56 protein-coding genes (2 of these 56 running past the window's edge) are annotated in these 57,671 nt (G+C 36.4%); 33 read left to right on the plus strand and 23 right to left on the minus strand.

Annotation, left to right across the window (positions count from 1 at the left end; all coding sequences use genetic code 11):
• From FG27_RS15100 to lpdA, 5 genes are all read left to right on the plus strand, one after another.
• On the plus strand, nt 1-2,377 hold the 3' portion of the coding sequence (locus FG27_RS15100) for an aminotransferase class I/II-fold pyridoxal phosphate-dependent enzyme (protein ID WP_037320532.1). 380 nt of this gene lie to the left of the window's left edge; only the last 2,377 of its 2,757 coding nucleotides appear in the window; its start codon lies beyond the left edge, outside the window; it ends in the stop codon at nt 2,375-2,377.
• A gap of 4 nt (nt 2,378-2,381) precedes the next feature.
• A complete protein-coding gene (locus tag FG27_RS15105; RefSeq protein ID WP_037320533.1) occupies nt 2,382-4,013 on the plus strand; it encodes a biotin carboxylase in 1,632 nt (543 codons plus the stop codon).
• Between the two features lie 84 nt (nt 4,014-4,097).
• A complete protein-coding gene (locus tag FG27_RS15110; protein ID WP_037320536.1) occupies nt 4,098-5,348 on the plus strand; it encodes a C45 family autoproteolytic acyltransferase/hydolase in 1,251 nt (416 codons plus the stop codon).
• 135 nt (nt 5,349-5,483) lie between these two features.
• The gene (locus FG27_RS15115; RefSeq protein ID WP_037320539.1) at nt 5,484-6,842 is read left to right on the plus strand and encodes an NAD-dependent succinate-semialdehyde dehydrogenase; all 1,359 of its coding nucleotides are present in this window, start codon (nt 5,484-5,486) and stop codon (nt 6,840-6,842) included.
• 88 nt (nt 6,843-6,930) lie between these two features.
• Nucleotides 6,931-8,337, plus strand: a complete 1,407-nt coding sequence (gene lpdA, locus FG27_RS15120; RefSeq protein ID WP_037320542.1) for a dihydrolipoyl dehydrogenase — start codon at nt 6,931-6,933, stop codon at nt 8,335-8,337.
• 79 nt (nt 8,338-8,416) lie between these two features.
• Here lpdA and FG27_RS15125 read toward each other — a convergent pair whose 3' ends face one another.
• Together FG27_RS15125 and FG27_RS15130 are read right to left on the minus strand one after the other, a co-directional pair.
• Complete coding sequence (locus tag FG27_RS15125) at nt 8,417-9,055, minus strand: membrane protein (RefSeq protein WP_037320543.1); 639 nt, start codon at nt 9,053-9,055, stop codon at nt 8,417-8,419.
• Between the two features lie 6 nt (nt 9,056-9,061).
• The gene (locus tag FG27_RS15130) at nt 9,062-9,556 is read right to left on the minus strand and encodes an RNA polymerase sigma factor (RefSeq protein ID WP_037320545.1); all 495 of its coding nucleotides are present in this window, start codon (nt 9,554-9,556) and stop codon (nt 9,062-9,064) included.
• Nucleotides 9,557-9,779: 223 nt separating this feature from the next.
• On the opposite strand from FG27_RS15130, the gene FG27_RS15135 reads away from it, so the two are divergent.
• Nucleotides 9,780-11,087, plus strand: coding sequence for an NAD(P)/FAD-dependent oxidoreductase (locus FG27_RS15135; protein ID WP_037320548.1), 1,308 nt, complete (start codon nt 9,780-9,782; stop codon nt 11,085-11,087).
• Between the two features lie 108 nt (nt 11,088-11,195).
• Here the strand turns inward: FG27_RS15135 and FG27_RS15140 are convergent, their stop codons facing one another.
• Nucleotides 11,196-11,630 (minus strand): hemerythrin domain-containing protein, encoded by a 435-nt coding sequence (locus tag FG27_RS15140; RefSeq protein WP_037320549.1) that lies wholly within the window; start codon nt 11,628-11,630, stop codon nt 11,196-11,198.
• Nucleotides 11,631-11,803: 173 nt separating this feature from the next.
• On the opposite strand from FG27_RS15140, the gene FG27_RS15145 reads away from it, so the two are divergent.
• From FG27_RS15145 to FG27_RS15170, 6 genes are all read left to right on the plus strand, one after another.
• The gene (locus FG27_RS15145) at nt 11,804-13,960 is read left to right on the plus strand and encodes a carboxypeptidase-like regulatory domain-containing protein (protein ID WP_037320552.1); all 2,157 of its coding nucleotides are present in this window, start codon (nt 11,804-11,806) and stop codon (nt 13,958-13,960) included.
• A gap of 111 nt (nt 13,961-14,071) precedes the next feature.
• Nucleotides 14,072-14,488 carry a DUF2141 domain-containing protein gene (locus tag FG27_RS15150; RefSeq protein WP_037320554.1) on the plus strand — a complete coding sequence of 139 codons (417 nt, stop codon included), beginning with the start codon at nt 14,072-14,074 and terminating at the stop codon, nt 14,486-14,488.
• Nucleotides 14,489-14,498: 10 nt separating this feature from the next.
• Nucleotides 14,499-15,137 (plus strand): hypothetical protein, encoded by a 639-nt coding sequence (locus FG27_RS15155; protein WP_037320557.1) that lies wholly within the window; start codon nt 14,499-14,501, stop codon nt 15,135-15,137.
• Entirely contained in the window at nt 15,134-16,480 is a 1,347-nt protein-coding gene (locus tag FG27_RS15160; protein ID WP_037320559.1) for a histidine kinase, read from the plus strand. Before FG27_RS15155 ends, FG27_RS15160 begins: the two co-directional genes overlap by 4 nt.
• Nucleotides 16,480-16,794: a 2TM domain-containing protein gene (locus tag FG27_RS15165; RefSeq protein WP_037320563.1), complete on the plus strand. Its 315-nt coding sequence runs from the start codon at nt 16,480-16,482 to the stop codon at nt 16,792-16,794. Before FG27_RS15160 ends, FG27_RS15165 begins: the two co-directional genes overlap by 1 nt.
• A gap of 24 nt (nt 16,795-16,818) precedes the next feature.
• On the plus strand, nt 16,819-17,574 hold the full coding sequence (locus FG27_RS15170) for a LytTR family DNA-binding domain-containing protein (RefSeq protein WP_037320566.1): 756 nt from the start codon (nt 16,819-16,821) through the stop codon (nt 17,572-17,574).
• A gap of 311 nt (nt 17,575-17,885) precedes the next feature.
• Here FG27_RS15170 and FG27_RS15175 read toward each other — a convergent pair whose 3' ends face one another.
• The 9 genes from FG27_RS15175 to FG27_RS15215 all read right to left on the minus strand — a co-directional run bounded on the left by FG27_RS15175 (nt 17,886) and on the right by FG27_RS15215 (nt 26,672).
• On the minus strand, nt 17,886-18,689 hold the full coding sequence (locus FG27_RS15175) for an anti-sigma factor domain-containing protein (RefSeq protein WP_037320569.1): 804 nt from the start codon (nt 18,687-18,689) through the stop codon (nt 17,886-17,888).
• Nucleotides 18,689-19,219, minus strand: a complete 531-nt coding sequence (locus FG27_RS15180) for an RNA polymerase sigma factor (protein WP_037320572.1) — start codon at nt 19,217-19,219, stop codon at nt 18,689-18,691. Before FG27_RS15180 ends, FG27_RS15175 begins: the two co-directional genes overlap by 1 nt.
• Before the next feature lie 98 nt (nt 19,220-19,317).
• On the minus strand, nt 19,318-19,914 hold the full coding sequence (locus FG27_RS15185) for a superoxide dismutase family protein (RefSeq protein WP_037320575.1): 597 nt from the start codon (nt 19,912-19,914) through the stop codon (nt 19,318-19,320).
• Between the two features lie 102 nt (nt 19,915-20,016).
• Nucleotides 20,017-21,228 carry a bifunctional alpha/beta hydrolase/OsmC family protein gene (locus tag FG27_RS15190; protein WP_037320579.1) on the minus strand — a complete coding sequence of 404 codons (1,212 nt, stop codon included), beginning with the start codon at nt 21,226-21,228 and terminating at the stop codon, nt 20,017-20,019.
• 169 nt (nt 21,229-21,397) lie between these two features.
• Nucleotides 21,398-22,165, minus strand: coding sequence for a DUF1080 domain-containing protein (locus tag FG27_RS15195; protein WP_037320582.1), 768 nt, complete (start codon nt 22,163-22,165; stop codon nt 21,398-21,400).
• A 9-nt stretch (nt 22,166-22,174) separates the two neighbouring features.
• A complete protein-coding gene (locus tag FG27_RS15200) occupies nt 22,175-23,230 on the minus strand; it encodes a sugar phosphate isomerase/epimerase (RefSeq protein WP_037320586.1) in 1,056 nt (351 codons plus the stop codon).
• Nucleotides 23,231-23,242: 12 nt separating this feature from the next.
• Nucleotides 23,243-24,382 (minus strand): Gfo/Idh/MocA family protein, encoded by a 1,140-nt coding sequence (locus tag FG27_RS15205; RefSeq protein ID WP_037320590.1) that lies wholly within the window; start codon nt 24,380-24,382, stop codon nt 23,243-23,245.
• Between the two features lie 22 nt (nt 24,383-24,404).
• Nucleotides 24,405-25,640: a nucleoside permease gene (locus FG27_RS15210; RefSeq protein WP_037320592.1), complete on the minus strand. Its 1,236-nt coding sequence runs from the start codon at nt 25,638-25,640 to the stop codon at nt 24,405-24,407.
• 18 nt (nt 25,641-25,658) lie between these two features.
• Nucleotides 25,659-26,672, minus strand: coding sequence for a sugar phosphate isomerase/epimerase (locus tag FG27_RS15215; RefSeq protein ID WP_037320595.1), 1,014 nt, complete (start codon nt 26,670-26,672; stop codon nt 25,659-25,661).
• Between the two features lie 149 nt (nt 26,673-26,821).
• Between FG27_RS15215 and FG27_RS15220 the strand changes: the two genes are divergently transcribed.
• Nucleotides 26,822-28,525, plus strand: a complete 1,704-nt coding sequence (locus FG27_RS15220) for a GMC oxidoreductase (RefSeq protein WP_037320596.1) — start codon at nt 26,822-26,824, stop codon at nt 28,523-28,525.
• An 11-nt stretch (nt 28,526-28,536) separates the two neighbouring features.
• Nucleotides 28,537-29,181, plus strand: a complete 645-nt coding sequence (locus tag FG27_RS15225; protein WP_037320597.1) for a gluconate 2-dehydrogenase subunit 3 family protein — start codon at nt 28,537-28,539, stop codon at nt 29,179-29,181.
• An 82-nt stretch (nt 29,182-29,263) separates the two neighbouring features.
• Here FG27_RS15225 and FG27_RS15230 read toward each other — a convergent pair whose 3' ends face one another.
• Together FG27_RS15230 and FG27_RS15235 are read right to left on the minus strand one after the other, a co-directional pair.
• Nucleotides 29,264-30,211 (minus strand): phosphoribosylaminoimidazolesuccinocarboxamide synthase, encoded by a 948-nt coding sequence (locus FG27_RS15230; RefSeq protein ID WP_037320598.1) that lies wholly within the window; start codon nt 30,209-30,211, stop codon nt 29,264-29,266.
• Between the two features lie 6 nt (nt 30,212-30,217).
• The gene (locus tag FG27_RS15235; protein WP_037320599.1) at nt 30,218-31,171 is read right to left on the minus strand and encodes a PhoH family protein; all 954 of its coding nucleotides are present in this window, start codon (nt 31,169-31,171) and stop codon (nt 30,218-30,220) included.
• Nucleotides 31,172-31,390: 219 nt separating this feature from the next.
• On the opposite strand from FG27_RS15235, the gene FG27_RS15240 reads away from it, so the two are divergent.
• The 5 genes from FG27_RS15240 to dnaN all read left to right on the plus strand — a co-directional run bounded on the left by FG27_RS15240 (nt 31,391) and on the right by dnaN (nt 36,273).
• The gene (locus FG27_RS15240; protein ID WP_037320600.1) at nt 31,391-32,230 is read left to right on the plus strand and encodes an S-adenosyl-l-methionine hydroxide adenosyltransferase family protein; all 840 of its coding nucleotides are present in this window, start codon (nt 31,391-31,393) and stop codon (nt 32,228-32,230) included.
• Nucleotides 32,227-32,520, plus strand: a complete 294-nt coding sequence (locus FG27_RS15245; protein WP_037320603.1) for a putative quinol monooxygenase — start codon at nt 32,227-32,229, stop codon at nt 32,518-32,520. Before FG27_RS15240 ends, FG27_RS15245 begins: the two co-directional genes overlap by 4 nt.
• A gap of 23 nt (nt 32,521-32,543) precedes the next feature.
• A complete protein-coding gene (gene gldF / locus FG27_RS15250; RefSeq protein WP_037320604.1) occupies nt 32,544-33,281 on the plus strand; it encodes a gliding motility-associated ABC transporter permease subunit GldF in 738 nt (245 codons plus the stop codon).
• A 3-nt stretch (nt 33,282-33,284) separates the two neighbouring features.
• Nucleotides 33,285-34,955, plus strand: coding sequence for a gliding motility-associated ABC transporter substrate-binding protein GldG (gldG, locus tag FG27_RS15255; RefSeq protein ID WP_037320605.1), 1,671 nt, complete (start codon nt 33,285-33,287; stop codon nt 34,953-34,955).
• 199 nt (nt 34,956-35,154) lie between these two features.
• Nucleotides 35,155-36,273, plus strand: coding sequence for a DNA polymerase III subunit beta (gene dnaN, locus FG27_RS15260; RefSeq protein ID WP_037320606.1), 1,119 nt, complete (start codon nt 35,155-35,157; stop codon nt 36,271-36,273).
• A 78-nt stretch (nt 36,274-36,351) separates the two neighbouring features.
• Here the strand turns inward: dnaN and FG27_RS15265 are convergent, their stop codons facing one another.
• Entirely contained in the window at nt 36,352-36,690 is a 339-nt protein-coding gene (locus FG27_RS15265; RefSeq protein WP_037322358.1) for a DUF4870 domain-containing protein, read from the minus strand.
• A 131-nt stretch (nt 36,691-36,821) separates the two neighbouring features.
• Between FG27_RS15265 and mnmE the strand changes: the two genes are divergently transcribed.
• The 3 genes from mnmE to FG27_RS15280 all read left to right on the plus strand — a co-directional run bounded on the left by mnmE (nt 36,822) and on the right by FG27_RS15280 (nt 40,336).
• Nucleotides 36,822-38,225, plus strand: coding sequence for a tRNA uridine-5-carboxymethylaminomethyl(34) synthesis GTPase MnmE (mnmE, locus tag FG27_RS15270; protein WP_037322359.1), 1,404 nt, complete (start codon nt 36,822-36,824; stop codon nt 38,223-38,225).
• A 223-nt stretch (nt 38,226-38,448) separates the two neighbouring features.
• Complete coding sequence (locus FG27_RS15275) at nt 38,449-39,591, plus strand: site-specific integrase (protein ID WP_037320608.1); 1,143 nt, start codon at nt 38,449-38,451, stop codon at nt 39,589-39,591.
• Nucleotides 39,581-40,336, plus strand: a complete 756-nt coding sequence (locus FG27_RS15280; protein ID WP_037320611.1) for a hypothetical protein — start codon at nt 39,581-39,583, stop codon at nt 40,334-40,336. The genes FG27_RS15275 and FG27_RS15280 overlap by 11 nt, the downstream gene beginning before the upstream one ends.
• On the opposite strand, the gene FG27_RS15285 is transcribed toward FG27_RS15280, so the two are convergent.
• The 4 genes from FG27_RS15285 to FG27_RS15300 all read right to left on the minus strand — a co-directional run bounded on the left by FG27_RS15285 (nt 40,314) and on the right by FG27_RS15300 (nt 42,338).
• Nucleotides 40,314-40,760: an ASCH domain-containing protein gene (locus tag FG27_RS15285; RefSeq protein WP_037320614.1), complete on the minus strand. Its 447-nt coding sequence runs from the start codon at nt 40,758-40,760 to the stop codon at nt 40,314-40,316. The two genes, FG27_RS15280 and FG27_RS15285, sit on opposite strands and share 23 nt — an antisense overlap.
• Before the next feature lie 92 nt (nt 40,761-40,852).
• Entirely contained in the window at nt 40,853-41,797 is a 945-nt protein-coding gene (locus FG27_RS15290; protein ID WP_037320616.1) for a HipA domain-containing protein, read from the minus strand.
• Nucleotides 41,787-42,122 (minus strand): HipA N-terminal domain-containing protein, encoded by a 336-nt coding sequence (locus FG27_RS15295; protein ID WP_037320617.1) that lies wholly within the window; start codon nt 42,120-42,122, stop codon nt 41,787-41,789. Before FG27_RS15295 ends, FG27_RS15290 begins: the two co-directional genes overlap by 11 nt.
• Before the next feature lie 3 nt (nt 42,123-42,125).
• On the minus strand, nt 42,126-42,338 hold the full coding sequence (locus FG27_RS15300; protein ID WP_037320618.1) for a type II toxin-antitoxin system Y4mF family antitoxin: 213 nt from the start codon (nt 42,336-42,338) through the stop codon (nt 42,126-42,128).
• Between the two features lie 272 nt (nt 42,339-42,610).
• On the opposite strand from FG27_RS15300, the gene FG27_RS15310 reads away from it, so the two are divergent.
• The 7 genes from FG27_RS15310 to FG27_RS15345 all read left to right on the plus strand — a co-directional run bounded on the left by FG27_RS15310 (nt 42,611) and on the right by FG27_RS15345 (nt 47,884).
• On the plus strand, nt 42,611-42,898 hold the full coding sequence (locus FG27_RS15310) for a helix-turn-helix domain-containing protein (protein WP_037320620.1): 288 nt from the start codon (nt 42,611-42,613) through the stop codon (nt 42,896-42,898).
• A gap of 11 nt (nt 42,899-42,909) precedes the next feature.
• Complete coding sequence (locus FG27_RS15315; RefSeq protein WP_037320621.1) at nt 42,910-44,094, plus strand: VapE domain-containing protein; 1,185 nt, start codon at nt 42,910-42,912, stop codon at nt 44,092-44,094.
• A 195-nt stretch (nt 44,095-44,289) separates the two neighbouring features.
• Nucleotides 44,290-45,159: a toprim domain-containing protein gene (locus tag FG27_RS15320; RefSeq protein ID WP_051935883.1), complete on the plus strand. Its 870-nt coding sequence runs from the start codon at nt 44,290-44,292 to the stop codon at nt 45,157-45,159.
• A 125-nt stretch (nt 45,160-45,284) separates the two neighbouring features.
• Nucleotides 45,285-45,581 carry a mobilization protein MbpA gene (gene mbpA, locus FG27_RS15325; protein ID WP_037320622.1) on the plus strand — a complete coding sequence of 99 codons (297 nt, stop codon included), beginning with the start codon at nt 45,285-45,287 and terminating at the stop codon, nt 45,579-45,581.
• A complete protein-coding gene (locus tag FG27_RS15330) occupies nt 45,578-46,450 on the plus strand; it encodes a relaxase/mobilization nuclease domain-containing protein (protein WP_037320624.1) in 873 nt (290 codons plus the stop codon). Before mbpA ends, FG27_RS15330 begins: the two co-directional genes overlap by 4 nt.
• An 11-nt stretch (nt 46,451-46,461) precedes the next feature.
• Nucleotides 46,462-46,920 (plus strand): DUF6730 family protein, encoded by a 459-nt coding sequence (locus FG27_RS15335; protein WP_037320625.1) that lies wholly within the window; start codon nt 46,462-46,464, stop codon nt 46,918-46,920.
• Nucleotides 46,921-47,395: 475 nt separating this feature from the next.
• Nucleotides 47,396-47,884 (plus strand): hypothetical protein, encoded by a 489-nt coding sequence (locus FG27_RS15345; RefSeq protein ID WP_037320628.1) that lies wholly within the window; start codon nt 47,396-47,398, stop codon nt 47,882-47,884.
• A gap of 12 nt (nt 47,885-47,896) precedes the next feature.
• On the opposite strand, the gene FG27_RS15350 is transcribed toward FG27_RS15345, so the two are convergent.
• The 4 genes from FG27_RS15350 to FG27_RS15365 all read right to left on the minus strand — a co-directional run bounded on the left by FG27_RS15350 (nt 47,897) and on the right by FG27_RS15365 (nt 51,891).
• Nucleotides 47,897-48,517 carry an SOS response-associated peptidase gene (locus FG27_RS15350; protein WP_037320630.1) on the minus strand — a complete coding sequence of 207 codons (621 nt, stop codon included), beginning with the start codon at nt 48,515-48,517 and terminating at the stop codon, nt 47,897-47,899.
• 104 nt (nt 48,518-48,621) lie between these two features.
• Nucleotides 48,622-49,176, minus strand: coding sequence for a hypothetical protein (locus FG27_RS15355; RefSeq protein WP_037320631.1), 555 nt, complete (start codon nt 49,174-49,176; stop codon nt 48,622-48,624).
• Nucleotides 49,177-49,204: 28 nt separating this feature from the next.
• Nucleotides 49,205-50,158, minus strand: a complete 954-nt coding sequence (locus tag FG27_RS15360; protein WP_037320632.1) for a hypothetical protein — start codon at nt 50,156-50,158, stop codon at nt 49,205-49,207.
• Nucleotides 50,159-50,160: 2 nt separating this feature from the next.
• Nucleotides 50,161-51,891: a DUF3696 domain-containing protein gene (locus FG27_RS15365; RefSeq protein ID WP_037320633.1), complete on the minus strand. Its 1,731-nt coding sequence runs from the start codon at nt 51,889-51,891 to the stop codon at nt 50,161-50,163.
• A gap of 275 nt (nt 51,892-52,166) precedes the next feature.
• Here FG27_RS15365 and FG27_RS15370 point away from each other — a divergent pair, with 275 nt between their 5' ends.
• From FG27_RS15370 to FG27_RS15385, 4 genes are all read left to right on the plus strand, one after another.
• Nucleotides 52,167-52,994 carry a YafY family protein gene (locus FG27_RS15370; protein WP_231563338.1) on the plus strand — a complete coding sequence of 276 codons (828 nt, stop codon included), beginning with the start codon at nt 52,167-52,169 and terminating at the stop codon, nt 52,992-52,994.
• 76 nt (nt 52,995-53,070) lie between these two features.
• The gene (locus tag FG27_RS15375; protein ID WP_037320635.1) at nt 53,071-55,530 is read left to right on the plus strand and encodes an N-6 DNA methylase; all 2,460 of its coding nucleotides are present in this window, start codon (nt 53,071-53,073) and stop codon (nt 55,528-55,530) included.
• A 2-nt stretch (nt 55,531-55,532) separates the two neighbouring features.
• Nucleotides 55,533-56,417, plus strand: a complete 885-nt coding sequence (locus tag FG27_RS15380) for a hypothetical protein (protein WP_037320636.1) — start codon at nt 55,533-55,535, stop codon at nt 56,415-56,417.
• A gap of 55 nt (nt 56,418-56,472) precedes the next feature.
• Nucleotides 56,473-57,671 carry the 5' portion of a class I SAM-dependent DNA methyltransferase gene (locus FG27_RS15385; protein ID WP_037320637.1) on the plus strand. The gene runs 355 nt beyond the window's last position, so the window shows 1,199 of its 1,554 coding nt (coding positions 1-1,199); its start codon is at nt 56,473-56,475; its stop codon lies beyond the right edge, outside the window.

The following is a 57,671-nucleotide window of genomic DNA, read 5'->3' on the forward strand; positions in this document are numbered from 1 at the left end:
AGAGCGGAAAAACTATTTTGAAGTTATGTTCGTAGAAGATATTTCTCTGGCAGAAGAAAATAAGCTTCGTCATGATCTTAAGGAGATGCGACTTTCTAACGAGCAATTTGCTTATGGAATTGTAGTACAGCGCTCATTTCAGGATGCATTGATCGCCCTTCAGTTTAATTTTAATATTCAGGCGGTTGTAATTCGGTATGCGCCTCCATATCATTCAAAAAAGATCACTCCGCTGATTAAACCTTTTATTCAGAATATTCTAAAATTAGATTTTGCATCCAGAACCCCTAGGGAATTAGGCCCAATTATGGGGACTATTGTGAAGAAATTTAGGCCAGAACTGGATACTTATTATGTTACCGATACCGCTTTAGGGAATTTAAAAGACAGTACTTTAAAAACCTTTAGAAGAATTTTTTACCGTACCGAAGATTTGCAAGAATTGCACCTAACAATTATTAGGGGAATAAGCGAGCGTTTTGAAACTCCTTTTTTCTCAGCTTTAAAAGATTACAGTAAAAAACCTACCGGAATATTTCATGCCATGCCTATTTCCCGTGGGAATTCGGTTTTTAAATCCAGATGGATTAAGGATTTTGGAAACTTTTACGGCCGAAATATGTTCCTGGCAGAAACCTCTTCAACTACCGGCGGATTGGATTCTTTATTACAACCCACCGGTTCGCTTAAAAAAGCGCAGCAAAAGGCCAGTGATGCGTATGGCTCCAGAAATACCTATTTTGTAACCAATGGAACCTCTACAGCGAATAAAATTGTAGTACAGGCGTTGGTGAAACCGGGAGATGTGATTTTAATAGACAGGGATTGTCATAAATCACACCACTACGGACTCGTATTAGCCGGTGCTTACCCTGTTTATCTTGATTCTTATCCTATAGAAGAATATTCTATGTATGGGGCAGTTCCGCTGGAGCAGATAAAAGAGAAATTACTTCAGTTAAAAAAAGCAGGAAGATTAAACCTGGTTAAAATGCTACTGCTTACAAATTGCACTTTTGACGGCTTGGTTTATAATGTTGAAAAGGTAATGCAGGAAGTACTGGCCATTAAACCAGATATGATCTTCTTATGGGATGAAGCCTGGTTTGCTTTTGCAGGTTTCACCTATAACTACAAGCAGCGAACAGGAATGTTTGTTGCTCAAAAATTATGTGATAAATTCCAAAGTAATAGTTACCGTGAAGAATATAAAGCTCATATAAAAGGGCTTAAAAAGAATGAAACTCCCACCCTGCCAGATCCCGATAAGGTAAGAATTAGGGTGTATTCTACCCAAAGTACTCATAAAACCCTTAGTAGTTTTCGCCAGGGTTCCATGATTCATATTTGGGATGAAGATTTCCGTAAAAAAAGCGAGAATACTTTTATGGAAGCCTACATGACACATACTTCAACTTCGCCCAATTATCAAATGCTTGCTTCGCTAGATGTTGGTAGAAGACAGGTTCAATTTGAAGGATATGAGCTGGTTGAAAAAAGTATAGAATTGGCCATGGTATTAAGAGCAAAAGTAAACGACCATCCTAAATTAAAGAAGTATTTTGATGTATTGACCATAGGAGATTTTATTCCGGAGCAGCACCGTAAGACTGGAATAAAGGAATATTATAATTCTAAGGAAGGGTGGAACAGGATGGAAACCGCCTGGGAGCAGGATGAATTTGTTTTAGACCCAACTAAGATAACACTGCATATTGGTAGAACAGGAGTAGACGGGGATACTTTTAAGAATAGATACCTTATGGATAAGTTTAATATTCAGATTAATAAAACTTCTAGAAACTCGGTTTTATTTATGACGAATATTGGAACCACCAGGGGAAGTGTAACCTATTTGACGAATGCATTATTAAGAATAGCCGATGAGCTGGATCAGGAATTTAAAACACTAAGCCAGAAAGAGGGAAATAATCGAAAGGAACGTATCAAATCTTTAACCGAAGATTTCCCGCCATTACCCGATTTTAGTTATTTCCACCACTCTTTTCAGGCTGTTCCGGGAGTTCCTGGAGGAAATATAAGAGAAGCATTTTTCCTGGCTTACAACGAAGAAAATTATGAGTATATGCCGCTATTAGAGTGTTTACCGGCTATGGAAGACAATAGAATTTTGGTGGCTTCTTCTTTTATAATTCCCTATCCGCCGGGATTCCCGGTTCTTGTACCCGGGCAGGTGGTAAGTAAGGAAATCATCAGGTTCCTTACTGCATTAGATGTCTCTGAAATTCACGGCTACCGGGCAGATCTAGGTCTAAGAATTTTTAAAGACGATGTACTAAACCGCCAAAAAACCGTGAGTTCAATGGGCTCCATGGGAAGTAACTCGAGAAAAAAGATCACTAACTTAAAAAATTAAAATTATGGATTCTAAGAAACCAAAAGCTTCCAAAACTAAGGGAGTATCAAATAAAAAGAAACCTGCTGTTTCAAGTAAGAAGAAATCTTCAACTAAAATTTCTTCAGATAAAAAGGTGAAAACCAGTAAAAGTAAAAAGCCGGTTAGCGCTAAAAAGGCAGTGCCGGTTAAGAAAAAAGATGAAACCTTTGAACTAAGCGGGGTTTCAGATATTCGAAGATCATTTCATAAAAATGAAGAACCCCTTTACTTTATAAGTGCAACAAATTTTAATCTTTTAGGAGCCGATGAGTGGATAAAAGGCTTCAAATTTATTTGTCATATAGAATGTTTTGACGGGCTTCATCCAAATGTATTTTCTCCTAAAACAGAGATTCCACACGACGATTTTGAAGGAATTGAAGATATAAATAATTACCTATTGCAACATCCGGAAGTACAGGATTATTTAAAAACAAGATCTGTAGATGGAAGGGCGGGAAAAGCAATGTTTCTTATGTTTAATGAGAAAACAGAAGAGCTTGCAAAAAAACTCGGCCTGGAAATCATGTTTCCAAAAGCCGAAATGCGAACTTTCCTCGATAATAAAGTAAATACCAATCGTATTGCTGAAAAGGCTGGAGTGGCCTGCGTGCCTTATGTGCTTACCAAAGTAGATAATTATGAACATTTAAGAGAGGTTTCAAAACATCTTGGTAACGAACTGGTGATCCAGACACCTTTTGGTGATTCCGGGCACACAACTTTCTTTATTTCGAATGAAGAAGAATACCAAAAAAACGCGGAAGAAATTGAAAAAGAAGAAGAGGTTAAAGTAATGAAACGTATTCGTTGCAGAGGTTCTGCTATAGAAGCTTGTGTAACGAGACACGGAACTATTGTAGCACCGTTAATGACAGAATTGGTAGGTTTTAAAGAACTTACGCCTTACGAAGGTGGATGGTGTGGTAACGAAATTTACCCTAATGCCTTTACTCCCGAGTTAAGAGAGAAGGCAATTGAGTACACGCAACTATTCGGGAACCAGTTACGGGAAGAAGGTTATAAAGGATATTTTGAATTAGACTTTTTGATAGATCAGGATAATGGCGAGATCTATTTAGGAGAATTGAATCCAAGGGTTACGGGCGCAAGTTCTATAACAAATCATGCCGTATTTGCGCTGGCAGATGCACCTCTTTTTGTTTTTCATATTTTGGAGTGGATGGATATAGATTATGAACTGGATATTGAGGCAATTAATAATCGCTGGGCACGCCAGGAAAATATTGATGGCTGGAGCCAGCTCATAATAAAGCATACTGAAGATACCATAGAATATGTGACAAAAGCACCAAGCTCGGGTATTTATAGAATGTATGATACCGGCCATATCCAATTTGATAGAATGGATACTCACCGTAGAGCAGTAGAGAATGAAAATGAAGCTTTTTTCTTACGGATAAGCAGAAAAGGTGATTATCTATACGAAGGGGCTGATATGGGAATATTGGTAAGTCGTGGCCGTATGATGACCGACGATTTTAGGCTAAATAACCGGGCAAAACACTGGATTAAAGCCATTAGGGGACAGTATGCTTCAGAAATGGTTGAGGATAAGAAAAAGCCTAAACTGTCAGGAACTTTAACTAAATAATATGCTAGGTTTTGTAAAGGAAGAAGGAATTAAAACTACTTTGCCATAGCTAAAAAAGCTCCAAATTATTTAAAAGAAAAATATATGCAATTACATTTCAATGCTATTTCTGAACCTGGAAAACCAGGAGCAAAATGGCAGAAATTATATAAAACTCATTGGCCTGCTTATAAAAGTTGGCTTAACTCTAAAGGAAATACCAATTATCCAGACCTTAAAACCTCGCAGGCAGCGCTTAAAAAATATATGCCAGAGATGTGGCCTACTTATCAGCGTTTGTGCAAACTAGGAAAAGGCGATAAGATAGCTGCACGTTTTTTAACGGGCTTTCAGCCGCCTGCATATATAAGTGGCTGCTCTCAAGCGGTTACTACGGGAAAGGATATTCAATTGGTTAGAAATTACGATTTTCATCCAGATCTAATGGAAGGAACGCAATTACTCACCTGCTGGAATAAGAAGAAAGTGATCGCCACCAGTGATTGCCTTATTGGTGTTGTAGATGGTATGAACGATCATGGCCTGGCTGTTTCACTCACTTTTGGAGGAAGAAAAGAGGTGGGAGTAGGTTTTGGAATTCCTTTTATTCTGCGTTATGTTTTAGAATTTTGCAGTACTGTTGATGAAGCTGTTGCGGCTTTAATTAGAATTCCTTCTCATATGTCTTATAACGTTACCGTTGTAGATAAAACAGGGCAATTCAAAACCGTTCAACTGGCACCAGATAGAACTCCTGTAGTTACCGATGCTTCTTTTACCACCAACCACCAGGGAATTGTAGATTGGCCAGAAAACGCTGCTTTTAATAAAACCCTGGAAAGGTCTTCTTTTCTGAAGAAAATGCTTTCAGGTAAAAATGTGAATTCAAATCAAGTAGCTGATGCCTTTCTAAAGGCACCACTTTACAATACCAAGTTTAAGGAAGGTTTTGGAACTTTATTTACCTCTATATATCGCCCATTAGAAGATAAAGTAGTGCTTCGCTGGCCTAGAACTTCGGTAGAACAGACTTTCGATAATTTTCAGGAGGTTTATAAGCTTATAAATTACGAACCGGCCCAGGTTGCAACTGAATGGTGGAATCAGGATGCGGTAGAAATAGCGCAAACGGTAGAGGATCCATTCGAAGAGCAATATGCTGAAAATGTAGATTGGCAGGAAACTGTTACCGAAATTATGGTAAATGCTATGGCTCAGGCGCACCCAAAAACAAATGAGCGGGATCTTGAGAAATTAAGAGGAAAAATAATTAATAACGGAGAAGTGTCCTGGCAGGCAGTAGCAGGTTTCTGGAGTAAAATGGGAACAGGTTACGCCGATTCCTGGAGGAATTAAACATTTCTACTAAATATTCTCTATTGAACCTGATGCTATAAATAATGGATTATCTCCTATTTATTTCATCAGGTTTTTTTAGTTAATATTCTTCCAGATAATTCTAGTTCAATAGTTCATAAAAAATAAAACACAATGGAATTTTATAGCGTAAACCCTTACAATGGCAGGCAAGTTGGAAAATATGCGGCACAAACCAGGGAAGAAACAAAAAAGGCTCTTGATCAATCTGGGGAAGCTTTTAAAGACTGGAGTAAACAGCCGCTTTCTTACAGAACCGAACTTTTACAAAAAGCTGGGCAGGTATTAAGAGATAACCTGGAGGAATATGCTAAAATGATTACCCAGGAAATGGGAAAACCAATTTCTGAATCCCGGGCAGAGGTTAACAAATGCGCTTGGGTTTGTGATTATTATGCTGAAAATGCTTCAGATTTCCTTCAGCAGGAAGAAATAAAAACAGATGCGACCCACAGTTATGTAAGGCACGACCCTATAGGAAGTGTTTTCGCTATCATGCCCTGGAATTTTCCATTCTGGCAGGTTTTTAGGTTTGCAGCGCCTACACTTACCGCCGGCAACACCGGTATTTTAAAGCACGCTCCAAATGTTTTTGGATGTGCTTCAATGATCGAAGACGTTTTTAAAAAAGCGGGTTATCCGCCAGGGGTTTTTCAGAATTTAATTGTGCATCACGATCAAACCGAAATTATCATTGCTCACGATGCAGTCCAGGCGGTTACCTTAACCGGAAGTGAAGCTGCGGGAGCTGCAGTAGCACAACTTGCCGGTAAATATATTAAAAAGAGTTTGATGGAATTGGGAGGTAATAATTCCTTTATTGTTTGGGAAGATGCAGATATTGACCAGGCTGTAAATACTGCTCTAACTGCCAGGATGTTAAACTGCGGACAAAGCTGTATCGCTGCGAAGCGCTTTATTCTAATGGAAGGAATATATGATGAATTTGTTTCTAAATTCAAGGCTGCAGTAAGCGAACTAAAAACCGGTGATATTATGGAGGATACTACCCAGGTTGGTCCACTTGCCAGGAAAGATCTGGCAGATCAACTTCAAAGCCAGGTTAAAAAATCTTTAGAAAATGGTGCAGAATTACTATTGGGTGGGGAACAAAACGAATGTTTTCACCAACCTACTATCCTTGGAAATGTAAAACCGGGAATGGCTGCTTTTGATGAAGAAACATTTGGCCCACTGGCAGCAATGATCAAAGCAAAAAATATTGAAGAGGCTTTTCGACTTTCAGAGCAATCAAAGTTTGGACTGGGCACTACGGTTTTCACAAAGGATATTGAAAAAGCTATGCAAATGGCTGATAAGGTTAGTGACGGCGCCTATTTCGTTAATGAACTGGTAAAATCAGACCCCAGGCTTCCGTTTGGCGGAACTAAGCGATCTGGCTATGGACGCGAGTTAGCAAAAGATGGAATGATGGAGTTTGTTAATAAGAAAACAGTTTATGTTAAAGCCTAAAGCATAATTTTTTCAGCATTGGTCATTGCCACGAATAGTTGTACTTTTGTGTTTACTTTGTTCAAAAATCAACACAAAATATAAAATTATGAGTAAATATGATGTTGCAGTTATAGGTTCTGGCCCTGGAGGATATGTGGCCGCTATACGCTGCGCGCAACTGGGAATGAAAACTGCTATCATAGAAAAATATTCAACTTTAGGAGGAACCTGCCTCAATGTTGGTTGTATTCCAAGTAAAGCTCTGCTGGATTCTTCACATCATTATCACGATGCAGTAAAGCATTTTGAAGAACATGGGATTGATATTCCAGGTGAGGTAAAAGTAAACCTTGAGAAAATGATGGAACGTAAATCTTCAGTAGTAAGTCAAACTTGCGATGGAGTAAAGTTCCTGATGGATAAAAATAAAATTGATGTTTTTGAAGGTGTAGGATCTTTTAAAGATAAAACCCACATCAATATTGAGAAAAACGATGGTGAAACTGAAACCATTGAAGCTGCAAAAATAATTATCGCTACAGGTTCAAAACCGGCTAACCTTCCGTTTATCGAACTTGATAAAGAACGAATAATTACTTCTACTGAAGCTTTAAAATTAAAGGAGATTCCTAAGCATATGGTAGTAATTGGCGGTGGTGTAATTGGCCTGGAATTAGGTCAGGTGTACCGTCGTTTAGGAGCTGAGGTTACTGTTGTAGAATTCCTGGACAGAATTACGCCTACCATGGATAGTGCCCTTTCTAAAGAACTTCAAAAAGTACTTAAGAAACAAGGGATTAAATTTCATACTTCTACCAAAGTGAAATCGGTTGAACGCAATGGAGATGAGATCATTATAAAAGCTGATGATAAGAAAGATAAAGAAATTGAATTAAAAGCTGATTATTGTCTTGTTTCTGTAGGACGTAGACCATTTACCGATGGTTTAAATGCTGATGCTGCGGGAGTAAAAGTTGATGATAAAGGTAGAATTGAGGTAAACGAACATCTGCAAACCAATACAGATAATATTTATGCTATTGGTGATGTGGTAAAAGGTGTGATGCTGGCTCATAAAGCCGAAGAAGAAGGAACTTTTGTTGCTGAAACTATCGCCGGACAAAAACCACATATTGATTATAACTTAATTCCGGGTGTTGTATACACCTGGCCTGAAGTTGCTTCCGTAGGAAAAACCGAAGAACAACTTAAGGAAGATGGTGTTAAATATAAAGAAGGAAAATTCCCTATGCGCGCGCTGGGACGTTCCAGAGCAAGTGGAGATACAGACGGATTTGTAAAAATTCTTGCTGATGAAAAGACCGATGAGGTTCTAGGCGTGCACATGATTGGAGCTCGTACCGCCGATCTTATTGCTGAAGCTGTTGTTGCAATGGAATACAGAGCTTCTGCTGAGGATATAGCAAGAATGAGCCACGCACACCCAACTTATGCTGAAGCCGTTAAGGAAGCAGCGCTGGCTGCTACAGATAACCGTGCGCTTCACGTTTAGACTAAAAATTTATTAAATAAAAAGTGGCTGTTTGATTTAATTTCAAACAGCCACTTTTTTAATTCTTTAAAAGATAGTTTTACACTTCCAATTTCTTCAATTGCTTATAGTTTTTATTCAATCTTCGAAGCAGAATACCATACACAACGCGGTAGAACAGCCAAATTAAACCAAGAAAAATAGCGAAAATACCAATCATTATTCCTACAAACATTAACCATTGTGTGGGACTGAAACTGTATTCTTCGATATCCTCGACTACCGTATTTTTCATATGAAAATCCATAAATAAATACAGGAAAATCAGTGAAGTAAGCGCGGTGGAGATCAAAACATAACCTATATAATATTTAACCGTCTTCCTGGTGCGCAAGATGTTTTCCATCAATTTGGATGCATTATCAGTAGCAGAAATTTTCCTATAATTTTTATAAAAACAATAGATAAAGAAAAAAGTAATGGCATAATTAATTATATACGTTGCGATTGTGAATTCCTTAAGGTGCAGACGATCTATTTGATTCCAATAATCTTTATCTGCCATAAAGAGATTTATAAGTGCCCAGAATAAAAATTCAATAATACTAATAACAAAGATCCACTTCACTATAGAAGATGAACGCTTCCAGAGCATTTGGTAAATTTGGTCGTAGGAAAGTTGAGGAATATTGCCTTCCCTTTTCTTCCAGTCTTTTTTCAATAAATCCAGTCCATCCATTCTTCTCTACGGATTTAAAATATTTTTTAATTTTGTTTTTAACCTGTTCATTTTCACTCTCGCATTTACTTCGGTAATACCAAGGGTTTCAGAAATATCCCTGTAATTTTTATCTTCGAGATATAAGAAAACAAGGGCTTTTTCAATATCGTTTAATTCTTGAATTGCGGCATACATCACCTTTAATTGTTGCTCGGTTTCATCATCATATTCTTCAGCTTTAATTTTAAAATCTACAGTATCAAAATCTTGAGTCGGTATACTTCTTTTTTTCTTTCGATATAAAGTAATCGCTGTATTCAGGGCTACACGGTACATCCAGGTGCTAAATTTTGCCTCTCCTCTAAATTTGGGATAAGCTTTCCAAAGTTGTATGGTTATTTCCTGAAATAAATCGTTATGTGAGTCCTGATCGTTCGTATAGATTCGGCAAATTTTATGCGCAATGTTCTGGTGCTTTTCCAGGTTGGTTACAAACTGATGTTCTAATTCCTTATTCACAATAGTTGGTTAGCACTTATATGTATCACATGTGCCTGCAATGTTACAAAAAAGTATAAAGTATAGTTAATGCCGCCTTATTTTTTCTGACAAAGCAGGAGAAAACTTAAATTTGAGTTATTCCCTTTCGTATAGTCTATGATGATTTTTTTAAATAAAATCTTTCATACTTAACTATAAATAGGGTATTTTAAATCTCACTTAGTGAGTAAAACCAACCTTTATGAATATTCCAAGAACAAATTTACCGAGAGTCGTTATTATAGGCGGCGGATTTGCCGGTATGGCACTGGTTCGTAAACTAATTGGCGAAGATGTGCAAACGGTAATCTTAGATCGCCATAACTATCATACCTTTCAGCCTTTACTATATCAGGTTTCCACCTCTGGCCTGGAGCCGGACTCCATTGCCTATCCTATGCGTAAAATTACGCGTAATAGTAAGAAATGTCTTTTTAGAATGGCCGAGGTAAAATCTATAAATACTGAAAAGAGTTTAATTGAGACTTCCATCGGTGATTTGATCTATGATTATCTAGTAATTGCTACGGGATCAAAAACTAATTTTTTCGGAAATAAAAGTATTGAGAAAAACGGGATGTGGATGAAAACCGTTCCACAGGCATTAAATATTCGAAGTTTGATCCTGGAAAATTTAGAACAGGCCGTAATTACCGATGATCCCGAATTAAGAAAAGCATTGCTAAACTTTGTTTTGGTAGGAGCGGGGCCAACAGGCGTAGAGCTTAGTGGAGCTATCGCTGAATTAAAAAATCATATTGTTCCCAATGATTATCCCGATATTAATCCAAATGAGATGAATATTCATCTATTGGAAGGTTTAGATAGGGTTTTACCGCCAATGAGTGAGAAAGCTTCTAAAAGAGCTCACGAATTTCTTAAAGAGCTTGGGGTAAAAGTTCATCTAAATACCATGGTGGAAGAATACGACGGGCACCTGGTAACAACCAATACAGATTTATCCTTAAAAACTGAAACTTTTATTTGGGCTGCCGGTGTTACCGGTGCGCCAGTTAAAGGCCTGAATGCTGCTGCAATGGTGGAAAAAGCTAATAGATATGAAGTTAATGCATTCAATCAAATAAATGGGTACGAGAATATATTTGCAATTGGGGATATTGCGCTAATGCAAACAGAAGAATACCCGAAAGGACACCCTATGGTTGCTCAACCGGCAATTCAGCAAGGGAAGCATTTAGCAAAGAATATTATGAATATTGTGGAAGGTAAAAAACTGGAAGCTTTTAAGTATAAAGATAAGGGAACTATGGCCACTGTGGGAAGAAACCGAGCTGTTGTAGATTTAGAACAGGGATCTTTTGGTGGTTTTTTCGCTTGGTTTATCTGGATGTTTGTACACCTTTGGTTCCTTATTGGGTTTAGAAACCGATTGGTTACCTTCTTTAACTGGCTTTACAACTATTGGAATTATGATAAGGCCGCCCGATTAATTATCAGACCTTTTAAAGGTTATGAAAACCAAATGAAAGTAGATAAAGAAGAGATATAATAAAGAGATAAAACAAAAAAAGCAGTTAGGTGAATTTTTCCCTTAACTGCTTTTTTTTGTTTATAAAATTGTCATTCTGAATTAATTTCAGAATCTAACTTTTTAGAATTACCTCATCTTCTTAATTTCCTTATTATAGTCTGAAGCAAGCGAAGTCTTTTGATTATCAGTTAATGCTTTTCCGGCCATTTGAAAAACTTCCTGTTCTTCTTCATCTAAATGATGAATAATCTTATGTTCAAGCTCCTTGGCTATTTTTAGCCAGTTTGAAGCGTCCATTTCTGTATCTTCAAGTTGTTCAATAAGTTCATCCATCTCGTGGTGCTCTGCAACACTATGCCTGGCCTTTTCCTGGGTAAGGTCTTTCTTAATAAGAGGGATATAAAAATGCCTTTCTTCCGCATCAGCGTGAATCTTTAATTCGTGTTTTAATTGCTCAAAGATCTTTTTGCGCTCCTCGGTATCGCCGTGGGTTTCTACCAGTTTGGCGACCAGGTTTCGCTGTATTTCATGTTCCTGGCGTAAAGCTTCAAAAATGGTCATTATTTAATTTTTTGGATTAGATTGTAAGATATTTAAATTCTTGAAATTTATTTCCTAAAATTCTATGATAATCTGGAATTTTATCAATTCAGTCCTTAAATTCTTCAGTTCGGTTATATTCTTTTTTGTTTAGCGGCCCTTAATATCAAATTTGACTTATAAAATTATGAGTCATGAAATTATCTGTATGTTTTCTTTTCCTTTTTATGAGTTTTACTTCAGTGGCTCAACACACCATATCTGGTAGGGTTACAGATAGGTCTGGAAATCCTATTGGAGGCGCTAATGTTTATTTGAAAAATTCATATGCTGGTGGAAATACAGATGAAGATGGGAAATTCAGTTTTACAAGTACTCTCGATGGTGAACAAATCCTGGTGATAAGTTTTATAGCTTTTGAATCCACAGAACTGAAATCTAAAATTTCACAAATGAACAAGTTAGAAATTCGTTTGAGGGCAGATGTAAATTCCCTGGATGCGGTAGTACTTAATGCGGGAAGTTTTTCTGCCGGAGATCAATCCAGGGCTTCTGTTCTAAAGCCTTTAGATGTGGTCACCACGGCTGGTGTGGCAGGAGATTTTATTGCGGCCTTACAAACCTTACCCGGTACACAAGCAGTGGGGGAAGATGGTCGGCTTTTTGTTCGTGGGGGCACTGCTGAAGAAACACAAATATTTATTGATGGACTCAGGGTTTTTCAGCCCTATACTGCCACCGCCCAAAACCTTCCGGCCCGGGGAAGGTATTCTCCATTTCTTTTTGATGGAATTTCATTTTCTACCGGTGGATATTCAGCAGAATATGGGCAAGCCTTGTCCAGTGTATTAACTTTAGCAACTATAGATGAACCAGATCAAAATCAAACTGATATTTCAATTATGACGGTAGGTGCGGGTTTGGGGCATACTAAAAAATGGGACAGCAGCTCGGTTAGTATAAATACAACCTATATTAACCTCTCGCCCTATCAGGAACTTATTCCCAATAATCCAGATTTTGAATTTAAGAAACCTTTTGAAAATCTAAGCGGCGAAGCAGTATTCAGAAAAAAAACCAGTAAAGGCTTATTCAAACTATACACAGCTTTAGACCGAACTAACTTTGAAATATATCAACCAGACGAGAATTTCACCGGTAGAAATTTAGTTGATTTGACCAATCTTAATTTATACGCAAATACTTCCTACGAAGGAAACTTAGGCCAGGGTTGGAAAATTGCCCCGGGTTTTAGTTTTTCCAGGGCTAACAATGAAATTTTTATTGATGAAGTTACCTTAAAAAATCGTGAGAATGCAGCCCATTTAAAATTAAAAACCACAAAGAGGTATAATAATCGTTTAAAATTTCACGCTGGTCTGGAATATTTCTATACCGATTTTATGGAGGATTACATGGAAGATTCACAAATATTTTCAGCCAGTTATACCAATAATATTCTCGCCGGATTTATTGAATCTGACTTTATTTTCTCAAAAAAGTTTGCTGTAAAGGCTGGGTTGCGCAGTTCTTATTTAAAGTTTAATGATCTAATTGAATTTTCCCCAAGGCTTGCTGCTGCTTATAAGCTTACCCATAGTCAGCAGATTTCCCTGGCATACGGGAATTATCACCAACAACCTGTTGCAGATTATCTAAAGTATAGCAAATCTTTGCAACCCGAGAAAGCGCAGCATTTTATTTTAAACTATCAATATTCTAAAAAGGGATATTTATTTCGCTCTGAAGCGTATTACAAAAATTATTCGGATTTGGTGAAATTCGATACTGCCAGTCCAGAATTTAATAGTTCTTATTCCAACAAGGGTGTAGGTTATGCCAGGGGTCTGGATTTATTTTTCCGGGATGATAAAACTATAAATCGGTTAGAATACTGGTTATCATACAGTTTTATTGATACTGAAAGAGATTATAGAAATTACCCTGTTTCAGCTACCCCAGATTTTGTGGCAAACCATGCTGCCAGCCTGGTGACCAAATACTGGATTGAGGATTGGCAAAGCCAGATAGGATTTTCCTATAATTTTTCTAGTGGCAGACCATTTGAAAATCCTAATACTCCTGGATTTCTTAATGAAAGGACTAAAAATTATAATAATTTGAGTTTTAACTGGGCATATTTAATTTCACAACAAAAGATCCTCTACTTCTCTATTTCCAATATTATGGGAAGTAATAATATTTTTGGGTATCAATATTCCAACACCCCCGATACCAATGGAAACTTTATTTCCAGGCCTATACAACAAGCAGCGGATAGGTTTGTTTTTCTTGGATTTTTCTGGACCATAAGTGTAGATAAGAATAAAAACCAGTTAAATAACCTATAGAAAAATTTGAAGAAATTCAATTCAGAAATAGAAATCTACAGTTCAGTAAATCAAAATTTTAATTAGGCTGAATAATAACCAGATTTGAAGTATAATTTAAAAATCAATACAATGAAAACACTAATTATTACTTTTTTGATCCTAATCTTCTCTGTGCTAGCTAGAGCACAAAATTCAGTAGAAGTTAGTATTTCTGGCTTTGAATCAGATAAAGGTAAAGCAATATTTGGACTTTATTCTTCTGAAGAAAACTGGTTAGAAAAAACTTTTAAAACCTTAAAAACTGAAATTAAAGACGGTAAGGCTTATGCAGTTTTTACAGATCTGCCAGATGGTGAGTTTGCCATTTCTGCCTTTCATGACGAAGATAATGACGGGGAACTTGATATGCACCTTGGCTTTTATCCTGCAGAGGATTATGCAACTTCAAACAATGCCCCGGCTAAATTTGGCCCTCCTAAATGGAAAGACGCAAAATTTACCTTAAAAAATGGAGATATCGAAGTACAGTCAATTAATATATTTTAAAACTGATATTATGAAAAATTTATTTTCGCTAATGATTATTTTCATTTCCTGCTTTCATAGCCTTACAGCTCAGCAACAATTTGAAACAGGAATGAAGAAGGCTTTTGAACTATGGAGTAGTGGCGAGTCCCAGGAAGCAGCCAACCTTTTTGAAAGAATAGCCAATGCTGAAGGGGATAACTGGCTTCCATATTATTATACAGCCCAGATCAAAATTATTGAAAGTTTTGATATGAAAGATTTGGCAAAAAAAGAAAAGACTCTGGAAATTGCCCAAAATCATTTGAATACTGCAATGTCTTTAAGTGAACAGGAAAATGTAGAAATTATGATTTTGCAGGCGATGCTTCATACCTCTTATATAACTTTAGATCCTTCTGTTTACGGGATGAAACTCTCGGGAAAGGTAAGTTCTATTTATAAGAATGCCCTGGAAATTGCACCTGAAAATCCCCGGGTAGTTTTATCCAATGCAGAATGGGAGATGGGTTCAGCAAGATTTTTTGGAGAAGACCCGAAAAAGTACTGCACAGATATTGAACGCAGTTTACAACTTTTCTCTAAATTTAAAAGCGCAGGTGCATTTTATCCCAGCTGGGGTGAAGATCGTGCAAAATTGATTTTACAGAATAATTGTAAGGACCAATGAATTTACTCAAAGTAATTTTAAAAGAACTAGGAAAGGCATTTATAGTTGGGAATGCAATATTCGCAGTTTTTCTATTGATATATATATTCCAGGGACAGGAAATTGATTTTGATAAATACCTGTGGAAGAGTTATAAGATAAATCTGTCCTATAGTGTTTTTATTTATCTGGCTAATGCAGCTATGTTTATTTTTTTTACGAAAAAATATCAAAAGGAATTTTATAAGTTCCCGAAACTGCTGATTACGATTATGCTTTCTGTGATTTTGACTTTACTTACGATATTTTTATTAAGGTTTTACTGGCAATACGTTCTGGAAGGAGCAAACTTTATTGAATTCTTAAAAGGTGAAAAAGTCTCCTTTTATTGGATCTCAGTAATAATTACGCTTGTAACAGGATCTATTTTCTACCTAGTTAATTTTTATAGACACAGGCAGGAAAAAAAGGTTAAAGAACAGAAAATTATCGCCGGGGCGGCTTCTGCGAAATTTGATGCTTTAAAAAATCAATTAGATCCGCATTTTTTGTTTAACAGCCTTAATGTGCTGGCTTCACTTATAGATGAAAATCCCGATCAAGCGCAACGATTTACAACCGGCTTGTCTAAGATTTATCGATATGTTCTGGAGCAAAAAAATAAAGAATTAGTGAGTCTTGAGGAGGAATTGAAATTTGCTAATACGTATATGAAATTATTGAAAATGCGTTTCGAAAACAGCATTTATTTTGAAATACCCGTGGAGATTTCAAATGAGGAAGCTAAGGTGGTACCTCTTTCCCTTCAACTTCTATTGGAAAATACCATTAAACACAATATTGTAAGTGAAAAACGCCCTCTCAAGATAAGAATTTATGAACAAGACGAATTTCTCGTAGTAGAGAACAATTATCAGAAAAAAGAAGTACTGAGTAATAGAAAAGGAGTGGGCTTACAGAATATTGTAAATAGGTACAATGAGATTACCCAGAGAAAAGTATTAATAGATCAAACCGAAGAAATTTTTAGAGTAAAAATTCCAGTATTAACCAGACAAATATCAATCATGGAAACCAACGAAATTAATGAGGAAAATGCTTATTTTAAAGCGAAGCAGAAGGTAAAAGAGATGAAAGAATTTCATGGGAATTTGATCTCTTATTGCGTGGTGATCCCATTTTTAATTTTCATAAATTATAGCACATACTGGGCGTTCCAATGGTTCTGGTTTCCGTTATTTGGATGGGGAATTGGTCTAGCAATTCACGGATTCTCCGTATTTGGCTATGGTTCAGACTGGGAAGAGCGCAAGATTCAGGAAATAATGGATAAGGATAAATTAAAAACAAAATCCTGGAAATAATGAAAACTAATTATAAAGAGAATTTTAGTTATAAGTCAGCTCAAAAAAGGGTGAAAAATATTAAAGGGTTTTATATTCACCTGGTGGTTTACCTATTCATAAATATCGCCATTTTTGTAGTGGCCACTCAGAATGAAGGATTCATAAGTGGCTTATCCAATTTATCAAACTATACCACTTTCTTTTTTTGGGGTATTGGATTGTTTGCTCATTGGGCTAGTGTTTTTGGACCTAATTTGATCTTTGGAAAGAATTGGGAAGAACGCAAAATCCAGGAAATAATGGATCGGGATAAAAAGAAGATCTGGAAATAGAATTATGAACTTATAAAATTTATTGTGACCAAAACTATAATTATCGAAGATGAGAAGCCCGCAGCAAGAAGATTGCAGCGCATGCTCTCCAGACTAAATATAGAAACTGCCATTATGTTGCATTCTGTAGCTGAAGCTGTGGATTGGTTTAATTCTAATGATCATCCAGACCTTATTTTTCTGGATATTCAACTAAGTGATGGGATTTCCTTTGAGATTTTTGACCAAGTGGAGACCGAAAGCGCCGTTATTTTTACTACGGCTTATGATGAATATGCTCTAAAAGCATTTAAGTTGAATAGTGTTGATTACCTGTTGAAGCCCATAGATGAAGAAGAATTGGCAAATGCAGTGGTAAAATTTAAAGAAAATTACCTCAAAAAGTCACCACATATAGATTTTAATGCTTTTAGAAAAATCCTGGAAACAGGAAATAAACCAGATTATAAAACCCGTTTCACGATTCAGGTGGGTCAGCATCTAAAAATCATCCCTGCTAACGACATTTGCTGTTTTTATTCTGAAAATAAGGCATCGTATCTAACTACTACTTCAGGTAGAAATTACCCGTTAGATGTTTCGCTTGAAAACTTAGAAAAGGATCTGGATCCCGATAAATTCTTCAGAATTAATCGAAAAGCTATCGTGAACATTGACTGTATAGAAGATATTATTAGCTATACCAATAGTCGCTTAGAGGTTAAAGTGAAAGTGTTTAGTGAATTTCAGCTTATTGTTAGTCGGGAGCGAGTGCGAGACTTTAAAAACTGGATTTCTTAGGCTGAAAAGTTAAAATTTCGAGAAATCAAAACCCTTGTACTAATTTGTACGTAAATATTATGAAAGTCGGGAATATACAAACAGCTTTGTTCTAGTTAGCCCCCCGGTTTTCTGAATTTTATTTTTTGGTTGGTTATGTGAAGGTTTGCCGTTTAGATGTATGGTAGGCCTTCATTTTTTTGAATTCTCTTTTACTTAAATATTTAAAAGAATGCTGCAGTAAACCTTCAAGCAAGAGATCATCCTTTAGAAAAATTTTTAATTTGAAGTAAGCCTGGGTTTGGGGATTAAATTTTGGTAATGTGAAAAACTTATGGAGCGGCTACCGTTCCTAGAACATATAATTGCTCCATAGTTGGTGACTCACTACCGCCTTCAGGCTCTAAAGTAATTCCAAAGGCTTCCGATTGGTTAGGATTTTCAAGACTGAAAATCTTATTGTCGTCTGCTTCAAAGTCTGCCAGTAGCCCCATGCTAGTAGGAGTGAGGGGTTGCATAGTAAGCGACCAAACCTGATAAACTTTTCCGCGTGGAGGTTCTGGTAGGTCTTTTGCATCTATATAAGCGATATTCTCTTCAGTATTCCAGTAAACAGAAGCAAAGGCCTCAGGAGCAACCTCCTGACCCTGTAATGGGATGCGTTGCACGTTTTTATCTCTAATCACCGCAAGCAATTCTTCAGCTTTTTCAGCATTTTCGCGAGCATTTGCAATTTGATCTTCCATCTGGGCATTTCTGGCTTGCGCTGCGCTTAACTCTTCCCTTAATTCGTTGGTTCTATTAAAGAAGACGAAAAGTCCTATAAGTAACAATAGACTAGCCGCCCAACCGGAATAGGTAATCCAGGAAATGCTTCTAACCGGAGTTTCTTCCGATTTTGGTTGTCTCTGAGTGTTTGATAATTTTTCTTTTATAGTAGCTATTAAATGTTCAGCATTATTGGGAGCAGTTGCAGCTGAAAGGTTAAGTAAAGCTCTTTCTATTTCTTCAACTTCATTTTTAACTTCTGGATATTTTTTAAGTAAAGCACTAACCTCACGACTTTCTTTTTCAGAAAGCGCTCCATAAACATAAAGTTCAAGAATTCCAGACGATATGTACTTTTGAATATCCATTATTTAATTACCATTGCTCTTAGTTTATCGATACAAATTCGATTGCGGGTTTTTACAGTTCCCAAAGGCATATCTAATTCTTCTGAAGTTTCTTTTTGAGTATAGCCTTTAAAAAATAGATAATCAATTAATTTTTTGCAAACCGGCTTTAGCGCGTCAATATATTTTTTAAGTCCAATAGAATCTACTGCTTCAGAGAAATTAGTTTTAGACTCTAATATATCTACGAAGTTATCTGTCTTAAGGTTTTGTTGATCGTTTTTAAATCCTTTAGACCTTATTTTATCTATAGAGGCATTTCTTGCAATATTAAGAATCCAGGTGAAAAATCGTCCTTTATCAGAATTATAGCTTGGCGCTTTATCCCAAATTTTTAAAAATACATCTTGCAGAACCTCTTCGGCAATCGCCTCGTCCCTTATTATACTGTAAATAATTCCGTATGTACTTTCTGAATATAATTGGTATATACGCTCAAACGCACGTTCGTTACCATTTTGAAGTTCTAAAATTAAAGCGTCTTGTTGCATATATAGTGGCTTGCACAGTAAAAGTAGATAAATATTCTCCCTGAAAAAAATAAAAAGCGGCAACTAGCCGCTTTTTATTAAAATAATATGGAAAAATATTACATTTTTATCACACCACACCCAACTCTGGTACCTGCATCTCCAGAAGGCTGCGAAGTAAAGTCATCTACCCCATCGTGTACTATAACAGCTTTGCCGACAATATTTTTATTATCGTCATCGCAACCTATACACCATTCATCGGTAATCATACTAACAGTTCCTTCTCCATTGGCATCAACTTCAAAGTTACCTATATCTCCTTTGTGATACCCTTCAGCATCTCCCCACTTACCATGTCTTTCGTTGGTAGGGTTCCAGTGACCACCGGCAGAAGTTCCATCTTCAGCAGAACAATCTGCTTTCTGGTGAATATGGATGGCATGCTTACCTTCGGCTAAACCGGTGATGGTTGCTTCCATAGTAACTTCTCCATTTTCCTGGGTAAAAGTTACTTCACCACCTAATTCACTACCACTTTTAGGTTCTAAAGGAACAGTAATTTCTTTAGTTTCTTCCTCTTGATCCTGTGCTTCCATTTCAGAGTTCATTTCTGTGTCGGTAGCATTTTCAGTATCATTTTCTTTTTTGTCGTTTTTGCAACCTATTATAAATAAAGAGGCACAAAATACTAATGATAAACTTATTCTTTTCATAATCTATTGATTAGTTTTAAATTAAACATTACTAAATTAAGCCTATCCCAATGCTTTACCAAAGTTTTAAGGATAGGTTAACATAGCCTGTTTTCTTCTTTTTTAAATGAGTTTAGTATTAATTTGAGTTTTAGAAGTTAAACTTTTATGCACAGGGCAACGATCGGCAATTTCCAAAAGTCTTTGTTTTTGTTTTTCATCTAAGTCGCCAATAAGTTTAATTTCCCTTCTAAAGGTATCTATTTTTGAATTATCATTTTCACAATTTTCGCAATCTTCAAGGTGTTCCCTCGAATAGTAAACATGGGTTTCTACATCTTCAAGCGGCCATTTTTTTCGTTTGGCATACATTTGAAGCGTCATCGAGGTACAGGAAGCCAATCCTGAAGATAAAAATTGATAGGGAGTAGGGCCGTAGTTTTTTCCTCCAGAAGATACAGGTTCATCGGCCAGAAAGCTATGATTTCCGGCTTTCATACTGGTAGTGAAATCATCATCTTTTTCTAAACCTGCTACCACGTCTGCTTTAGATTCCGGAACTTCTTTCTTCGGAATCTCCAAATATCTAGAAGCCCAGGAAGCAATAACATTCCCGGCATATGCAGCATCTCCTTTAGAGGAAAGTAAATGTTCTGAGCCATCTAAGGAAATAAAACTCTTGGGATGTCTTGCAGCCATATAAAGTTCTTCAGCATTTTTTATACTTACAATGTTGTCCTGCGGGGAATGCATAATTAGAAGAGACTTTTTAAGATCCACGAGATAAGATTTCAATTCGTGTTTTTCAATATCTTCAAGAAATTGCTTCTTTATTTTAAAAGAACGGCCACCAATATTTACCTGTGCTTCCCCGTTTTTCTCAATTTCTTCAACATTATTTTCTATTAAATGCTGAACATGCGCAGTGGTTGAAGGTGCCGCTATAGTGGCTACCGCTTTAACAGATTTCAATTCTTTAGCGGCGAATAATACAGCAGCTCCCCCCAAAGAGTGACCAATTATTAAGCTGGGTGCTTTAAATTCCTGATCTAAAAAACTGGCTGCGGCCAACAGATCCTGGATATTTCCTGAAAAATTACTATCGGCAAAATCGCCTTCACTTTCACCTAAACCTGTAAAATCAAAACGTAAAACACCGTAACCGTTTTGGGCTAAAGTCCTGCTGATATTTTTAGCGGCAAAGAAATTTTTATTGCAGGTAAAACAATGAGCAAAAAGCACAAAGTTGTGAGGATCCTGGTTAAAAGGAAGTTCAAGATAACCAGATAAGTCATCGCCATTTTTATTTTTAAAACTTACTTTTTCTGTTTTCATAGTTTATTATTTACTCGATAATCTAAATTTCCCCCGAGGTATTTTAAATCAATTTACAAAATTTGTTTGGTGCATCAACCAAAAAGAAAGCTGATTAAAAATCTAAAATAAGAGCTAAAAATACACTCTAACGATCTTTAATCAGCTTTTATGGAAAAAGGAATTTAGATTATTCCAGCTCCTTTATTTTAATATTTCTAAACCATACTTTATCGCTGTGATCTTGCAAAGCAATATGACCTTCCCGGTTTTTACCAAAATCTTCCCAATCTTTAAATTTGGAATTTTCTACCATTTTGCTCCATTCCTCGCCATGAACCGGAAATTCATTAATCAAAGTCCCGTTTAGACGAACTGAACCTTTATTAGTTCTATGATTAATTCTAATAACGGTTTCGTTCCATTCTCCCGCGTTTCTGGTTTTGTCTTCACTTGGAGGCATCATATCGTAAAGGGCACCTGCCTGTCTAACTTCCCCATTTTTCGCATCGGGATGTAGTTTATTATCTAAAATTTGTATTTCAGGACCGGTTAAATAAGGTTCAGAATAATCTTCACTTTCCTGAACTCCCCACATAATGCCGCTATTTCCACCTTCTGAAATTTTCCATTCCAGAGAAAGTTCAAAATTGGTATAGGTTTTTTCTGAAATTAGATTCTCAGAAGATTCACGATCTCCTTCTGCAGGAGAAAACGCAAGAACGCCATCTTCTACCTGCCACTGATCTGAAATTGAATCGGCATTAAAAGCTTTCCAACCTTTAAGGTCCTGCCCATTGAATAATTTGTCCCAATTTTCATCATTATCAGCCATTGCTGTAGTGTCACTAGCCGCATCAGCTTCATAGGCATCTTTAGTCTCTTGTTCTTTTTTATCAGATTTACAAGCGGTTGCTAAAACGGCTGCAGTTGCTAATATTAAACTTACTTTCTTCATTATATATGTTTAGTTAATTCCTAAGATTCGTTTTAATTTTTGTTCGTCTATTTCACTACCGGCAAAATCATCAAATTTCTTTTCGGTAGCTTCAATTATATGGCTTTGGATAAAAGGCGCTCCTTCGCGTGCGCCCTGGTCTGGAGATTTGATACAGCATTCCCATTCGAGAACTGCCCAAACATCACAGCCATATTCGGTTAATTTAGAAAATATGGTTTTAAAATCTACCTGGCCGTCTCCGGGGTGTCTATATCTTCCTGCACGATCTCTCCAGTCACCATAACCACCAAAGGAGCCTTTTTTTCCTGTAGGATTAAATTCGGCATCTTTTACGTGAAACATTTTTATGAATTCGTGATAATGGTCTATATAAGAAATATAATCTAACTGTTGAAGCACAAAGTGGCTGGGGTCATACAATAAATTAACCCTTTTGTGATTATTTGTCGCTTCTAAAAAACGCTCAAAAGTAACCCCATCGTGAAGATCTTCACCAGGATGAACTTCATAACAAACATCTACGTTTTGTTCATCAAATTCATTTAAAATTGGCGTCCAGCGCTTTGCAAGTTCTTTAAATCCCATTTCTACAAGGCCTTCTGGTCTTTGCGGCCAGGGATGAGCGGTGTGCCAAAGCAGGGAACCGCTAAAAGTTCCGTGCACATCCAGTCCAAAATTTCTGCTGGCACGGGCGGCACTTTTCATTTGTTCAACAGCCCATTCGGTTCTTGCTTTTGGATTATTTCTAACTTCTTTCGGTGCAAAATTATCGAACATGGTATCATAAGCCGAATGCACCGCGACAAGTTGACCCTGTAAGTGTGTACAAAGCTCGGTAACTTCTAAGCCGTAAGATTCTACTTTTCCTTTAATTTCCTGGCAATAATCTTTGCTTTCTCCGGCTTTTGTTAAATCGATTAAAGCCGATTCCCAGGTTGGGATTTGTATTCCTTTATATCCTAAATCTGCTGCCCATTTGCACAAACCATCCAAGCTGTTTAATGGCGCTTTACTGTCCATAAATTGTGCTAAATAAACGGCAGGTCCTTTTATTGTTTTCATATTCCTCTTATTTTATGCGTCTAACTTTACCCAAACATTTCCTTTGGCGTGAGAGTCTACTACTTTTTCTATAAAGTTCATCCCGCGTATACCGTCTTTCATTGTGGGAAATTCTGCGGGATGATATTTTTCACCATTTATAGCTTTTGCAACTCCTTTATAGATATTTCCCATAGAATCAAAGATACCTTCAGGATGTCCCGGAGGCAATTTTGTTCCGTCTAAAGAAAGCGCAGAGTTATATTCGTGCCCTGGTTTTAAAACTTTCATAGGTTGACCGTCTTCTAACTTATAAAGGTAATTCGGGTTTTCCTGCTCCCATTTTAAGCCGGCTTTTTTACCATAGATCTTAACAGCAAAATTGTTTTCCTCTCCTGTAGCGATCTGGCTGGATCTAAGTACTCCTTTCACAAATTCTGAAAAGCGAAGCAGTACGGTACCATCAACATCCATTCTATTGTCGGAATACACGTAATTTAGATCGGCTAAAAGTTCTTTTACTTCCAGGCCGGTAACATACTCAATCATATCAAAGGCGTGTGTACCAATATCGCCTATACAGCAACTAATACCGCCTTTTTCTGGATCAAGCCTCCAAATACTATTTCTCTCTTCTTTATTATGAATTATAGGATTTATCCAACCCTGGTAATATTGAACGTCTATCTTTTGAACTTCACCAATCTCGCCAGCTGCGATCATCTCTTTCATCTGGCGAATCATTGGGTAACCGGTATAAGTATATGTTACCGCAAAAATAGTTTTCGATTTATTAAGCGTGTCTTCAAGGATTTTCGCTTCCTCGTAAGTAGTTGTCATTGGTTTTTCACAAATCACGTGGAAACCATTTTCCAAAAGCTGTTTTGCCATTGGGAAATGCAAGAAATTCGGCGTTAGAATAGACACCGCTTGTATGCGTTCTTCTTCCGGTAATTTTGCTTCTTCAGCAATTAAATGGTCCAGGTCTTTATAAACCCTATCGGTTCCAATTCCTAATTCCTGAGCGAATTTTTTACTATCTTCAGGATCAGGATTAAAAACCCCACCTACAAATTCAAATTTATCAAACATAGAAGAAGCCACCCGGTGTAAGATCCCGATAAGGGAATCGCCGCCGCCGCCTAATACTCCTAATTTTATTTTTTTACCCATAATTTTTTAATCTTTTGTTTGGTTATATTTCAATATCCTTTTTCGCGATTTCTTCATTTTTGAAGAAAATAGCAAATATTATCATTACTACAAAGGCAAATCCTGCCGGAACTATCCATATTTGTTGCCAGTCGTGAGTGCCATCTGCATTTAAATAAAGGTCACTAATTTGTCCTGCTACCCAGAATCCAATTAGCATCCCAAAACCATAAGTAGCCAGCGTAATTAAACCTTGCGCAGCACTTTTAATTTTTGGTCCCGCTTTAGAATCGGTATAGATCTGGCCAGAAACAAAGAAGAAATCGTAACAAATTCCGTGAAGTGCTATTCCTATAATTAGCATGAATGTAAGTTCACCGGTGTCTCCAAAGGCGAATAGGATATACCTGACTGTCCAGGCCAACATTCCGGCGAGAATCGTAATTTTAAACCCGAATTTTTTGAAAAAATATGGAATTAATAATAAAAACAAAGCTTCGGAAACCTGACCTATAGACATCATTGCTGTAGGATCTTCCATACCAGTTTCAGAAAGAAATAGATTGGTATGTTGATAATAAAAAGCTAGTGGAATAGATATTAAAATAGATGAGATGAAGAAAATCAAAAAGTTTCTTCCTTTAAGTAAACCAATAGCTTCTAGCCCTAAGATATCTGAAATAGTTACTTTTTCTCCTTTACTACTTGGCGGAGTTTTAGGCAATGTGAAACTAAATAATCCCAAAACTGCTGAAGCAATCGCGGCCATTAAAAAAGTGTAACGTAGCATTCCTTCCGCACGACCCTCAGAGGAGTCCCAGGCGAAAACCAGGCTTATTACCAGACCTGAAATTATCCAGCCAATAGTTCCAAAAACACGAACGCTGGCAAATTGTTTTGAAGGATCTGTCATTTGGTAAAAGGAAATAGAATTTACTAAAGCCAGGGTTGGCATATAAAGAATCATATACCCTAAAATAAAAGGATAAAAACTGGTGAAATCTTCTGCTTGAAACATCATATACAGCAAGATGGCCCCGATTATATGCAGCACCCCTAAAATGCGTTCAGCATTAAAAAACCTGTCGGCAATAAGTCCTATAATAAAGGGAGCCACTATTGCTCCCCATGATTGTGTTGAAAAGGCCATAGCTGTTTGACCTCCCGTAGCATCTAAATTTTGCGGTAAAAACGTACTCAGTGTTACAAACCAACCACCCCAAATAAAAAATTCGAGGAACATCATGGTTGATAGCTGAAATCTGGTTAAAATTTTCATTATTTTTTGTGGCTTCTCTTAGTTATTGTTGCTGTTTAATTTGCTGCCAACTTCTATTAAAAGTTCTTTTGTGGCTTTAATACCTTCTTCGGGAGATAAATTCTCACCTTCGTATTCTACACCTACAAAACCGGTATAACCTGCATCCTTAACTAGTTTTAAGATTCTCTCATAATCCAGAGTGGTTTCCTGGCCTTCCTCATTAAAATCGTAAGATTTTGCGCTTACTGCCATTGCGTGGGGCATCATTTCTTCTATACCCTGGTATTTTGGATATTCTTCGATACATTTTGCTTCCCAACGTTCACCACCTTCTCTTTTTAAACAAAAGTTTCCAAAATCGGGTAGAGTTCCACAGTTTTCCATATTTACGTTTTCAATTACTTCTACCAGTAGCGCAGCATCAGAAGAAAGATAACCGTGATTTTCTACAAGAACATTTACATTTTTTTCAGCGGCATATTCACTAAGAGCTTTTAGACCTTGGGTTGCTGAAGTTTTCCATTCTTCTGGTTCTTCACTTCCAAAAAGATTTACACGTATTGAGTGCGCTCCCAAAAAACTGGCGGCATCAACCCATTTTTTATGATTTTCAACGGCTTCTTCACGTTCTGTTTTATCAGGGCTTGCAAGTTCACCTTCGCCATCTACCATTATTAGAACATTCTCAACATTAAATTCTTCACTTTTTGCTTTTAAAGTATCAAGTACTTTTTGCATAGATTCTTCCGGATTATCGGAATCCTTAATTTTTTCAGCATAAAAACTGCTTACATATTCCACACCTTCAAAATTCATTTCACTTGCTTTTTCAGCAAAATCCATCGGATCTAATTCGCCGGCAAAAATTGGTTTATTTAGAGACCATTGCGCTAGAGAGAGTTTAAAGAATGGTTTAGCATTTTCTTCGGGCTGTACTTCAGCGGTTTCGGTATCTTTATTTTCTGCTTTTTGATCTTTACATGAGTAAATTCCCAGCGATAAAAAAAGAGCAAAAAAGAGTGAATAAATTCTAGTTGGTGTAATTTTCATAAAGTGAATTTAAGAGTTCCTATAATGTGATTTTACTGATAATTTAGAATCTTAAAAGTATACTTTTTTTTAAAGAAGTAAAATTATAGCTTGAAATTTATATATTTGGAAGGATTCGATGAACTTAATTATTAATTAACTACAGGACAGTGAGCAATTATTATGAAAATGACACTTATGATGCGATAGTCGTAGGTACCGGAATTAGCGGCGGTTGGGCTGCAAAAGAGCTTAGTGAAAAAGGATTTAAAACCCTTGTTCTTGAGCGGGGGCGTATGGTAAAACATATTGAGGATTATCCTACTATGAATGATGATCCCTGGGATTATAAGTTTAAAGGGCAATTAACCCGGGAGGAAGAAAAGCGTCAACCCAAGCAGGCACGTACCGGTTATACCACTAATAAAGCCAGTGCCCATTGGTTTGTAGACGATGTTAAACACCCTTATAATGAAACGAAAAGATTTGACTGGATGCGTGGATATCACGTTGGAGGAAGATCTATAATGTGGGGGCGTCACAGTTATCGATTGAGTGAATTAGATTTTACCGCCAATAAAGAAGACGGGCACGGTGTAGATTGGCCAATTAGATATAAAGATATCGCGCCCTGGTATGATTATGTAGAATCTTATATTGGAGTAAGTGGAGAAAATCTTGGCTTAAGCCAGTTACCCGATGGTAAATTTCTTCCGCAAATGCCTCTTAACTGTGTAGAAGATCACCTTAAGAAAAGTATGGCTGAAAACTTTACTGATGGTCGTGTTTTGACCGCAGGAAGAGTAGCCCACCTAACTGGAGATAAAGAATTTGAAGGCCGTTCTAATTGTCAATTTAGAAATCGTTGTATTAGAGGTTGTCCTTATGGAGCTTATTTTAGTAGTAATTCTTCTACTTTACCTGCTGCCGAAAGAACAGGGAATATGACTTTAAGACCAAACTCTGTGGTACACGAAGTTGTTTACGATCCTGAGACCAAACTGGCTACCGGGGTAAAAATTATTGATGCCGAAACCAAAGAAGAAATAGAATTCAAAGCTAATGTGGTTTTCCTTTGTGCTTCTGCCATTGCTTCAACAAGTATTTTGATGCAGTCAAAATCTGATAGATTTGAAAATGGAATGGGTAATGATAGTGGAGAATTAGGACATAATGTGATGGACCATCACTTTAAAGCTGGTGCTTCCGGAAAATATGATGGTTTTGAAGATCAATATTATAAAGGAAGAAAACCAAACGGAATCTATTTACCTCGATTTAGAAATATAAACGGAAGTGATAATCTTGGATTTACCCGAGGGTATGGATACCAGGGTGGTGCAGGTCGTGGAGACTGGAGTGAAAGCATAGCCGAAGCCTCTTATGGAAAAGAACTAAAAGAAGCCATTGTGAAACCGGGTGGTTGGACGATGGGCTTAATGGGCTTTGGAGAAACATTACCTTACCACGAAAATAAAATGACGCTTAATTACGAGAAGACTGACGAATGGGGTCTACCAACCATAACTTTTGATGCAGAGTTCAAAGAAAACGAACTTAAAATGAGAAAAGATATGGTAGAGCAAGCCGTAGAAATGTTGGAAAAAGGAGGCTTCAAGGATGTAGCCGGATATGATGATATTGGCGCCCCTGGTTTGGGAATTCACGAAATGGGAACTGCACGAATGGGTAGAGATCCAAAAACTTCTGTATTAAACGGGAATAACCAGGTACACGCAGTTCGCAATGTTTATGTAACTGATGGTGCTTTTATGACTTCTGCTGGATGCCAAAATCCATCTTTAACTTATATGGCTATGACAGCTAGAGCAGCAGATCATGCTTCCAAGAATTTCAAAAAATCTAACGCTTAAAAATTAGGATTATGAATAGAAGACAGGCATTAAGAAATATAGGACTTGGAGCCGGGGCTATAATTGTTGGTCCTACTACTTTAAGTCTTTTACAAAGCTGTAAAAATGATCCAACCTATAACTGGGAACCTACTTTTTTAGCAGCTTCTAATGGTTTTGCATTAAAGCAAATTCTAGAAGTAATTATTCCTAAAACCGATACTCCTGGAGCAGAGGATTTAAATATTGCTGAATTTATTGATTCTTATATGGAAGAAGTAGCTTCTGAAGAAAGACAGGAGAATTTTAAACAATCTGCCGATGCTTTTTCCAGAGCATTTAAGAACGAATTTGATAAAGAAGAAGGTGAAGGTAGCGCAGAAGAATATGAGCAAATTGTTGCTAAATATTTGAAAGCCACACCTGCAGAAAGAGACGAAATCGCAAAGCGTAATACTGAAACTCAAGATCCCCAGGATAAAGACCAGAAAGTAACTTTAGATGCCGATGCCGGTACTTTAGCATATCTTGAGGAAATAAGGAGTATGGGAATTTGGGCTTATAAAACCAGTGAAGAAATTGGAGAAAATGTAATGTGGTACGATCCCATTCCCGGGGAATATATCCCGTGTGGTCCAACCGATGAACTTGGTGGAGGTAAGGCTATGTCCCTTTAAATTTCATTTATTTTAGTTTAAATAAAAATACCTCACAGCTTTTAAACTGTGAGGTATTTTCTTATTACATAAGTTTAAAAGCTTATTTTAAATATTCCAGCACGTTATTTTCAATACGGGTTTCAATATTATTAATGTCACTTTTTACAAAAGCTTCCCCGGTAATTTTTTCGTACAATTCTACATACCGTTCAGAAACCGATTCGATATATTTATCGCTCATTTCAGGTAGTATTTGACCTTCCTTTCCTTGAAACTGATTTTCTATGAGCCACTGTCTTACAAATTCCTTGGATAATTGTTTTTGTGGTTCATCTTTATCCTGTCTTTCCCTGTAGCCATCGGCATAAAAATATCTGGAAGAATCCGGCGTGTGAATTTCATCTATTAGAACAATTTCACCATCGGCTGTTTTTCCGAATTCATATTTTGTATCTACCAGAATCAAATCTCTTTTCGCGGCGATTTCAGTTCCGCGTTTAAAAAGATTGCGGGTGTACTTTTCAAGGATTTCGTAGTCTTCTTTAGTAACAATTGCACGTTTTAGAATATCTTCTTTTGAGATATCTTCATCGTGATCGCCTTGTTCGGCTTTGGTAGCGGGAGTGATAATAGGTACGGGAAATTTGTCATTTTCCTTCATTCCGTTAGGCATTTCTACTCCGCAAAGCATCCTTTTTCCGGCTTTATATTCCCTTGCAGCGTGACCGGCCAAATAACCGCGAATAACCATTTCAATTTTGAAAGGTTGACAAGCCTGGCCAACGGCCACATTAGGATCTGGTGTTGCTTCCAGCCAGTTGGGAACAATATTTCGGGTTGCTTCCATCATTTTGGTCGCAATTTGATTAAGTATTTGACCTTTATAGGGAATTCCCTTTGGCATTACCACATCAAAGGCCGAAAGCCTATCGGTCGCTACAATAACGAGCTTATTGTTTTTTAAAGTATAAACATCCCTTACTTTTCCTTTGTAAACATCGGTTTGACCGGGAAAATTGAAATTGGTCTCTGTAATGGTATTCTTCATTTAAATTTATTCAGTATGTTCAATTTCTTTATAGGCAGAAATAATCTTTTTCACCAACCTGTGTCTAATTACGTCTTTATCATCCAGGTAGATCATTCCTACGCCTTTTACTTCTTTTAGTACCAGTAAAGCTTCCTTTAACCCAGAAATCACTCTTCGAGGTAAATCTATTTGTCCCGGGTCTCCGGTGATCATAAATTTCGCACTTTTCCCCATTCTGGTAAGGAACATTTTCATTTGTGCGTGGGTAGTATTTTGAGCTTCATCAAGGATTACAAAAGCATTGTCTAAGGTACGACCACGCATAAAAGCAAGTGGGGCTATTTGGATAACTCCTTTTTCAATAAAAGAGTCCAGCCTTTCTTGCGGGATCATATCGCGCAACGCATCATAAAGTGGTTGCATGTAAGGGTCAAGTTTTTCTTTAAGATCTCCCGGTAGAAAACCTAAATTCTCTCCAGCCTCAACGGCTGGCCGGGTTAAAATAATTCTACGAACTTGTTTTTCCTTTAAAGCTTTAACGGCAAGAGCAACCCCGGTATAGGTTTTACCGGTTCCCGCCGGGCCAATGGCAAAAACCATATCGTTTTTGCGCATCAATTCTACCAATTTACGCTGGTTGGCAGTTTGTGGTTTAATTAATTTTCCACCAACTCCGTGTACCAAAACTTCGCCACTATCCTCTGAAGTTTGATAATCTGAACGGTCTTCACTGGTGAGTACTCTTTCAATCACATTCTCATCAAGTTTATTATACTTTCCGAAGTGATCCATAAGCATCGTAATGCGCTCATCAAATTCTTCCAGCATTTCTTCGTCCCCAAAAACTCTAATTTGGTTTCCACGCGCTACTATTTTTAGCTTGGGGAAATACTTTTTTAAAAGTTCTATATTCTCGTTCTGTTGCCCAAAAAATTCGCGGGGATTAATTTCTGAAAGTTCAATAACAATTTCGTTCAAAAGCTTATGGTTTTAGTTGAAAACTGATGTTAAAAACATTTTTATTTATAGCGGTTCTTTATTTGTAGCTACTAAGTTTTAATGCTAATTTTGGCTGGCAGAATTAAGATTTGTTGCATTGAATTTTAAACTGAAAAAACAAGAAAACTTATCTTTGCCTGCTATACAAACTTACATAAAATAAGCGCTTACAAGTTAAAAAAATATTAACAATCACCTATGGCTATTATTACTTTAACCACCGATTTTGGAGAGAAAGATTACTTTGTGGGCGCGGTTAAAGGAGCTATTTATAGCGAATTGAAAGAAATTAGAATTGTTGATATTTCACATTCTGTTTCCCCATTCCATATTAGCGAGGCTGCCTACATTATAAAGAATGCTTACAACAGTTTTCCAAAAGGCAGTATTCATATTATTGGAATAGATTCAGAATTTACTCCCGAAAATAAACACCTGGCTGTTTTACTGGACGATCATTATTTTATTTGTGCCAACAATGGAATTTTATCTTTGCTGGCTTCCGAAATTAAACCCGAGAAGATTGTTGAAATAAATATTCACGATGCTATTGATACCAATTTTCCTGTTTTAGATGTGTTTGTAAAAGTTGCAAGCCATTTAGCCCGCGGCGGAACCCTGGAAGTGATTGGTAAAAATATAAACGAGATAAAGTACCTCAAACAGTTTGAACCTACTATAAATTCTGAAAAAAATCAGATTGTGGGGCACGTTCTGTATATTGATAACTATGGAAATGTGGTGACCAATATTAGCAGAAAGCTTTTTGAAAATGTTGGAAAAGGAAGAAATTACGTAATTAGTGCCAGAATGGTTACTTTCCCAAAAATTTATGAAGCTTATTCCGATTGGATTAACTTCGAGATTGAAAAGGAAAATAGGGGAGAAGAGGACGGAAAAAGATTGGCGTTATTCAATTCAGCAGGGTATATAGAATTGGCAATTTATAAAAGTAATCCTTCTACCGTGGGGAGCGCATCCACACTATTTGGCCTGGAGCACCGCGATACGGTAACAATTAAATTTGAAGAAAAATGATACACAGAATTGTGAAGATGGAATTTGACCCTACTAAAGTTGAAGAATTCCTTTCTAATTTTGAAGAAAATAAAAGTAAAATAAGAGCTTTTGGAGGTTGTTATAAATTACAATTATTACGGGGGAAAGACAATACAAATATCTTTTTTACGTATAGTTATTGGGTTGATGAAACTTCTTTAGAAAATTACCGTAATTCTGAATTATTTAAAGATGTTTGGGCCAAGACCAAAGTGCTTTTTAATGCAAAACCTGAAGCCTGGAGTACAGAAATTATAAGCAGTCAATAATATAATTAGAATCACACTTGCCAATGCTGGCTATCTTAAACAAAGAAATAAATTCATTTTTTTCGTCGCCAATCGGTTATTTGGTGATTGGGATTTTCCTGGTGGTTTGTGGCTTGTTCTTATTTGTTTTTACCGGGGAATATAACATCCTGGATAATGGTTTTGCCGATGTAAAACCATTCTTTAACCTGGCACCCTGGATCTTTATCTTCCTAATTCCTGCCATTACCATGAAAAGTTTTTCTGAAGAAAAACGACAAGGAACAATGGAGTTACTTCTTACGCGGCCAATCGGTTTTACGCAACTTATTTTGGGAAAATATTTTGGAGCTTTAATTCTTGTGATTTTAGCCATTTTACCAAGTATTCTATACGTAATTACTATTGACCAACTGGGAAAACCCGTGGGGAATTTTGATCTTGGTGCAACCCTGGGTTCCTACCTCGGGCTTATTTTTTTAGCCGCTTGTTATACTGCAATCGGGATTTTTGCTTCTTCCTTTTCCCAAAACCAGATCATTTCTTTTGTGATCGCGGTTTTTCTATGCTTTATAAGTTATTTCGCTTTTGAAGGTTTAGGAAATTTAGATTTTTTTGGCAGTATAAATTATGGAGCAGAATATTTAGGAATTAGCTATCATTACCAGAGCATAAGTAGGGGTGTTATTGATACCCGGGATGTAATTTACTTCTTAAGTTTTATCGTGCTTTTCCTGAAACTAACAGAGCTTAGGTTGAAATCAATTCAGAAAAATTCTTAAGCTTTGAAACAACAAAACACATATAAAGCTGTATTTCTGTTGTTTATTGGTATCATTGCGATTAATCTTTTGGCGGCCAACTTTTTTGAACGTATAGATCTTACACAGGATAAGCGCTACACCTTATCACCGGCCGCTTTAGAAATAGTAGAAGATGCTAATTCGCCTATTGTGATTGAAGTTTTTTTAGAAGGAAATTTCCCTTCCCAATTTAGACGACTTCGGAATGAAACCCGGCAAATGCTGGAAGAATTTTCAGCTTATAACACGAATATAAAATTCATTTTCACCGATCCTTTAGCGAAAAGTAATGACGCGGAAGCTACAGGAACAGATTTCTACGAACGTGGAATGCCACCGGCAAGAATAAGCGTTCAGGAAAACGGTAAAAGTTCTGAGGCCTTAATTTTCCCCTGGGCGCTAGCCAGGCTTGGAGATAAGAAAGTGCAAATTCCTTTGTTGAAAAACAAACTTGGCGCTACAGATGAAGAACTTGTAACCAGCTCTGTTCAGCAACTGGAATACGCAATTGCAAATGCCTTGAGCAAATTAATTTATCCGCGGGAAAAGAAAATCGCAGTGATGCGTGGTAATGGGGAATTGCCTGAAGCTCAAATAGCCGATTTTATAAAAACGCTGCAGGAGTATTATTTTATGGCGCCGTTTACTTTAGATTCGGCTGCTGTAAATCCTCAAAAAACGCTTCAGCAATTAAAAGAATACGATTTGATTCTCGAGGCAAAACCAACCAAGGCATTTACCGAGAATGAAAAATATGTTTTAGACCAATATACAATGAATGGTGGCAAGTCGCTTTGGCTTACCGAAGCCGTTGCCATGGAAACCGATAGCTTATTAAACCCCACAGGAAGGGCATTTGCCTTACCGCGAGATCTTAATCTCGGCGATTTTTTCTTTTCCTACGGAATTAGAGTTAACCCGGTTTTGGTTAACGATATTTATTCGGCACCTATAATTCTGGCTTCCGGGCAGGGAAATAATACGCGGTTTAATCCGTATCCCTGGTTTTATAGTCCGTTAACCACTTCGCCCAACGATCATCCGATTATCAATAACATTGAAGCGGTGAAATTTGAGTATGCGAATCAAATTGATACGCTTCAGAATAAGCTGGACAAAATCATACTTTTAAGCAGTTCGCCACAAACAAAACTGGAAGGTACACCGCGACAAATCAGTCTGGAAATGGTAAGCAGGGAACCAGATTTGGCTTCGTATAAAGATGGGGAGCAACCGCTTGCTGTTTTGTTGGAAGGTGAATTTACTTCCGTTTATAAAAACAGAATTAAACCTTTTAGAATCGATAATTCTTTAGACGAAAGTGAGTCTACGAAAATGTTGGTAATTGCCGATGGAGATGTCATTAAAAACGATGTTCAACGAGGCGAACCTTTAGAGCTTGGTTTTGAGCGTTACACAGGAAATACCTACGGAAATAAAGAATTTCTACTTAACGCGGTAAATTATATGTTGGATGATACCGGGCTTATAGATATACGCAGTAAAGAGGTGAACATCCCATTTCTAGACGATCAAAAAACCGCAAATGAGCGGGAAAAATGGCAGGGGATTAATATTATTCTTCCTCTGATTTTATTGGGACTTTTCGCTTTCGGATTTAATTATTTTAGAAAAAGAAAATACCTTAAATAGCTTTTTCAGTATTTACTTTTCTGAAATTAAAATCAACATATTAACAATCCTAAAATTATTATTCAGGTTAATCCTTTTAAAATCAGTTATTTAATATAGATTTTATAGATTTTGATGTTAATAAAAATTGAGCTGGACAGGCGTAGTTTTTAACGGATTAAAATATATTTGTATTGATTTCTAATTAATCACAAAGCCGATGAAATTTATTGTATCCAGCAGTTATTTGCTGAAACAGCTTCAGATACTGGGCGGGGTTATCAACAACACCAACACCCTTCCAATTTTAGACAATTTTTTATTCGATCTTAAGCAGGACGAACTTACCGTTTCTGCCTCAGACCTTGAAACTACAATGTCTGCGAAACTTAAGGTAGAATCAGATTCCGAAGGAAAAATAGCGGTGCCTGCAAAATTACTATTAGACACGCTAAAAACTTTTCCCGAGCAGCCATTGACTTTTGTCGCTGAAGACAACAACACTATAGAATTAAGCTCCAACCACGGTAAATATGCGCTTGCGTATGCTGATGGTGAAGAATTTCCAAATCCTGTGGAATTGGAAGATCCTAGCAGCACCGTTTTAGAAGGCGATATATTGGCAACCGCGATAAGCAAAACTATTTTTGCTTCCGGAAACGATGATCTTCGTCCTGTGATGAGTGGGGTTTTCTTTCAGTTTACTACAGAAGGTTTGACTTTTGTTGCAACTGATGCCCATAAACTGGTAAAATATCAGCGTGAAGACGTTACTGCTTCCCAGGCTTCAGAATTTATTATGCCGAAAAAACCTCTAAATCTTTTAAAAGGAATTTTGGCCGGTAGCGAGAGTGAAGTGCTAATAGAATATAACGATTCTAATGCGAAATTCATCTTTGATGATACGCAATTGGTATGTCGTTTAATTGACGGAAAGTATCCAAATTACGAAGCGGTAATTCCGAAGGAGAATCCGAATAAATTAACCATAGAGCGCAACCAGTTTTTAAGCTCGGTTCGCAGGGTTTCTATTTTTTCTAATAAAACCACGCACCAGGTACGTTTAAAAATTGCCGGAGCTGAACTAAATATTTCTGCAGAAGACGTTGATTACAGCAATAAAGCTGAAGAGCGTTTAACCTGTTCTTACCAGGGCGATGATATGCAAATTGGTTTTAACTCGCGTTTCCTTACTGAAATGCTGAATAATTTAAATTCAGATGAAGTGCAATTGGAAATGAGTTTACCAAACAGAGCCGGAATTTTAACTCCCGTAGACGGACTTGATCCAGGAGAAAAAATTACAATGCTCGTTATGCCGGTAATGCTTAACAACTAGTATTGAGTAAATAGAATTTAGTTAATAGTAAAAAGCAGCCAACCGGCTGCTTTTTTTATTTTGAATAATGTTTCAGGTTTACTTTATAATTTCTATTGTTAAAGGATAATTCGGGATCTCCCCGTTGCTTACTTTGATGGCATTTACAATTGGTAGGATAAGCATAATGACAGCAATACCAATAAGAGCGATTATCCCAAGTCCGAATAAAAAGATTAGCGGAATACATACTAAGCTATATATAAACATGCTTATTTGGAAATTGATAATCATTTTTCCGTGAAAATCCATTCCGGCAACTTTATCTTTTTGTGTAAGCCATAGGATTAATGGAACTATAAAGCCGCCAATTCCGGTAACTAAATCCAATAACTGACTTAAGTGCGTAAGGACGAGCATTTGGTTGTCTTCTCTCATTTTTTCTTTGATTGATGTGATGTCTTCTTTATTAATAGACGATCTTTTTCGCACGATGTTACAATTTTTAAAAGATGCAATTTTTCTCCCCCTCTTTTGGAGGGGGTTGGGGGGAGGCTTATCTTTGCCTTATGAAATTAAACGATACTATTGTAGCGCTTGCCACGCCTTCTGGAGCGGGTGCTATTGCGATAATAAGACTTTCTGGCCCTGAAGCCATTGCTATTGTTTCACCACTTTTTAAAGCAAAAAGCAGGAAGAAACTTGAAGACCAGCCCAGTCATACTTTGCATTTGGGAAATTTAATGGATGGCGATCGTACTTTAGATGAGGTTTTAATTTCAGTATTTAAAGGTTCGAAATCCTATACCGGTGAAGAAACCATAGAAATTTCCTGTCACGGGAGTCCATATATTCAACAGGAGATTATCCAGTTGATGATTAGAAAGGGTTGCCGTTCTGCGGAAGCCGGGGAATTTACGATGCGTGCTTTTCTAAACGGAAAGATGGATTTGAGTCAGGCTGAAGCCGTAGCCGATCTAATTTCTTCTGAAAATCAGGCCTCTCATCAAATGGCACTACAACAAATGCGCGGCGGCTTTTCTAATGAAATTCATAGGTTACGCCAGGAATTACTGGATTTTGCTTCGTTGATTGAATTAGAATTAGATTTTTCTGAAGAAGATGTGGAATTCGCCAATCGAGATCAATTTAAAGAACTGGTAGCTAGAATTCAGCAGGTATTAAAACGTTTAATAGATTCTTTTGCTACCGGAAATGTTCTTAAAAATGGAATTCCCGTTGCGATTGTAGGTGAGCCAAACGTAGGTAAATCTACTTTATTAAATTCACTTTTAAATGAAGAACGAGCCATCGTATCTGAAGTTGCCGGAACCACCCGGGATTCTATTGAAGACGAAATGAGTATTGGTGGTGTTGGATTTAGATTTATTGATACCGCAGGAATAAGAGAGACTCAAGATGTAGTGGAAAGTATCGGAATAAAGCGAACTTTTGAAAAGATCAGTCAGGCGCAGGTAGTTGTTTATCTTTTAAACGCAGAAAAGTTTAAATCTCAAAGTTCAAAATTTAAGGTTGAGATTAAAAAGATTCATAATCAATTTCCTCAAAAACCTCTTGTTGTTATCGCGAATAAAGTAGATCAACTTACGGAAAAAGAGAAAGAGAATTTATTTGAAAATTTAAACGAACTGGAAGGCGCAAGTTTGCAGTTAATTTCTGCTAAAACAGGCGAAGGTGTAGAGGAATTAAAAAGTAAATTACTGGAATTTGTAAACACCGGCGCGCTTAGAAATAATAATACCATCGTAACCAACAGCCGTCACTATAATGCACTTTTAAAAGCTTTGGAAGAAATAAACAAGGTAGAAGAAGGTTTGAATACCGATCTTTCAGGTGATCTTTTAGCCATAGATATTCGTGAAGCTTTGGAATACTTTGGAGAAATCACCGGGCAGGTCACTAATGATGAATTATTGGGGAATATATTTTCTAATTTCTGTATTGGTAAATAAACAGCAAATATCAAATGATGTCAAATGATATTAAATGACATCAAATCGTACTATTATAAAGGCTTTAGAGCCTCTTTTATTTTATGATACATTTCCTATTTTTGCTATTGGTACACCTATTTTTGTGCCTTTGGTACACCTCGATGTTAAAACTTGTGTTCCGGGTGTACCTTGGTACACCTCATATTATTTTTTTAGCTATCTTTAAGGAAAATAAGGAGATATGAAAATTAAGTTAAAAAAGAAAAAGCTAGCTTCCGGGAAGTACAGCCTTTATATCGAATACTATAAAGGAAAAATTAGAGATGCAAATGGTAAGCAGACCAATAAGAGGGAATTCGAGTATCTCAAAGAATATTTATACATAAATCCCAGAAATGCTTCTGAGAAAAAAGAAAATGAAGAAACTCTTTTAAGAGCTGAACAAATACTTTCGATCCGCCGAGCAGAATATGCTCAGGGTAAATATGGTATTAAAGATAGAAGTAAGGATAGACTTCTATTTCTCACTTATTATGATAAACTTAAAGAGGAGCGTTACGAAAACAAAGGAAACTATGATAATTGGGATGCCGCTCAAAATCATATTGAAGACTATTGCAAAAAAAGAAAAGTCACCTTTGAGGATATAGACGAAGATTTTGTCATAGGTTTTAAAAAGTTTTTAAACAAGACCTCCAGTATTAACTCCAAAACTCCCCTTTCCCAAAATTCTAAATATACCTATTACAATAAGTTTAAAGCAGCTTTGAGGCAAGCTTTCGAAGATGGATATACTCGTAGAAACTTTGCTACCACAGTTAAGGGTTTTGCCCAGGGTGAAACATCCAGGGAGCATCTTACACATGAGGAACTTCAGGCAGTGGCAAAAGCATATTGCAAACACCCAGTTTTGAAATCGGCTTTTTTGTTTAGTTGCCTAACAGGATTAAGGTGGAGTGATATTAACAAGCTCGTCTGGTCTGAAGTACGGGATGAAAAAGATGAAACCCGGTTAATTTTTAAGCAGAAAAAAACTTCGGGGCAGGAATATCAATTCATCTCTAACCAGGCAAGACAGCTTTTAGGTAAGAGAAAACGAGAAAATGACAAAGTATTTCAGGGTCTCAAATATGGTGCTCATTTTAATGCTGAAATCCTGAGGTGGTGTATGCGTGCAGGTATTACTAAACATATTACCTTTCATAGTGCCCGCCATACACATGCCGTTCTTCTACTTGAAAATGGTGCTGATATATATACTGTTTCTAAGATCCTGGGCCATAAAGAAATAAGAACTACCCAGGTGTATGCTAAAATAGTAGATAAGAAGAAAAAGGAAGCTGCTTATCTAATTCCCGAACTCGAAATAGATTATGAGTTTTGATTTATTCAAATACCTGACCACCCTTGGCTTCATCTATATTTATGGAAGGCTAATTTTACATTATGGTGAAATGCTTTGGGCTTATATGATGAATGAAAGAATTTTATGGAATATAAAAATTGAAAGACCTAGAATTCTTTTTATGGGGTTGGGTTTGGGAGTTATGCATCTTGCGGTTTATTCGCGGTATACTATTGAATCAGATACGCTTCTAGTCCCAGCAATAAGTTTTCTTGTTTTTTTAGCCGGCTTTTTTCTTTCCATTCTTCCCTGGACGGAAAAATTTAAAAATAGTATGCAGAGCCAAAAGCCAGCTGGCTCTCTAAAAAAGGACAAAAATTTTAATTTGGCTATTTCAGAAGGTCAAATTCAAAAGTTATATCATAATCTAATGAGGTATGATCTTTTGAATTCTGAGAAAACAAGCCTCCTGGATTTCAAAAAGGTGCTTACTGAAAATTGGGAAACTCATAATTCGAAAATCCATTTTAATATGGATGGTGCAAGCTGCAGGGAGTTTTATGATTATTTGACCCGAACCTTTCCCGAAAATTCCTTAACAATGAAAAATTTCTTTGAAACGTCTAAGCTGGTAATAAGATCCGATGGGAAACCTTATAAGTATAATACCATTAAAAGTGCCCCGTTAAAAACGGTCTCCTCGAAGGAGAACGATAGGTTGAATAAAATTTTTCAAGAGCTGACTTTAAACCAGGCAAGATCTAAAGTGGATAAATCTTTTTAAAATATTCGCAAACTATGATCATATCTTCATTAAATTTTTCCGGATAGTAGGCCATCTCTCTTTCGTAATATGCCTGGTGAACTTTTTTCCAGTATTTTAAAGATTTATCACCTTCGCCTTCAGTTGCTGCAAATTCTTCTGTGATTTTATTAAATGGAACCTGCTCTATCTTCAGCGTTTCAATTATAGCTTTTGCATTTCCATTCCAATCCGTCACAATTTGTTGGTCCCCGGCTCTTGGCAGAGGTTCATTATATTTTTTAAACCACCATAATGAAGTAGCAGTTGCTTGCTTTATTCCCTTTACGACTAACTCTGCGCATTCATTCGCGTCTTTTTCATTGTCACAGAAATAGAAAGAAACTGGAACTTCTCCTAATTTATTCTGAGGGTTTTGAGTAAGAAAGTCTTCCCATAGGCTTATTACAGATTTAAAATTTTCCTCCCATTATTCATAGTTTCCCTATCTCGAAATTTTTTGAGTGCTTCTTAAATTTGTTTTATTCCAGTACCTGCCTAGTCCAATTTTGAATAACGCTGCTCTAATAGATCCGAGTATTTTTGCTTGTATTCACTTGATAAGAAGGAGTCTTCTAAAAGAGAAAGAGCTTTCTTTTTATTTTTAATGAATCTTTTAAATACTCCATCAATCTGCTTTTTGTTCAATTCCAGTTTCTCTCCCAGACTCACAAAATGTTTTTTTGCCAACTTTTTCCGCTTTCCTGCAAGAGTTAGCGCCAGCTCTTCATCATCTTCTGGGTTAACTATAGCTACATTTAAAAGATCATAGGCAGGGGACAAGACCCATTCTCTACTTCGTTTTATTAAAGAAAAGTTTTTCAGGTGCATATCGTTATTCCCCGTGAGAAAACTAAATACAGCTATTTCAAAAAAATAAAGTTTATCGAGTAAGGTGTTAGAGGAATAAGTCCCTATTGCCCTTCCTACTTTCTCCATCGAACCTTTGTATTTATCAAACGCCTCCAGGATCTGAAACATATCGAGCATATGAATCTTTTCATTATTAAGTGTCCGATCTATTCTCTTTGTGATATAAGCTAACTCTCCAGATTTTAATCTTATTAAACTTGAAGAAACCGTTCTTATTCCAAAGCTTTCTGCCATACGCATTGTGAAATGTTCGTTTTGCGGCATTTCAGCAAAAACTGTAGAGGGTGGTTTTAAGATATAATTTCCTCCGAGCGCTCCTACCACTGTTAACCTGTTATTTTCCGATGCTAGTGCTTTATCGGTGAAGGATAAAGAAAGTTTAGGTTGTACCCCAGGAACTGCTATTCTTCTTTCTACCACATTTTTTGCCAGGTCTACCATTTGATCCAGGGAATATTCCAGCTGAGGCGGAATTTCAGTACCAAAGAAATTTACACTGCAATTAGGGTGAAAATCTTTAGGATCTGTATCTGCCAGTTCCTTATAACAATATAGACATCTATTCTGCATTTTCTGTAACTATTGGGTGAACACTGACCGCACCTATACAATTTTTGCAACAAGCTAATAATAGTCCCATTCGGTCATTACGGTTGATTTTCCAGTTTTTTGAGGCTATATCTAGAAGCCATCCTTCCGGGATAAGACCTTCAAAAAAAGGAAAAAGCCGTTTTTCTACATAAGGTTCTTTTCTAATCGGCATCGTAAACGTGATAAATTGATCAGGATATTTATCAACGTAATTAATTTCATATTGAAATTGATATTCTCCTTCATCGGTTTCGGTTAAAATACCTGCTAGAAGTTCCTGATAATAAATTTTTGCCTGTCTCATAAATTAAGTTTGAGAAATATCATTTTGGTCTACCGGAGCAAGTACATGTCCAAACATCTTTAGCACCTGATTTACCTTTTCCATATTCAGGTTTTCTTTTCCCTGTTCTATTTTTCTCACAACGGTCAAAGCTACACCAGCCCTTTCGGCAAATTCTTCCTGGGTGAGTTGGTTTTCTTTTCGCTTTTGTTTTAAAAACTCTGAGAGATTCTTCATTATATGTAATTGAATATAATTATTGCAAATATACCTTAATTATATGTTTATACGTATATTTTTGAATTTATTTTTAAATTTATATGTATTTGCATATAAATTTGAGGGAGAGGTAATCAAATTGATTAGGGCTGATTTTTCATACTTTAAAAAAGAAGTCATACAAGGTATGAATAGTATGACTTTCTTATCATTTCCCATCTTAGTTTTGGTTCCAGAATTAGAATTACAAAAGCGCTTTTGTTCATTTTCTAACTTAAAATTTTTCAAAAATGAACGAACTAAAAATGTTAGAGCAACTGGACCGTATAGAGAAATTAGTCCGCGCTCAGAAAGCCGTATTGACTTTTGACCAGGCCTGTGATTATACAGGAATTTCAAGAAGTTATATGTACAAACTTACCGCCAGGGGGGAAATTCCATTTTCTAAACCCAAGGGTAAATTGATCTTCTTCTCTCGTGAAAAACTGGATAGCTGGCTACTTAATAATTGTCATTCTTCTAAAGATGAAATTAAGAGGGGAGCAGTAGAATATACCTTCAGAAATAGAAGGTTTTAAAGCTTTGGGTTATGAAGAAATTTGAATCCAAACTCTATCAGGTTTCCGAGCAGAAGAAAAAAACGATCTATGATGCCGTGGAGGAGTATGTTTCTGATAAATATGATATCAGGTTTAACGAAATATCTCACGAGTTTCAGATCCGGATTAAGGAGTCAAATACTTGGGAAGATTTTGAAGTGAATTCTCTACTTATAGAATTAGCGAAATCGAATATAGAGATTAATCCGGGCAAATTGGACATCTATTTACGGTCTAACCTAATTCCGAGATTTAACCCGATTGCGGAATACTTTGATAAGCTTCCAAAATGGGTGGGTGGAGATCATATAAGAACACTCGCTTCATATCTTCCCGCTAAAGAACCTGAGCAGTTTCTTTATCATTTTAGAAAATGGCTGGTTAGAACAGTTAAGGGTGCATTGGATGAACATTACTTCAATAAGCAATGTTTGGTGTTGGTTCATTCAGAACAGAATTCAGGAAAGTCTACCTGGTGCAGGTTTCTCTGTCCACCGGCTTTATCAAAGTACTTTGCTGAAGATATGACCACCGATAAAGACGCCAGGATCCAACTTACCAGGAATTTCATCATCAATTTAGATGAATTATCTGTGCTGGCCAGAAAAGAAATAAATGCGCTTAAAGCTTATTTCTCTAAAACGATGATCAATGAAAGGCTGCCTTATGATCGCAAAAACTCAAACCTGCTAAGGACCTGCAGTTTTATTGGATCTACCAACAGGGCAAGCTTTCTTAATGATGAAACCGGTTCTGTGCGTTGGCTATGTTTTGAGCTAAATGGTAAAATTGATTTTGCTTACTCCAGGGAAGTAGATATAAACAAAGTATGGGCTCAGGCCTATTACCTGGCCTATGTGGATGAACAATTTAACCCGGAATTGACCCTGGAGGATATTGTTGCAAATGAAGAAAGGAACAAGACTTACCGGGAAGCCAGTATGGAAGAAGAACTGCTCTGTAAGTACTATCTCAAGAGCTTAGATCCAGCCGACTTTAAAACGGCATCAGATATAGTGTTACAGCTCAATTGTATCAATCCGAGACTGAATATGTATTACATGGGAAGAGCTTTAAAAGCTCAGAATTATGAGAGAGTAAAAGAGCACCAGAGCGGGGTATATGGCTACCTGGTGAAACAGCGGTTCAAAACCTCTCCTTTAGAAGTTTTATAAAATCTATTTACCCTAATTACCCAAACCTTGGAAAGGGCTGTTAACAAAGGGGGTTTCACTGGGTAAATAGAATTTAAATCTATTTACCATAATTACCTTTTTTGGTAGATAGGGTAGATAGGAAAAACAGCCAAAAATGAATTAAAACCCAGTGTTTACAAGCCTTGGGTAAATAGGTAACTTAAAAATTTAAAAATGAACTTAAATAACTTATCGTGTAAAAGTGCCCGTAATATTTGCATCGTAAAAACGCTTGCAAAATTAGGGCACTTTCCCACCAGAAAATCGGAAAAAGAAGCTTGGTTTCTGAGTCCCCTGCGGTCAGAAACCCAAGCCTCTTTTAGCGTCTCTTTAATTAAAAACTTATGGTTTGACTTCGGACTGGGAATAGGAGGGAATACCATAGATCTAATAATGCTTGTAAAATCCTGGTCTGTAAGGGAAGCCCTGGAATTTCTAAAGAACGATATAGGATATCTTTCTTTTAGCCCGCCGGATATTGGACATCTTACTAAGGAATCAGAAATTAGTATCCTGGACGTTCAAATTATTCACCTGAAAGCATTAATTGATTACCTGGACTCACGCAATATACCTTATGAGATTGGTAGAAAATACTGCAGGCAGGTTTGGTATCGCTGTAAAGGAAAACGGTTTTTTGCACTTGGCCTTGAAAATTATAAAAGAGGCTGGGAACTTAGAAATAAATACTTCAAAACTTCCAGTAGTCCTAAGACCTTTTCTTTTTTTGAAAGAGAATCCAAACAGTTAATCATCACAGAAGGGATGTTTGATTTTCTTTCCCTGGCTACCATCGATGAAGACTTAGTACAAAACTCAGACTGCATCATTTTAAATTCCCTGGCTTTTTTGGAAAGGATAAAAATGCTCATTCCGAAATATGAGAAGGCTCTGATTTATCTGGACAATGACCCGGCAGGTAAAAAAGCCGCTAGTTTGCTTTTAGATCAGTTTGATAATGTGACTGATTGCAGCAACTCTTACTCTGACTATGTAGATCTGAATGAAAAATTGAAAGCTGAGAAATCATTGACTTTAAAATAATGATGCTTTGGTAAATAGGGAACCCCTATCGGAGAATTTCAGTTGAAAGGGAAAAGCAAGATGTGTCATTGTAATGACAATCTTGCTTTGCGCCCGATGGTTGCAAAGATTTTAAAAAGAAAAAAATGAAAAGGGAATACATCCAGGTTCGATGCTCAATCTACGAGAAGAAGCTGCTCCAAAGAAGAGCGGCCAGGGCAGGAATTTCCCTTTCTGAATATATAAGAGCCACAGCCTTTGATAAAAATATTGTAGAACGGATAACCCCGGAACAATTGGAGACTTATAAGATGCTGGTACAGTACAAGAACAATTTTGCCCGCATTGGAAATATGTTTAGAAAGCGGGATCCAAAGCTGGCCAGAGAAGTGGAAGACCTGGCTAAAGAAATCAGGACCCACTTAAAAAACTTTAAAAAATGATAGGGAAAGGACATAGCGTTTCAGGCACCAGGGTTTCCATATCCTATGGCTGGAACCAGGAAAAAGAAGCTGAAGTCGTCTTAAAAGAACACGTAGCCGGGGATACTCCCGCTGAGATAGCCGAAGAGTTTAGGATTATTCAATCGCAAAATGAACGCTGTATTAATAATACCCTAAGTTTTATCGTCAGCCCGACGATCGAGGATGGACAGGATCTGAGTAAAACAGATCTGGAAGAGATTGCCAGGAAGTTTTTAAAGGAAATGAACCTGCAAAACAATCAATCTATTGGCTTTGTACACCGGGACAAAGCGCATACCCACGTTCATATCTATACCAACCGCATTGGCTTTGATGGAAAAGCCTACAATGACAGCTTTATCGGAAAACGAAGCCAGATAGCGGCAGATAATGTTGCAAAAGAATTAGGGCTGACCAGGGTTCGGGAAGTTCAGCAGGAAAGACTTAATGAGTTAAAGGGGCTGCGACAAGAAATCAAAAATATACATGACCGGGTACTTCAGTCGAGGCCAAAATCCCTGGATGACTATATAAGCAAAATGAAAGCTCAGAAGGTGGAAGTGATTCCCACCATCAATAAAGCCAATCAACTACAGGGGTTTCGGGTGGAATACAAAGGAGTAAATCTAAAAGCCAGTGAAGTGGACCGATCAATGAGCGGGAATAGGTTGATCCCAACAATCTCGCAAAACCAGGGTTTAAGAAAGCTTATGGAAGCACCAAAAGACCTGCAAGTTTTAAATAAAACGGTACAATTAAGCGGTAACCTGTCCACCAAAATAGCTAAAGAGATTTTAAAAGGAATAGTAAAAACAGTAAGAGATACCGGTATAGGTATGGGATATTAAAATTTTGAGTGATGAAAAAACTAGATGAAATTATGGAACTGATGGCCGATGAAATGAAGGATTTCAAAACTGCTGTGCTGGAGCTTCAAAAGCTCTCGGAACAGTTAGAAAAGATGAGCATCCCCATTAGTACGGAAGCATTGGAAAAGAACCTGAACACATTCCTGCAAAAACAGGAAGTAGAAAAGGGAAAAACGGATGAAATCCTAAAAGAGATAGACCGGAAATTAAAGCGCGCCAGGATCATACCCAATTATCTGCTGATTCTTTTCGGAATATCGGGAATTATTGCTTTAGGCTTCGTGGGGTATTTTGGTTATACCTCCAAAGAAAAGGTAGAAGACAATTTTGAAGTTTACCGAACGATTATGGAATCACAGAATAAATCTTACCAAGATTATTTTGCAGCATATCCGGAAATCCAGGAGGCATACTGCGAGTGGCTACAGGGTGGATACCAGGGTTTGTAATGACAAATGCCCTGGTGCAAAAATTAGTAAAATTGCGGCAAATGCCCTGTAACACCCAGTAAAACCGTTGAAATTTGCGGCAAAAATTTAGTAAAGTTTAGTGCAATTTTTTAAATAGTTGGTGCAAAGCGAGGAGATTACCAGTAAATGGCTTGAAAGACCCTGAAAACAGGCAGAAATTTACTGGTTTTATAAAATTAAATAGATTGCGCCCTCTGCTGTTTTTACTTTACGCTTAACTTCCCGTACGCTATAAAAACAGCAGAGGATCCAGCGCAGATTATGGTAGATTATGGGGCAGGGTATTTCGAATAAACTAGTTTTAGGAACTTCCAAATCTGATTGGTTGTTATAAAGGTTTTTGCTAAAAAAGTAGTATTTTAGAAACTCTAGGAAAATAGTTAAACTATTGATTTTTAAATTTATATCGCCAATTATAGCTACATACAGCAATTCTTATTAAAACATTAAGAAAATGAAAAAAATAAGACTGTTAATTTTTTTAATTTCAAGTATCATTTTAAGTAGCTGTGCTCCATTACAACCCGTGACATCAATTAAAAATAAATCCATTAGTGCTTACAAGTACATTTTTATTTCTCAAACAAGTAGCTTGACTTCAAGCTCCGGCGCATCAGTCAATGGTCAATATTATTCAACAAGCAAAAGCGTAAATCCAAGGGATGTTATTTCGGGGATATTAGTTAAAGATGGATTTATTTTAATCCCAGAATTAAAAAGTGAGTTGGCTAATGAAACTTTAATAGTTAACTATGGTGAAAGTGGTAGAAGGAATACAGGCCTAGGTAGCTACACAATAGAGGTTACAATTCAATTTATTTCATCGGATTCTAATGTCTTAATTTCATCCTGTACTGCTGAAGGCCGTGGGGAGACAGAAGCGGATGATATTCGAATAGCAATAACACGCTGTTTAAATAATTTATTATCTGAAGAAAGTTGAATAACCAATTGTTTACTCAACCGCAGTTGCAATTAAAGGTACTTCATAAGGAAATGCGAAGTTTGATTGATCGGTGCCATTGAGCCAGGATTGATGATCCTGTTTTTTTAATACTACCGGCATTCTTTTTTTGTTGTTGTGGATTTCTGCCATTAATTCATTTGCTTCGGTGGTTACGATAGAATAAGTGTTTAAGGTTTTATCGGTTTCGGGATTATTCCAGGTAGAATAAATTCCGGCAAAGGCAAAAATCTCCTGATCTGTTGGAGTAATTAAATATTTCTGTTTTTCTTTTCCTTCAGGATCTTTCCATTGCCATTCGTAGTAACCATCAGCTATAATAAGACAACGTTTTTTTACTGAATTGCGAAAAGAAGGTTTTTCGGCTATGGTTTCAATTTTAGCATTTAGGGTCATTTTTTTGATTTTATCATCTTTTGCCCAAAATGGAATTAATCCCCAATTAAACATTTGAATTTCACCTTGATTTTCATCGGAAATTACCGGCGTTTTTGAAAAAGTAAAAGCATTGATTTCCAGTTGTGGCTTATATGCATCTGGGTCAATAAATCGAGCTTCAAGGCTACGCTCTATTTCGCTTAGCTTTGAATTTAATTTGGTACGGTAGCACATTGCGTTAAGTTTGGTATTCTAATTTACTAAAAGAAATCAACCGGTCCAATGATCAAAAACTACAAAAATAACTTTTGTAAACTGCTTTAGGATTGTGCCATTAATCAGGTGTTATGCTTATCATTGTAGAATTCATTAAAAGCTTCCAAAAAATTGATGGTATTTTGCCATTCCCCGGCTTTGAATTTAATATCCAGACCTTGCTTGTTGAGAACAAATGGTTTTACCTTCTCCAGTTCATCTTCATACCATTCAATCCAAAACAAGAAAAAGTCTTCTGTACCTAGTTTCTCATTCTTTTTTAGCCATTGCATTAATGCCGGGTGGTCATTCCGTACATTTTCCAGGGTGGCAACTTCTTTTGCAAAATATGATTCATATTCGTGTAATTGAATAACTTCATTTAGTGAACTATGTAAATCTTTAAATTTGCTTTCAGGTGAGTCCAACACGCAACTACAGGGCAGGTCACCAAAGCAAGAATCATTCATCCAATTTTCCCGGCAATATTGAGCTAAATCTTCGAAAGTTAAGATCCACCAGGTAATTTTAGGAATATTGTAAAAACCATCCTTTTCCAAATTTTCCAATTCCAGAAGAGCGTCTTTGATTTCCCGGAAGTAGATTTGTTTTAAAGGATTTTCGGATGATTTTGGCATTTTGAGGATCTATGATTGTTATAGAAAATTATGAGGGATAAATTTTAAATTTTACACTATTCATATTTTCTAATCTCTGCAGATATTCATCATACATACGCTGATGATTCTTTATTCGCTTATAAGTATACTTATCAAATATAGATTCTATAATTATCTGTGAATTAGATTTTTTATTCGGAAAAAGGTTAAATCCTTTCCCTGAATCAATGCTCAAAAAATTAGTGAGGAGTACACGGTCGTGAAGATCATAGGTATCTGTCTTTAAGGAGTTATTAATAATTCTGATCTTCTTTTTGTAGTTCGCTAGCTCTCTATTTAGTTTTTTATAGCGTTTTTTGACAGCTTCAAATACATGATTTTCACTATCTGAAATGCCATTTAGTTCTCTAGTAAAAATTTTCACCCCTATGGTCAAATTTTTCCCATTCAGAATGATTTGAAGAAGTGGTATTATATTTTTCTCTAGTGCCTGACTTGGTTTATCGGTTAAGATATAATTGTCATTAACCAGGATCTCATTGAAAGGAATTTGATTAAGTGCCTTGAAAACATCCCAGTTTTTAAAATCTTCACTCAAGTCAATTTTAAAATGGGCTTTCTCAATAATATCTTCAATTTTATTTTGAAAGTTTCCGGAGGAAAAACAAAGTGCTCCCTCTGCTTCTGCCTCTTTGTGCCAGGCCTCTTCTTTATCGGTAAAGATCAAGGTTTGTCGGCATCGGGAATTTTTAAAGAAGTGATCCTGGAGAGACTTAACCGGGATTGGTGGTGCATAGCTTGCCCGGTAAGCAATAAACGGATTACTGAGTTTGAGTTTTTCCAGTGTTTCAGCATCATTAATTTCAGTATCGATAAACCAATCGATTTCGCCATATTCTTTCAAAATACTGGAAACAACCTGTTGCTCTCGTGAAAGTTTCTCTTCATCATATTCAATGAAGAAATTATCCAAGAATTCTTTTTCGATATATAATTCCATCGCTAGTTGTTTTGTTCCTGGTTAATTTTCATCAAATCAAACTGCAGCCTGGTTGCTTCATCATAAAAGCCGGGGCCGAAAGTATCGGTAAGATTTCCTGTTTGGGTTATCTCAATTTTTTTAACTTTTGGTTCTTCCTGGGATACATATTTATCTGCATTGAAATAGTAGATGACCGATTGTTCTGGTGAAAGTTCTTTTTTGGCTGTTAGGTATTGTAGTTTCCGGATAAGATATTCACTGTGGGTTTCGATGATTAGCTTCTTGGCGGGAAATTCGGTTACAGCCAGATTTAAGATATCGGCCAGCTTGGCCTGAAGATCAGGATGAAGGTTTGCCTCTGGTTCTTCAATTATCAAAATATTCTTCGACATAATAATTTTAAGGAAGATGGGAATAAGTTGGGAAAAGCCAAATCCGAGATCGGCTAAAGATACTTTCTTACCCTCATGCTCAAGATAAATTACGGAAATTGTATTCTCATACCTGACCGGTATTAGCTTTCCTGGAATTTCCATGATTTTAAAAGCTTTTTCAATAAATTCCAGGTTTTTATTGCTGCGTTCTGCAAAATCTGCCACAATTTTGTCTATTTCCACTTCAGATTCGTTCTGAAGAACTCTCCTCTGATTTCCTCTGTTGGCAGAAAGATAATCTACTTGATTTAGTAAAGACTTAAATTCTGGATCGAATCTGCCCAATTGTGAAATTATATTCTCGCCGGACTCCTTGTCAAAAGGTTCAAATTGAAACCAATTCTCTTGGAACAAAATTTGACCGAGCCGTGAAACTTTTACCTCAATTTTATCTTCGTTAAATTTTTTAAAAGCTCTCTTAATATATTTTTTAAATATCAATTTCACTTCCTTAAAAAGGTAAGAAATGTTATGGGTGAAATTGGAAAGAATATCCAGTTCTTCTATCTCTATTGCATCTTCAAACTCTACATCTCTAAAAGCTTTTTTCTGTAGTCGAAGCAGAAGAGTTGTGTGGTAATCTGTTTTATTTTCTCCATTAATGAATAAATTGAAGAGTAGAAAATCTTTTTTTAGCTTCAATATTTCATTTCTTATGGCTAAGAGGGAGAAAATATTGTCATCTACTTTTACTGTTAAATCATTATTTTTCCTGTAGTTGGAAATATTAACTTTTTTAGTATTCAAATTCTGTTTCTGAACGGTTTTAAACCTATCTTCTATCTTTTGAGGATTTAACCATTCATACTCAAAACCTTCTCCAGTCCAGTGAGGAATTATGTATTCAAACTTTCCTTCATATAGAAATTTTAATAAGTTGCCAATGTTAATGGAGTAGTATTCATAGAAAGAATTACTGCCTGCCCAAGGGGCCCATTCAATAGGTCCTTTTATTTCATTTGTATATTTCAAAAGTGATTTTTTATCTTTTGTAATTACAATTTTTGAAACCCTGCCTTCCTTATAGTAATAATCTAAAGTCACCTCTTTAAAAAAAGGAATTTCAGTTTCAAAATGAATTTTAATTTCGTTGGAATCACTCTCCCAGTTTAATATTTTTTTATAATCTTCTAAATTATGTTTACCTTTTTTAAAATCTAGAGAACCCAGACCGTTTTTCAACAAGAGTAATAATTTTATAAATGAACTCTTACCACTATTATTAGGTCCTGTTAATAGTGTAATGGGTCTTAATTCAAACTCTGTATAATCTTTAAAAACCCTGAAATTTTGTACGCCTATTTTTTTATGAGCCATATAAGTCTGAAAATTTTACTGGAGCAAATATAATTTTAACCAATGCAGTCTATCTGCACATTATTTCTTAATTTTAAGACCAAGTTAACAATTCTCCCGTGTCTATCACCAAAAATGCTTTAGTAAGATATCAAACGCTAGACAGATGCTTTCGTAATCCAGGTCGTAGGTATTCTATAAGTGACCTTCTTGAGGAGTGTAACAAATCACTAGCAGAGTTAAATGTTTATACAGAAGGAATAAAAAAGCGACAGCTGTACGAGGATATCAAATTTATGGAATCTTCTCAGGGATGGAGTATTCCTTTAGAAAGAATTAAACAAGGAAGAAATGTTTATTTCCGATACGAAGATTCAGAATTCTCTATCAACAATCAACCTATAAACGAACTGGAGGCCGAGCAATTAAAATCGGCTATGTCTGTTTTACAACGATTCAAAGGCTTGCCGCAGTTTAAATGGATTAATGAAATCTTACCTAAGATAGATCAGGCCTTCCAGTTTTCTAAAGATACGGGCGGAATAATTAGTTTTGATAATAATGAGTTTTTAAAAGGTCTTGAGTTTATAGATCCTTTATTTAATGCGATTCTTTATAAAAAAGTAGTTAAAATCAATTATCAATCTTTCAGAAATCCCGAACCAGTAATAATTATTCTATCTCCTTACCATTTAAAAGAATATAATAATCGCTGGTTTGTATATGGCAAGAATTCAGAGTATGAGAATATGGTGAACCTCGCACTTGACCGCTTTGAATCAGTAGAGGAATTTGATGGGATTTATGAGCCTACAGATATTAATTTCGAGGAATATTTCGAGGATACTATAGGGGTTTCAAAAATTCCCGGGCAAAAACCTGAAAAGATCAGGCTGAGAATTGATAGCAGTCTTTGGCCATATATAGAAACCAAGCCCATACATGGTTCGCAAAAAGTTATAGAAAGGAGGGAAACAAGTACGGAAATTCAACTTGAATTAATTCCCAATTACGAGATGGAGAGTTTAATTTTAAGCTTTGGCGAAAAAATAGAAGTTATAATGCCATTGGATCTCAGGGAAAAAATTAAAGAAAGAATACAAGCCTTATTTGAAAAATATTGAATGTGTGCAGATTGAGTGCAATAAATGAAAGTAAGTTTGCTGAAGATAACAGAAACCCCGGTAAATTAATAGGTGAATGAAAAAGATTATAGAAGATAAGGCAAATGAAATTTGGAAGGCTTTTGACTTTCATAGGGGCTCTAGGGAAATTTCAGATATTTACCAACTTGGTTTGTTTTTGTTATTATTAAAAAGAAAAGGAACTTTACCTGAATTCACTTTAAAGGGTGGAAAGGAATTACCTTTTAAAATAGAGGAACAAGTATATAAGTGTGAAATACCTGAATTTATTGAAATCTATCAAATAGAGTTTAAACACAGGCTTCAGAGGTTTGGAGATTCTTCATTAAATATTTTTCTGCTTTCATTGCGTGTAATTAATTTGGACGATTTAGATCAAGATTCCTTTTCAAAACTTTTTGAGAAGTTGTTATACCAAATATCAGAGGCGCAGGGAAAACGAGGTGGAGAATATTTAATTCCCAAAAAGCTTAGCAGATTTATGTTAGAGCTAGTAGAATTACCCAACAAATCCCTGGTTTATAATCCCTTTGCTGGGGTTGCATCATTTGGTGTCGATTTGGACGAAAATTCGAGTTATGTGGGGCAAGAGATTAATCAAAGCATCTGGGCTCTAGGAACTCTAAGATTTATAGCTCACAATAAAAAAAATGGATCATTAATGTTAGGAGACTCCTTGAATGACTGGAGGGAAGACACATTTTTTGATCTAATAATATCAGCTCCACCCTTTGGTAAAATAAGCCATTTCAATAATCATCTTGATTCAAGTATCAAGAGTTGTGATGAATTTATTGTAAAGAAGGGGATTAAATATTTGAAATCAGAGGGGGTATTGATCGCTTTGATGCCTAATAGCTTTTTGTTTAGTGGGGGAGCTTATAAGGCACTTAGAAAAGATTTAATTAATAGAGATTTAATTGAAAAAATAATCTCTATGCCTGCCGGTATACTCAATAACACCGGAATTCAAACTTCGATACTTGTTTTAAACAAAAACAAAAAAGAAAAGGAATTTATTACCCTGGTAGATGGAACTTCTTTTGAAATTAAGCACCCTAGAAATGTTTGTCTCGATTATAAAAAGCTTAGTTCCCTGCTCGGGGAGAACCAAGAATCAAAAGGGCTAAAGAAAGTGAATCAACTACAAGTTATAAACAACGATTATAACCTCGAAGTAGATAGATATTTTTGGGAGGATGATGAAGAAATTGAGAAATATGACGCTCTCACCCCATTAGCTGAGATCTTGGAGGAGGTGTATAGTGAAAAAATTAAAGATGATGAACCCTTTCAATTGGTTTCTATTAAACATCTTTCAAATGACAATTTTGATTATAATTTAAAGTTAGAGGAAATACCTATTGAAAAATCAATAAGGAGCGCTAGAAAAATTACTGAATCCTGTCTATTAGTTTCCAGAATCGGTAATGATCTTAAGCCCACATTCTTCAAGTATAAGGGACAGGGAATAGCGGTTTCTAATAATGTGATGGCATTTAAGTTGCGTGAAGATCTAATTGATATGGATTATTTCTTCAATGAACTCTTTTCATCTTTAGTGCAAAAACAATTAAGTGTTTATAGAAGAGGAGCCTCTCAATTAATGATAAGGAAACAAGACTTCTTACACATTAAGATTTCACTTCCCATTCCGGATAAACAAACTATTAAAATGAAGGCTGTCAAGGAATCTTTCTTTAAAGCTAAAGAGAAGGAAATTGCTTTACAAAAAGAGCTTTTAGGCTATAAAGATGAAGCATTTCGTGAATTCGCCTCTATTAAGCACACTTTCAGGCAGTATTTAAATGCTCTTAAATCTAATGTTTCTGGTACAAGAAAGTTTATATCACGAAATGAAGGTCAAGCTATTGGCCTAGAAACATTATATAGTAAAAATCTCAATAGGTCGCTTGGGCAACATCTGTTAAGTCTTGAGGGGACTATAGATTCAATGTCACATTTGCTCAGTACATTTAATGAAACTAAAACAAAAGATGAGACAAATGAAACTTTTTTTAGTTTAATAGACTTGGTCAAAGAAAGTCAAAACAGATTCAAAAACCCAGAGAAATTTATTTTTGAAAAATTATACGTTGATAGAGAAGCTTTAACTGATTTTTCCGGCTATTACACAGACCCTAAAATCAAATTGAATCAAGAAAATTTTTTTACTCTTTTTTCAAATATAGTTTCAAATGCTGTAGACCACGGTTTTCAAAATAAAAAAGGGAATATTATAAGAACCACTATTACTAATGATTTTAACCTAAAAATGCATGTAATAGAAATCTCTAATAATGGGAGTCCTTTACCTGAAGGTTTTGATCTCATAAATTTAACTACTCGGGGTGAAAAGACATCTAATAGTAAAGGTTCAGGAGTGGGTGGTGCAGATATTAAGTCAATTATGAATCATTACAATGGCAAAATTCAACTCCTGAACGAACCCGAAGCTGAATTTCCGGTAACATATATATTAAAATTTCCTTTTCATATTGAAGCAACTTTATAATTATGAGATATAAAATACTTTGGATAGACGATGAATATAAAAGACAGGAAGACTTCATTGGAGCTGCCGAACAGGAGGATCTGGATGTTATTCCTTTTGAGTCCCACGAAGAAGGTATTGGGGAACTGGAAGCAAACCCTGGATATCATGCGGTTATCTTAGATGCCAAAGTAAAGCACAAAAAAAGTGATACTGTTAGTAATCTAAATGGCTTGAGGGCATCACGTGATTTCCTGATTGAGTATAATAAATCGAATTACCTTCCTTATTTCATTTTTACGGGTCAGCCGGATTATACTACAAATGAAATGTTTCAACAATCTTTTGGAAAATATTTTATTAAAGGTAATGACAACGAAGCCCTTTTCAAAGCAGTTCTCCAATCGCAAACTGATAGACCTGAAATCCAGGCCCGAAAGGATTTTGCTGAATCTTTTAAGGCATTCGATAAAGGAATATTAGGTAAGAAAGAAAAGAAGATCTTTTTGGAAATTATAGACAGTTTTGAAGAAAAAGATTATCGTAAAAAGAATATTAATACACAGAGGGATTTTTTGGAAGCTATTTTTATTTCGCTTAACAATCCTATTCCCTGCATTCCTCCAGGCCTCTTTAACAATAATAAACCCAACCAGGAATGGTGTACCCGATTTTTAGAAAACCGACCTACTAAGGATGGAAATGGGAACGAGCATAGATTAAATGAAAATATTCCCAAGGATATCAAGGCTGCCTTTCGAAAACTGAAAGAATCTACCAATCAATATTCCCACTTAAACGATGAAGAAGTAGTGAAATTCCCATTCCTTTCAAACTTCTATTTAATAATGGAAATCCTTTGCTGGCTACCCGAATTTGTTGACGAACACTATGAAAATTACGTTTAACCGTAAAAAATACAAATAGCTTTAAACTAACTTTGAAAAACACCAACACCAAAAAATGATTACAGGAGATTTAAAAAATCAAGTAGATAAGATCTGGAATGACTTCTGGACAGGAGGAGTATCCAACCCATTAACTGTTATTGAGCAGTTTACTTACCTCATTTTTCTAAAAAGGCTGGATGATAAACAGCTCAAAATGGAAGAGGAGCAAAACTTGCTGGGCATTCCTATGAAAAACCCCATTTATACCGAAAAGCAAAAACCCCTTCGCTGGAGCCAGTTTAAGGATAAGGAACCCGAAGGAATGTTCGATCTTTTTACCAGGCCACAAGAAAAGCTGGGAGGATTGACGGTTTTTGATTTTATGAAAACCGTCGGAAAAGAAGGAGGCATATTTTCCTCTTATATGAAAGGTGCTACTTTTATGATTCCTACCCCACAGGTGTTGGATAAAGTGGTGCAAAAAATAGATGCTTTGCCTTTAGATAACAGGGATACCAAAGGAGATATTTATGAATATATGCTTTCCAAGTTATCGGTAGCAGGTAAAGCGGGACAGTTTAGAACTCCAAAGCACATCATTCGCATGATGGTGCAAATGATGGAGCCAAAGAAGGATGATATTATTAGTGATCCTGCATGTGGTACGGCGGGTTTCCTTGTTTCTGCCGGGGAATATCTTTACGAAAATCATCACGACTGGTTTGAAAAGGAAGAATTCAGGAAACATTATGACGAAAAGATGTTTAACGGGACTGAGTTTGATTCTTCTATGCTGCGTATTGCGGCTATGAATCTGCAGTTGCATGGGATTGAATCGCCTCAACTTGTTGGCAAGGACAGTTTAAGCAAAAGCAATGGAGATGTAGATGATGCCTATACCTTAATTCTTGCCAACCCACCATTTAAAGGTAGCCTGGATTACGACACCGTTGAATCCAGCCTTTTAAAAACTACCAAAACCAAAAAGACAGAGCTTTTATTTTTGTCTTTAATGTTACGGACTTTAAAAACCGGGGGCCGTGCAGCGGTAATTGTGCCCGACGGCGTTTTATTTGGCAGTAGTACAGCGCATAAAGCTATTAGAAAAGAACTGGTAGATAACCAGCAGTTACAAGGCATTGTTTCTATGCCTAGCGGAGTTTTTAAACCTTATGCGGGAGTAAGCACTGCCATTTTAATCTTTACCAAAACCAATAGTGGCGGCACAGATAAAGTTTGGTTCTACGATATGAAAGCCGATGGTTTAAGCCT

The organism is Salegentibacter sp. Hel_I_6 (assembly GCF_000745315.1).
Lineage (GTDB): Bacteria > Bacteroidota > Bacteroidia > Flavobacteriales > Flavobacteriaceae > Salegentibacter.

What these genes read in the sequence shown, in the direction of transcription:
- FG27_RS15275 (WP_037320608.1), top strand. Translation starts at nt 38,449, where the DNA reads ATGAAAATTAAGTTAAAAAAGAAAAAGCTAGCTTCCGGGAAGTACAGC.
- FG27_RS15245 (WP_037320603.1), top strand. Translation starts at nt 32,227, where the DNA reads ATGATACACAGAATTGTGAAGATGGAATTTGACCCTACTAAAGTTGAA.
- FG27_RS15380 (WP_037320636.1), top strand. Translation starts at nt 55,533, where the DNA reads ATGAGATATAAAATACTTTGGATAGACGATGAATATAAAAGACAGGAA.
- FG27_RS15145 (WP_037320552.1), top strand. Translation starts at nt 11,804, where the DNA reads ATGAAATTATCTGTATGTTTTCTTTTCCTTTTTATGAGTTTTACTTCA.
- FG27_RS15200 (WP_037320586.1), bottom strand. Translation starts at nt 23,230, where the DNA reads ATGAAAACAATAAAAGGACCTGCCGTTTATTTAGCACAATTTATGGAC.
- FG27_RS15190 (WP_037320579.1), bottom strand. Translation starts at nt 21,228, where the DNA reads ATGAAAACAGAAAAAGTAAGTTTTAAAAATAAAAATGGCGATGACTTA.
- FG27_RS15125 (WP_037320543.1), bottom strand. Translation starts at nt 9,055, where the DNA reads ATGGATGGACTGGATTTATTGAAAAAAGACTGGAAGAAAAGGGAAGGC.
- FG27_RS15365 (WP_037320633.1), bottom strand. Translation starts at nt 51,891, where the DNA reads ATGGCTCATAAAAAAATAGGCGTACAAAATTTCAGGGTTTTTAAAGAT.
- FG27_RS15295 (WP_037320617.1), bottom strand. Translation starts at nt 42,122, where the DNA reads ATGAGACAGGCAAAAATTTATTATCAGGAACTTCTAGCAGGTATTTTA.
- FG27_RS15210 (WP_037320592.1), bottom strand. Translation starts at nt 25,640, where the DNA reads ATGAAAATTTTAACCAGATTTCAGCTATCAACCATGATGTTCCTCGAA.
- gldF (WP_037320604.1), top strand. Translation starts at nt 32,544, where the DNA reads ATGCTGGCTATCTTAAACAAAGAAATAAATTCATTTTTTTCGTCGCCA.
- FG27_RS15180 (WP_037320572.1), bottom strand. Translation starts at nt 19,219, where the DNA reads ATGCAACAAGACGCTTTAATTTTAGAACTTCAAAATGGTAACGAACGT.
- FG27_RS15300 (WP_037320618.1), bottom strand. Translation starts at nt 42,338, where the DNA reads ATGAAGAATCTCTCAGAGTTTTTAAAACAAAAGCGAAAAGAAAACCAA.
- FG27_RS15155 (WP_037320557.1), top strand. Translation starts at nt 14,499, where the DNA reads ATGAAAAATTTATTTTCGCTAATGATTATTTTCATTTCCTGCTTTCAT.
- FG27_RS15320 (WP_051935883.1), top strand. Translation starts at nt 44,290, where the DNA reads ATGAACTTAAATAACTTATCGTGTAAAAGTGCCCGTAATATTTGCATC.
- FG27_RS15330 (WP_037320624.1), top strand. Translation starts at nt 45,578, where the DNA reads ATGATAGGGAAAGGACATAGCGTTTCAGGCACCAGGGTTTCCATATCC.
- FG27_RS15265 (WP_037322358.1), bottom strand. Translation starts at nt 36,690, where the DNA reads ATGAGAGAAGACAACCAAATGCTCGTCCTTACGCACTTAAGTCAGTTA.
- FG27_RS15315 (WP_037320621.1), top strand. Translation starts at nt 42,910, where the DNA reads ATGAAGAAATTTGAATCCAAACTCTATCAGGTTTCCGAGCAGAAGAAA.
- FG27_RS15360 (WP_037320632.1), bottom strand. Translation starts at nt 50,158, where the DNA reads ATGGAATTATATATCGAAAAAGAATTCTTGGATAATTTCTTCATTGAA.
- FG27_RS15185 (WP_037320575.1), bottom strand. Translation starts at nt 19,914, where the DNA reads ATGAAAAGAATAAGTTTATCATTAGTATTTTGTGCCTCTTTATTTATA.
- FG27_RS15370 (WP_231563338.1), top strand. Translation starts at nt 52,167, where the DNA reads ATGGAATCTTCTCAGGGATGGAGTATTCCTTTAGAAAGAATTAAACAA.
- FG27_RS15110 (WP_037320536.1), top strand. Translation starts at nt 4,098, where the DNA reads ATGCAATTACATTTCAATGCTATTTCTGAACCTGGAAAACCAGGAGCA.
- FG27_RS15150 (WP_037320554.1), top strand. Translation starts at nt 14,072, where the DNA reads ATGAAAACACTAATTATTACTTTTTTGATCCTAATCTTCTCTGTGCTA.
- FG27_RS15195 (WP_037320582.1), bottom strand. Translation starts at nt 22,165, where the DNA reads ATGAAGAAAGTAAGTTTAATATTAGCAACTGCAGCCGTTTTAGCAACC.
- FG27_RS15135 (WP_037320548.1), top strand. Translation starts at nt 9,780, where the DNA reads ATGAATATTCCAAGAACAAATTTACCGAGAGTCGTTATTATAGGCGGC.
- FG27_RS15280 (WP_037320611.1), top strand. Translation starts at nt 39,581, where the DNA reads ATGAGTTTTGATTTATTCAAATACCTGACCACCCTTGGCTTCATCTAT.
- FG27_RS15140 (WP_037320549.1), bottom strand. Translation starts at nt 11,630, where the DNA reads ATGACCATTTTTGAAGCTTTACGCCAGGAACATGAAATACAGCGAAAC.
- FG27_RS15375 (WP_037320635.1), top strand. Translation starts at nt 53,071, where the DNA reads ATGAAAAAGATTATAGAAGATAAGGCAAATGAAATTTGGAAGGCTTTT.
- FG27_RS15165 (WP_037320563.1), top strand. Translation starts at nt 16,480, where the DNA reads ATGAAAACTAATTATAAAGAGAATTTTAGTTATAAGTCAGCTCAAAAA.
- FG27_RS15215 (WP_037320595.1), bottom strand. Translation starts at nt 26,672, where the DNA reads ATGAAAATTACACCAACTAGAATTTATTCACTCTTTTTTGCTCTTTTT.
- FG27_RS15105 (WP_037320533.1), top strand. Translation starts at nt 2,382, where the DNA reads ATGGATTCTAAGAAACCAAAAGCTTCCAAAACTAAGGGAGTATCAAAT.
- dnaN (WP_037320606.1), top strand. Translation starts at nt 35,155, where the DNA reads ATGAAATTTATTGTATCCAGCAGTTATTTGCTGAAACAGCTTCAGATA.
- FG27_RS15205 (WP_037320590.1), bottom strand. Translation starts at nt 24,382, where the DNA reads ATGGGTAAAAAAATAAAATTAGGAGTATTAGGCGGCGGCGGCGATTCC.
- mnmE (WP_037322359.1), top strand. Translation starts at nt 36,822, where the DNA reads ATGAAATTAAACGATACTATTGTAGCGCTTGCCACGCCTTCTGGAGCG.
- lpdA (WP_037320542.1), top strand. Translation starts at nt 6,931, where the DNA reads ATGAGTAAATATGATGTTGCAGTTATAGGTTCTGGCCCTGGAGGATAT.
- FG27_RS15175 (WP_037320569.1), bottom strand. Translation starts at nt 18,689, where the DNA reads ATGGATATTCAAAAGTACATATCGTCTGGAATTCTTGAACTTTATGTT.
- FG27_RS15230 (WP_037320598.1), bottom strand. Translation starts at nt 30,211, where the DNA reads ATGAAGAATACCATTACAGAGACCAATTTCAATTTTCCCGGTCAAACC.
- FG27_RS15115 (WP_037320539.1), top strand. Translation starts at nt 5,484, where the DNA reads ATGGAATTTTATAGCGTAAACCCTTACAATGGCAGGCAAGTTGGAAAA.
- mbpA (WP_037320622.1), top strand. Translation starts at nt 45,285, where the DNA reads ATGAAAAGGGAATACATCCAGGTTCGATGCTCAATCTACGAGAAGAAG.
- FG27_RS15345 (WP_037320628.1), top strand. Translation starts at nt 47,396, where the DNA reads ATGAAAAAAATAAGACTGTTAATTTTTTTAATTTCAAGTATCATTTTA.
- FG27_RS15160 (WP_037320559.1), top strand. Translation starts at nt 15,134, where the DNA reads ATGAATTTACTCAAAGTAATTTTAAAAGAACTAGGAAAGGCATTTATA.
- FG27_RS15350 (WP_037320630.1), bottom strand. Translation starts at nt 48,517, where the DNA reads ATGTGCTACCGTACCAAATTAAATTCAAAGCTAAGCGAAATAGAGCGT.
- FG27_RS15335 (WP_037320625.1), top strand. Translation starts at nt 46,462, where the DNA reads ATGAAAAAACTAGATGAAATTATGGAACTGATGGCCGATGAAATGAAG.
- FG27_RS15290 (WP_037320616.1), bottom strand. Translation starts at nt 41,797, where the DNA reads ATGCAGAATAGATGTCTATATTGTTATAAGGAACTGGCAGATACAGAT.
- FG27_RS15225 (WP_037320597.1), top strand. Translation starts at nt 28,537, where the DNA reads ATGAATAGAAGACAGGCATTAAGAAATATAGGACTTGGAGCCGGGGCT.
- FG27_RS15355 (WP_037320631.1), bottom strand. Translation starts at nt 49,176, where the DNA reads ATGCCAAAATCATCCGAAAATCCTTTAAAACAAATCTACTTCCGGGAA.
- FG27_RS15310 (WP_037320620.1), top strand. Translation starts at nt 42,611, where the DNA reads ATGAACGAACTAAAAATGTTAGAGCAACTGGACCGTATAGAGAAATTA.
- FG27_RS15240 (WP_037320600.1), top strand. Translation starts at nt 31,391, where the DNA reads ATGGCTATTATTACTTTAACCACCGATTTTGGAGAGAAAGATTACTTT.